63 protein-coding genes (2 of these 63 cut by a window edge) are annotated in these 57671 nt (G+C 46.0%); 43 read left to right on the top strand and 20 right to left on the bottom strand.

What is annotated here, in order from left to right; all coding sequences use genetic code 11:
* The 3 genes in view from aceE to lpdA are tightly spaced (at most 28 nt apart) and all read left to right on the top strand, a layout consistent with a single transcriptional unit that may run on beyond the window.
* Positions 1-2217: the 3' portion of a pyruvate dehydrogenase (acetyl-transferring), homodimeric type gene (gene aceE / locus Pas1_RS05400; RefSeq protein ID WP_112294709.1), read on the top strand. It extends 480 nt beyond the left edge of the window; 2217 of the gene's 2697 nt are visible here — the last part of the coding sequence; its start codon lies beyond the left edge, outside the window; it ends in the stop codon at positions 2215-2217.
* A gap of 28 nt (positions 2218-2245) precedes the next feature.
* Complete coding sequence (gene aceF / locus Pas1_RS05395) at positions 2246-3550, top strand: dihydrolipoyllysine-residue acetyltransferase (RefSeq protein ID WP_112294708.1); 1305 nt, start codon at positions 2246-2248, stop codon at positions 3548-3550.
* A 9-nt stretch (positions 3551-3559) separates the two neighbouring features.
* Entirely contained in the window at positions 3560-5341 is a 1782-nt protein-coding gene (gene lpdA / locus Pas1_RS05390; protein ID WP_112294707.1) for a dihydrolipoyl dehydrogenase, read from the top strand.
* A 69-nt stretch (positions 5342-5410) separates the two neighbouring features.
* Here lpdA and Pas1_RS05385 read toward each other — a convergent pair whose 3' ends face one another.
* Positions 5411-5959 (bottom strand): phasin family protein, encoded by a 549-nt coding sequence (locus Pas1_RS05385; RefSeq protein WP_112294706.1) that lies wholly within the window; start codon positions 5957-5959, stop codon positions 5411-5413.
* A 199-nt stretch (positions 5960-6158) separates the two neighbouring features.
* On the opposite strand from Pas1_RS05385, the gene Pas1_RS05380 reads away from it, so the two are divergent.
* Complete coding sequence (locus tag Pas1_RS05380; protein ID WP_112203847.1) at positions 6159-7046, top strand: DMT family transporter; 888 nt, start codon at positions 6159-6161, stop codon at positions 7044-7046.
* Between the two features lie 142 nt (positions 7047-7188).
* On the opposite strand, the gene Pas1_RS09775 is transcribed toward Pas1_RS05380, so the two are convergent.
* The gene (locus Pas1_RS09775; protein ID WP_225971519.1) at positions 7189-7446 is read right to left on the bottom strand and encodes a hypothetical protein; all 258 of its coding nucleotides are present in this window, start codon (positions 7444-7446) and stop codon (positions 7189-7191) included.
* Between the two features lie 19 nt (positions 7447-7465).
* Here Pas1_RS09775 and Pas1_RS05375 point away from each other — a divergent pair, with 19 nt between their 5' ends.
* Positions 7466-8197, top strand: a complete 732-nt coding sequence (locus tag Pas1_RS05375; protein WP_239993527.1) for a serine hydrolase — start codon at positions 7466-7468, stop codon at positions 8195-8197.
* A 3-nt stretch (positions 8198-8200) separates the two neighbouring features.
* Here Pas1_RS05375 and Pas1_RS05370 read toward each other — a convergent pair whose 3' ends face one another.
* From Pas1_RS05370 to Pas1_RS05320, 11 genes are all read right to left on the bottom strand, one after another.
* Positions 8201-9013, bottom strand: a complete 813-nt coding sequence (locus Pas1_RS05370) for an IclR family transcriptional regulator (protein ID WP_112294705.1) — start codon at positions 9011-9013, stop codon at positions 8201-8203.
* A 90-nt stretch (positions 9014-9103) separates the two neighbouring features.
* Entirely contained in the window at positions 9104-10144 is a 1041-nt protein-coding gene (locus tag Pas1_RS05365) for a quinone-dependent dihydroorotate dehydrogenase (RefSeq protein ID WP_112294704.1), read from the bottom strand.
* A 9-nt stretch (positions 10145-10153) separates the two neighbouring features.
* A complete protein-coding gene (locus Pas1_RS05360) occupies positions 10154-10900 on the bottom strand; it encodes an arginyltransferase (RefSeq protein ID WP_112294703.1) in 747 nt (248 codons plus the stop codon).
* Positions 10897-11634, bottom strand: a complete 738-nt coding sequence (gene aat / locus Pas1_RS05355; protein WP_112294702.1) for a leucyl/phenylalanyl-tRNA--protein transferase — start codon at positions 11632-11634, stop codon at positions 10897-10899. The genes Pas1_RS05360 and aat overlap by 4 nt, the downstream gene beginning before the upstream one ends.
* A gap of 12 nt (positions 11635-11646) precedes the next feature.
* Complete coding sequence (locus Pas1_RS05350; protein WP_112203860.1) at positions 11647-12207, bottom strand: NUDIX hydrolase; 561 nt, start codon at positions 12205-12207, stop codon at positions 11647-11649.
* A gap of 9 nt (positions 12208-12216) precedes the next feature.
* Entirely contained in the window at positions 12217-14043 is a 1827-nt protein-coding gene (locus tag Pas1_RS05345) for a bifunctional chorismate-binding protein/class IV aminotransferase (protein WP_112294701.1), read from the bottom strand.
* A 33-nt stretch (positions 14044-14076) separates the two neighbouring features.
* Positions 14077-14652, bottom strand: a complete 576-nt coding sequence (locus Pas1_RS05340) for a peptidylprolyl isomerase (protein ID WP_112203864.1) — start codon at positions 14650-14652, stop codon at positions 14077-14079.
* A gap of 49 nt (positions 14653-14701) precedes the next feature.
* Positions 14702-16015 (bottom strand): replication-associated recombination protein A, encoded by a 1314-nt coding sequence (locus Pas1_RS05335; protein ID WP_112295176.1) that lies wholly within the window; start codon positions 16013-16015, stop codon positions 14702-14704.
* A 10-nt stretch (positions 16016-16025) separates the two neighbouring features.
* Positions 16026-16505 (bottom strand): DUF3429 domain-containing protein, encoded by a 480-nt coding sequence (locus Pas1_RS05330; protein ID WP_112203866.1) that lies wholly within the window; start codon positions 16503-16505, stop codon positions 16026-16028.
* Positions 16506-16549: 44 nt separating this feature from the next.
* Entirely contained in the window at positions 16550-17404 is an 855-nt protein-coding gene (locus tag Pas1_RS05325; protein ID WP_112294700.1) for a 3-hydroxybutyryl-CoA dehydrogenase, read from the bottom strand.
* A gap of 1 nt (position 17405) precedes the next feature.
* Positions 17406-18113 (bottom strand): glutathione binding-like protein, encoded by a 708-nt coding sequence (locus Pas1_RS05320; RefSeq protein WP_112295175.1) that lies wholly within the window; start codon positions 18111-18113, stop codon positions 17406-17408.
* Between the two features lie 131 nt (positions 18114-18244).
* Between Pas1_RS05320 and yaaA the strand changes: the two genes are divergently transcribed.
* Both yaaA and Pas1_RS05310 read left to right on the top strand, forming a co-directional pair.
* On the top strand, positions 18245-19021 hold the full coding sequence (gene yaaA, locus Pas1_RS05315; RefSeq protein WP_112294699.1) for a peroxide stress protein YaaA: 777 nt from the start codon (positions 18245-18247) through the stop codon (positions 19019-19021).
* 2 nt (positions 19022-19023) lie between these two features.
* Complete coding sequence (locus Pas1_RS05310; RefSeq protein WP_112203872.1) at positions 19024-20235, top strand: DUF2863 family protein; 1212 nt, start codon at positions 19024-19026, stop codon at positions 20233-20235.
* Between the two features lie 51 nt (positions 20236-20286).
* On the opposite strand, the gene Pas1_RS05305 is transcribed toward Pas1_RS05310, so the two are convergent.
* Both Pas1_RS05305 and Pas1_RS05300 read right to left on the bottom strand, forming a co-directional pair.
* Positions 20287-20667, bottom strand: coding sequence for a hypothetical protein (locus tag Pas1_RS05305; protein WP_225971493.1), 381 nt, complete (start codon positions 20665-20667; stop codon positions 20287-20289).
* A gap of 12 nt (positions 20668-20679) precedes the next feature.
* Entirely contained in the window at positions 20680-21669 is a 990-nt protein-coding gene (locus tag Pas1_RS05300; RefSeq protein ID WP_112203874.1) for a malate dehydrogenase, read from the bottom strand.
* A gap of 167 nt (positions 21670-21836) precedes the next feature.
* Between Pas1_RS05300 and Pas1_RS05295 the strand changes: the two genes are divergently transcribed.
* The 23 genes from Pas1_RS05295 (at position 21837) to Pas1_RS05185 (ending at position 43634) form a co-directional block, all read left to right on the top strand.
* Complete coding sequence (locus Pas1_RS05295; protein WP_112295174.1) at positions 21837-22574, top strand: GntR family transcriptional regulator; 738 nt, start codon at positions 21837-21839, stop codon at positions 22572-22574.
* A gap of 136 nt (positions 22575-22710) precedes the next feature.
* A complete protein-coding gene (gene sdhC / locus Pas1_RS05290; RefSeq protein ID WP_112203878.1) occupies positions 22711-23130 on the top strand; it encodes a succinate dehydrogenase, cytochrome b556 subunit in 420 nt (139 codons plus the stop codon).
* Positions 23131-23139: 9 nt separating this feature from the next.
* Positions 23140-23505: a succinate dehydrogenase, hydrophobic membrane anchor protein gene (sdhD, locus tag Pas1_RS05285; protein WP_112209172.1), complete on the top strand. Its 366-nt coding sequence runs from the start codon at positions 23140-23142 to the stop codon at positions 23503-23505.
* Between the two features lie 4 nt (positions 23506-23509).
* Positions 23510-25288, top strand: a complete 1779-nt coding sequence (gene sdhA / locus Pas1_RS05280; RefSeq protein ID WP_112294698.1) for a succinate dehydrogenase flavoprotein subunit — start codon at positions 23510-23512, stop codon at positions 25286-25288.
* Positions 25289-25315: 27 nt separating this feature from the next.
* Positions 25316-26020: a succinate dehydrogenase iron-sulfur subunit gene (locus tag Pas1_RS05275; protein WP_112203884.1), complete on the top strand. Its 705-nt coding sequence runs from the start codon at positions 25316-25318 to the stop codon at positions 26018-26020.
* A gap of 4 nt (positions 26021-26024) precedes the next feature.
* Positions 26025-26294 carry an FAD assembly factor SdhE gene (locus Pas1_RS05270; protein WP_112203886.1) on the top strand — a complete coding sequence of 90 codons (270 nt, stop codon included), beginning with the start codon at positions 26025-26027 and terminating at the stop codon, positions 26292-26294.
* Positions 26295-26360: 66 nt separating this feature from the next.
* The gene (gene gltA / locus Pas1_RS05265; RefSeq protein WP_112209174.1) at positions 26361-27674 is read left to right on the top strand and encodes a citrate synthase; all 1314 of its coding nucleotides are present in this window, start codon (positions 26361-26363) and stop codon (positions 27672-27674) included.
* Positions 27675-27681: 7 nt separating this feature from the next.
* A complete protein-coding gene (leuC, locus tag Pas1_RS05260) occupies positions 27682-29091 on the top strand; it encodes a 3-isopropylmalate dehydratase large subunit (protein ID WP_112203890.1) in 1410 nt (469 codons plus the stop codon).
* Positions 29092-29132: 41 nt separating this feature from the next.
* Positions 29133-29297: a hypothetical protein gene (locus Pas1_RS05255; protein WP_225971584.1), complete on the top strand. Its 165-nt coding sequence runs from the start codon at positions 29133-29135 to the stop codon at positions 29295-29297.
* A gap of 2 nt (positions 29298-29299) precedes the next feature.
* Complete coding sequence (gene leuD / locus Pas1_RS05250; RefSeq protein WP_112203894.1) at positions 29300-29947, top strand: 3-isopropylmalate dehydratase small subunit; 648 nt, start codon at positions 29300-29302, stop codon at positions 29945-29947.
* Positions 29948-29970: 23 nt separating this feature from the next.
* Complete coding sequence (leuB, locus tag Pas1_RS05245) at positions 29971-31041, top strand: 3-isopropylmalate dehydrogenase (protein WP_112294696.1); 1071 nt, start codon at positions 29971-29973, stop codon at positions 31039-31041.
* Between the two features lie 33 nt (positions 31042-31074).
* Positions 31075-32232 (top strand): aspartate-semialdehyde dehydrogenase, encoded by a 1158-nt coding sequence (asd, locus tag Pas1_RS05240; RefSeq protein ID WP_112294695.1) that lies wholly within the window; start codon positions 31075-31077, stop codon positions 32230-32232.
* Positions 32233-32241: 9 nt separating this feature from the next.
* Complete coding sequence (locus Pas1_RS05235; RefSeq protein ID WP_112294694.1) at positions 32242-33591, top strand: FimV/HubP family polar landmark protein; 1350 nt, start codon at positions 32242-32244, stop codon at positions 33589-33591.
* Positions 33592-33600: 9 nt separating this feature from the next.
* Positions 33601-34434: a tRNA pseudouridine(38-40) synthase TruA gene (gene truA / locus Pas1_RS05230; protein WP_112209178.1), complete on the top strand. Its 834-nt coding sequence runs from the start codon at positions 33601-33603 to the stop codon at positions 34432-34434.
* A 27-nt stretch (positions 34435-34461) separates the two neighbouring features.
* Positions 34462-35139 (top strand): phosphoribosylanthranilate isomerase, encoded by a 678-nt coding sequence (locus Pas1_RS05225; protein WP_112294693.1) that lies wholly within the window; start codon positions 34462-34464, stop codon positions 35137-35139.
* A 28-nt stretch (positions 35140-35167) separates the two neighbouring features.
* On the top strand, positions 35168-36361 hold the full coding sequence (trpB, locus tag Pas1_RS05220) for a tryptophan synthase subunit beta (protein WP_112294692.1): 1194 nt from the start codon (positions 35168-35170) through the stop codon (positions 36359-36361).
* A 5-nt stretch (positions 36362-36366) separates the two neighbouring features.
* The gene (trpA, locus tag Pas1_RS05215; protein WP_112295173.1) at positions 36367-37164 is read left to right on the top strand and encodes a tryptophan synthase subunit alpha; all 798 of its coding nucleotides are present in this window, start codon (positions 36367-36369) and stop codon (positions 37162-37164) included.
* 7 nt (positions 37165-37171) lie between these two features.
* Positions 37172-38053 carry an acetyl-CoA carboxylase, carboxyltransferase subunit beta gene (accD, locus tag Pas1_RS05210; protein ID WP_112294691.1) on the top strand — a complete coding sequence of 294 codons (882 nt, stop codon included), beginning with the start codon at positions 37172-37174 and terminating at the stop codon, positions 38051-38053.
* A gap of 32 nt (positions 38054-38085) precedes the next feature.
* Positions 38086-39408, top strand: a complete 1323-nt coding sequence (gene folC, locus Pas1_RS05205; RefSeq protein WP_192874748.1) for a bifunctional tetrahydrofolate synthase/dihydrofolate synthase — start codon at positions 38086-38088, stop codon at positions 39406-39408.
* Positions 39409-39411: 3 nt separating this feature from the next.
* Positions 39412-40266, top strand: coding sequence for an SPOR domain-containing protein (locus Pas1_RS05200; protein WP_112294690.1), 855 nt, complete (start codon positions 39412-39414; stop codon positions 40264-40266).
* A complete protein-coding gene (locus Pas1_RS05195) occupies positions 40266-40820 on the top strand; it encodes a CvpA family protein (RefSeq protein ID WP_112203911.1) in 555 nt (184 codons plus the stop codon). The genes Pas1_RS05200 and Pas1_RS05195 overlap by 1 nt, the downstream gene beginning before the upstream one ends.
* Before the next feature lie 4 nt (positions 40821-40824).
* On the top strand, positions 40825-42363 hold the full coding sequence (gene purF / locus Pas1_RS05190; RefSeq protein WP_112209182.1) for an amidophosphoribosyltransferase: 1539 nt from the start codon (positions 40825-40827) through the stop codon (positions 42361-42363).
* A gap of 59 nt (positions 42364-42422) precedes the next feature.
* A complete protein-coding gene (locus Pas1_RS05185) occupies positions 42423-43634 on the top strand; it encodes an O-succinylhomoserine sulfhydrylase (protein ID WP_112294689.1) in 1212 nt (403 codons plus the stop codon).
* Here Pas1_RS05185 and Pas1_RS05180 read toward each other — a convergent pair.
* Both Pas1_RS05180 and modB read right to left on the bottom strand, forming a co-directional pair.
* Positions 43621-44745 carry an ABC transporter ATP-binding protein gene (locus Pas1_RS05180; RefSeq protein WP_112294688.1) on the bottom strand — a complete coding sequence of 375 codons (1125 nt, stop codon included), beginning with the start codon at positions 44743-44745 and terminating at the stop codon, positions 43621-43623. The two genes, Pas1_RS05185 and Pas1_RS05180, sit on opposite strands and share 14 nt — an antisense overlap.
* Positions 44745-45398, bottom strand: coding sequence for a molybdate ABC transporter permease subunit (gene modB / locus Pas1_RS05175; protein WP_112209184.1), 654 nt, complete (start codon positions 45396-45398; stop codon positions 44745-44747). Before modB ends, Pas1_RS05180 begins: the two co-directional genes overlap by 1 nt.
* A gap of 119 nt (positions 45399-45517) precedes the next feature.
* Here modB and soxY point away from each other — a divergent pair, with 119 nt between their 5' ends.
* The 13 genes from soxY to Pas1_RS05110 all read left to right on the top strand — a co-directional run bounded on the left by soxY (position 45518) and on the right by Pas1_RS05110 (position 55990).
* Positions 45518-45970, top strand: a complete 453-nt coding sequence (gene soxY, locus Pas1_RS05170; RefSeq protein WP_112205822.1) for a thiosulfate oxidation carrier protein SoxY — start codon at positions 45518-45520, stop codon at positions 45968-45970.
* Positions 45971-46023: 53 nt separating this feature from the next.
* Positions 46024-46332 carry a thiosulfate oxidation carrier complex protein SoxZ gene (soxZ, locus tag Pas1_RS05165; RefSeq protein WP_112203921.1) on the top strand — a complete coding sequence of 103 codons (309 nt, stop codon included), beginning with the start codon at positions 46024-46026 and terminating at the stop codon, positions 46330-46332.
* A gap of 62 nt (positions 46333-46394) precedes the next feature.
* Positions 46395-47156: a sulfur oxidation c-type cytochrome SoxA gene (gene soxA / locus Pas1_RS05160; protein ID WP_404824875.1), complete on the top strand. Its 762-nt coding sequence runs from the start codon at positions 46395-46397 to the stop codon at positions 47154-47156.
* A gap of 4 nt (positions 47157-47160) precedes the next feature.
* Positions 47161-47775 (top strand): sulfur oxidation c-type cytochrome SoxX, encoded by a 615-nt coding sequence (gene soxX / locus Pas1_RS05155; protein ID WP_112294687.1) that lies wholly within the window; start codon positions 47161-47163, stop codon positions 47773-47775.
* A gap of 12 nt (positions 47776-47787) precedes the next feature.
* A complete protein-coding gene (gene soxB / locus Pas1_RS05150) occupies positions 47788-49512 on the top strand; it encodes a thiosulfohydrolase SoxB (protein ID WP_192874769.1) in 1725 nt (574 codons plus the stop codon).
* Between the two features lie 78 nt (positions 49513-49590).
* Positions 49591-50712, top strand: a complete 1122-nt coding sequence (locus Pas1_RS05145; protein WP_112294685.1) for a YeeE/YedE family protein — start codon at positions 49591-49593, stop codon at positions 50710-50712.
* 15 nt (positions 50713-50727) lie between these two features.
* On the top strand, positions 50728-51159 hold the full coding sequence (locus Pas1_RS05140; RefSeq protein WP_112294684.1) for a YeeE/YedE family protein: 432 nt from the start codon (positions 50728-50730) through the stop codon (positions 51157-51159).
* 7 nt (positions 51160-51166) lie between these two features.
* Positions 51167-51604, top strand: coding sequence for a YeeE/YedE family protein (locus Pas1_RS05135; protein ID WP_112203931.1), 438 nt, complete (start codon positions 51167-51169; stop codon positions 51602-51604).
* Between the two features lie 45 nt (positions 51605-51649).
* Positions 51650-51994, top strand: coding sequence for a TIGR01244 family sulfur transferase (locus tag Pas1_RS05130; RefSeq protein ID WP_112294683.1), 345 nt, complete (start codon positions 51650-51652; stop codon positions 51992-51994).
* 11 nt (positions 51995-52005) lie between these two features.
* Positions 52006-52425: an acyl-CoA thioesterase gene (locus Pas1_RS05125; protein ID WP_112203935.1), complete on the top strand. Its 420-nt coding sequence runs from the start codon at positions 52006-52008 to the stop codon at positions 52423-52425.
* 8 nt (positions 52426-52433) lie between these two features.
* On the top strand, positions 52434-53504 hold the full coding sequence (mnmH, locus tag Pas1_RS05120; protein ID WP_112294682.1) for a tRNA 2-selenouridine(34) synthase MnmH: 1071 nt from the start codon (positions 52434-52436) through the stop codon (positions 53502-53504).
* Between the two features lie 43 nt (positions 53505-53547).
* Positions 53548-54270 carry a queuosine precursor transporter gene (locus tag Pas1_RS05115; RefSeq protein WP_112294681.1) on the top strand — a complete coding sequence of 241 codons (723 nt, stop codon included), beginning with the start codon at positions 53548-53550 and terminating at the stop codon, positions 54268-54270.
* Between the two features lie 112 nt (positions 54271-54382).
* Positions 54383-55990, top strand: coding sequence for an ABC-F family ATPase (locus Pas1_RS05110; RefSeq protein ID WP_112203941.1), 1608 nt, complete (start codon positions 54383-54385; stop codon positions 55988-55990).
* Here the strand turns inward: Pas1_RS05110 and Pas1_RS05105 are convergent.
* The 3 genes from Pas1_RS05105 to gloA form a co-directional block, all read right to left on the bottom strand.
* Complete coding sequence (locus Pas1_RS05105) at positions 55987-56169, bottom strand: DUF1289 domain-containing protein (protein WP_225971507.1); 183 nt, start codon at positions 56167-56169, stop codon at positions 55987-55989. The two genes, Pas1_RS05110 and Pas1_RS05105, sit on opposite strands and share 4 nt — an antisense overlap.
* 80 nt (positions 56170-56249) lie before the next feature.
* Entirely contained in the window at positions 56250-57434 is a 1185-nt protein-coding gene (locus Pas1_RS05100) for a GNAT family N-acetyltransferase (protein ID WP_112294680.1), read from the bottom strand.
* 5 nt (positions 57435-57439) lie between these two features.
* Positions 57440-57671, bottom strand: the 3' portion of a protein-coding gene (gene gloA / locus Pas1_RS05095) for a lactoylglutathione lyase (protein WP_112203946.1). 155 nt of this gene lie beyond the right edge of the window; the window shows 232 of its 387 coding nt (coding positions 156-387); the start codon falls outside the window, past its right edge; it ends in the stop codon at positions 57440-57442.

Raw genomic sequence — 57671 nt, 5'->3', positions numbered from 1 at the left:
TTGGGGCGCTTATCGGACGAGCAGCTCAATAATTTCCGCCAAGAGGTTGGTGGCAAAGGCATCTCCAGTTACCCCCATCCATGGTTGATGCCAGATTTTTGGCAGTTCCCAACGGTTTCGATGGGCTTAGGCCCGATCATGGCAATTTACCAAGCCCGCTTCATGCGTTACTTGCGCGACCGCGGCTTAGCCAAAACAGATGGACGTAAAGTCTGGGCATTCCTAGGCGACGGTGAGACCGATGAACCAGAGTCTCTTGGTGCGATTGGCATGGCAGGTCGTGAGAAGTTAGACAACCTGATCTTTGTGATTAATTGCAACCTGCAACGCTTAGATGGACCTGTCCGCGGTAATGGAAAAATCATTCAAGAGCTCGAGAGTGAATTCCGTGGTGCTGGTTGGAATGTGATCAAAGTTGTATGGGGCGGTCAGTGGGACGCCTTATTTGCCCGAGATAAGAAGGGCATCTTGATGCAGCGTCTGGGTGAGATCGTTGATGGCCAGTACCAAACTATGAAATCCAAAAATGGGGCTTACGTCCGTGAGACCGTTTTCAATACGCCAGAACTCAAAGCATTGGTCAGTGATTGGAGTGATGAAGAAATTTGGCAACTCAATCGCGGCGGACATGATCCGCATAAAGTCTATGCAGCCTTTCATGCGGCAGTTAACCATAAAGACGAACCCACTGTGATCTTGGCACACACCATTAAAGGTTACGGTATGGGTGGTTCTGGTGAGGCGATGAATATTGCCCACCAGGCTAAGAAAATGAATCCGGATGACGTCCGTCGCTTCCGGGATCGCTTTGAGATCCCCGTTCAGGACGCCGATCTTGAAGAGATTCCGCTGGTCAGCTTCGTAGAGGGAAGCCCAGAGCTGGAATACATGAAGGCACGTCGTCAAGAGTTGGGTGGTTATCTGCCACAACGCCGTATGAAAGCGGAGAGTCTTCCAGTCCCAAGTTTGGAAGTATTTGCCCCAATGCTGGAAGCAACTTCCGAAGGCCGTGAAATTTCTACTACGATGGCTTTCGTCCGTATTCTGAACACGATTGTGCGCGACAAGACTTTGGGTCAACGGGTTGTACCAATCGTTCCTGACGAGTCTCGTACCTTTGGTATGGAGGGCATGTTCCGTCAACTCGGTATTTGGAGTCAGCTCGGACAGCTCTATACACCAGAAGATCATGATCAATTGATGTTCTATAAAGAACATAAGAATGGCCAGATTTTGCAAGAAGGTATTAATGAAGCAGGCGGAATGTGCGATTGGATTGCCGCAGCGACTTCATACTCAACGCATGGCGTACCCATGTTGCCTTTCTATATTTTCTATTCGATGTTCGGTTTCCAGCGCATTGGCGATTTAGCATGGGCAGCAGGCGATATGCGCAGCCGTGGTTTCTTACTAGGCGGTACCGCTGGTAGAACTACTTTGAATGGTGAAGGCTTGCAGCATGAGGATGGTCATAGCCAAGTGTGGAGTGCTGCAGTACCTAACTGCGTTAGCTATGACCCTACATTCTCATTCGAACTCGCCGTAGTGATTCAAGACGGTATGCGTCGTATGCTCGAAGTACAGGATGACGTGTATTACTACATTACCTTGATGAATGAGAACTACACCCATCCTGCAATGCCTAAAGGGGCAGAGCAAGACATCATCAAGGGGATGTACAAACTGAAATCGGTTGGAGAGGCTAACGCAAAATTACGCGTACAACTCCTAGGCTCTGGCACGATCTTCCGGGAAGTCATCGAGGCTTCAGAAATCTTGCATAAAGAATGGGGTGTTTCCTCTGATTTATGGGGTTGCCCAAGCTTTACTGAATTAGCGCGTGATTGGAATACGGTTCATCGTCATAACTTACTCAATCCAAGCAGCGAACCTACGCTTTCTCATGTTGAGAAATGTCTCAAGGGTACTACTGGTCCTGTGATTGCCGCAACGGACTATGTTCGTGTGTTTGCTGAACAAATTCGTCCAGCAATTCAGCATATCGGTCGTCAATACGAAGTTCTTGGTACGGATGGCTTTGGTCGATCCGATACCCGCGAGAACCTACGCGATTTCTTTGAAGTAGATCGCCGTTGGGTAGTGTTGACTGCCTTGCGTTCCCTTGTAGATGCTGGTCAGCTTGATCGTTCCAAATTGGCTGAAGCAATCAAGAAGTATGGAATTGATAGCGCTAAGCCCAACCCAATGACTGTCTAATTAAGACACTAATTTACAGATTAAGACTATGAGCCAATTAATAGAAGTCAAAGTCCCCGACATTGGGGATTACAAAGATGTCCCCGTTATTGAGGTAATGGTCAAGCCAGGCGATACGATTGAAAAAGAACAATCGATCGTTACCCTCGAGTCAGATAAAGCAACAATGGATGTTCCTTCATCCCATTCAGGCGTGGTAAGGGAAGTGAAAGTCAAAGTAGGGGATACGATTTCTGAGGGAGCCATTGTTGTTCTCTTAGAAGAGGGGGCTGGTAGCGCTGCTGCACAAAGCGCCCCAGTTGCACCTACAGTACCTGCTGTATCTGCCCCTCCTGCAAAGACGGCTGCAGTAGAACCACCAGTCAAATTAGCCCCACCACCTCCACCAGCTAGCAATATTCCTGCACCTACTTCTGAAAATATGGGTCATGCTAGTCCATCGGTTCGCAAGTTTGCACGAGAACTGGGCGTCACGATTACCCAAGTCACCGGTTCTGGTCCAAAAGGGCGCATTACTCAAGAAGATGTGCAAGCTTTTGTCAAAGCAGTCATGAGCGGCGGTGGAAGTTCTGCTGCTGCCTCTGGCGGTAGTTTGGGCGGTCTGAATATTATTCCTTGGCCAAAAGTTGATTTCACGAAGTTTGGTGAAGTAGAGCGCTTACCCTTAAATCGCATCAAGAAACTCACAGCAGCGAATCTAGCCCGTAACTGGATCATGATTCCAGCAGTGACCTACCATGAAGATGCTGACATTACTGACTTGGAAGCGTTCCGCGTCGCAACCAATAAAGATAATGAGAAGCAGGGTCTCAAAATTACGATGCTGGCTTTCTTAATGAAGGCTGCTGTAGCAGCGTTAAAAAAATACCCAGAGTTCAATAGCTCTTTAGATGGTGATGAGCTGGTATTGAAGAAGTATTTCAATATCGCCTTTGCAGCAGATACTCCACAGGGCTTAGTGGTTCCCGTGATTCGGGATGCAGATAAAAAAGGCATTGTTGAGATCGCTCGCGAAACTTCAGAGTTAGCTGCCTTAGCTAGGGATGGCAAACTCAAGCCAGATCAAATGCAGGGCGCTAGTTTCACGATCTCTTCTTTAGGTGGTATCGGCGGTACTTACTTTGCGCCGATTGTGAATGCTCCTGAGGTCGCTATTCTGGGTGTCAGCAAAGCGGCCATGAAACCCGTTTGGGATGGTAAGCAATTTGTGCCACGCTTAATTTGCCCTCTGTCGCTTACCGCAGACCATCGCGTGATCGATGGTGCCTTGGCTACACGTTTCAACGTGTACATGGCCCAACTGCTGACCGACTTCCGTCGCGCCACTTTGTAAGAGGGAATCATGTCTAAGCAAAATATTACTGTGCCTGATATTGGCGACTATAGCGATGTGCCAGTCATTGAAGTATTGGTCAAAGTGGGTGACGTCATTGAAAAAGAGCAGGCGCTCTTGGTCTTAGAGTCTGATAAAGCCACCATGGAAGTACCTGCAGATCAAGCAGGAAAAATTCTGAGTCTTTCGCTTAAAGTTGGCGATAAAGTGAGTAAGGGCAGCATCATTGCCGAAATTGAGTCAAGCGGCGCAGTATCTCCTGTGGCAGCACCAGCACCAGTCCAAGCAGCCCAAAATCCAGCCCCACAGCCAGCTCCGCAGTCAATTCCATCGGCTGGTCAATACAGCGGTAAGGTGGATCACGAGTGCGAGGTGCTGGTATTGGGTGCAGGCCCTGGCGGTTATAGCTCAGCCTTTCGTAGTGCTGACCTAGGTATGAAAACAATCCTCGTAGAACGCTATGCCACCTTAGGGGGCGTTTGCTTAAATGTGGGCTGTATTCCCTCAAAGGCACTCTTACATACTGCTGCCGTAATGGATGAAGTAAAGACCATGGTAAAGCATGGCATTACTTTTGGCGCCCCCAAGATTGAAATCGATCAACTCAGAGCGTATAAAGATTCTGTTATCGGAAAGTTAACGGGCGGTTTGGCCGGCATGGCTAAAGCGCGCAAGGTCCAAATCGTTCGTGGCTTAGGACGCTTTTTAGACGCTAATCATATTGAAGTCGATTTAACTGATGGTGCGGGTCAAGACCTTACTGGTAAAAAAGAAGTGGTACGTTTTCAGAAAGCGATCATTGCAGCAGGTAGTCAGCCCGTGAGTTTGCCTTTCTTGCCGGTTGATCCTCGCATTGTCGACAGCACAGGCGCCTTGTTATTAAAGAGTGTGCCAAAGCGCATGCTCGTTATTGGTGGTGGCATTATTGGCCTTGAAATGGCAACAGTCTATAGCACTCTAGGTTCGAAAATCGATATCGCAGAGATGATGGATGGTTTGATGGCCGGAGCAGATCGTGATCTAGAAAAGGTCTGGGAAAAATTTAATGCAGGACGCTTTGAGAAGATCATGCTCAAAACACGTGCAGCTAAAGCGGAAGTGAAACCTGATGGTATTCAAGTGACATTCGAAGGTGAGAATGCACCAGCAGAAGCTCAGACCTATGATTTAGTTCTGGTAGCAGTTGGACGTACTCCGAATGGCAAGAAAATTGATGCAGGTGTAGCAGGTGTTCAAGTTGATGAGCGAGGCTTCATAGCAGTCGACAAGCAAATGCGTACAAATGTTCCCAATATCTTTGCAATTGGCGATATTGTTGGTCAACCCATGCTGGCTCATAAAGCGGTGCACGAGGGTCATGTTGCTGCAGAAGCTGCAGCTGGTCATAAATCCTATTTTGATGCGAAGCAAATTCCGTCGGTTGCCTATACCGATCCCGAGGTAGCTTGGGCTGGATTAACTGAAGAACAATGTAAGGCTCAAGGGATCGCTTATGAAAAGGGCTTATTCCCATGGGCAGCGAGCGGAAGAGCCATTGCGAATGGTCGCGATGAAGGCTTTACTAAATTACTGTTTGATGCCAACACCCATCGCATTATTGGTGGGGGAATTGTCGGAACGCATGCAGGTGATCTCATTGGTGAGGTTTGTCTCGCGATTGAGATGGGTGCTGATGCAGTTGACATTGGTAAAACCATTCATCCGCACCCAACCCTAGGTGAGTCTGTGGGTTTAGCCGCAGAGGCGGCTGAAGGACATTGCACCGACTTGCCACCGGTGAAGAAAAAATAATCTAGGGCAATATCAAACCAAAGAAAAAGGCCCCACTTGGGGCCTTTTATATTGCTGTTACATAAACAATTATTTCTTTGGCTTACTCATTGAGCTAGCTGCCTTTATTGCATTATCAGTAGCATTACTCAGATTGTTTTGAGCAATCTCCACAGCATGCTTGACTGCTTTTTGGCTGGTTTCAAATACATGGTTTGCAGATGCAATGGCTTGTTTCATCGCTTGCACCGCTGCCTCAGATCCAGCAGGCGCATTCTTGGTCCAGCCTTCAACTAAAGAATTGATTTTTTGTTGGCTTGCCTGAAATTCTTTTTCTGCTGATTTGGTGAATGAAGCTTGAGTTTCATGGGCCAATTCATAGAGGTGACGGCTGTAAGCCATCATTTTCTCAGCCATGGGCTTAACGGTTTCAGCTTGATGGGTAAGTAGTTGTTGAATATCTTTCACTTCCATTGCTTTCCTGGCATTGCTCATGCTGTCGCTCAAACTTTGTTTGGCGATATGCATATTGAGTTCTACTAGCTTTTCAATACTCTGAAGGGCTTGATTGGTCAGACCGCTAAGGGTTTCTAAATTCGCCTTTTGGGCTGCTGCCATTTGTTCTGGTGTTAAGTTCATTTCAATCCCTTTCATCGGATCTTTTTTCCGTTCTCACTATGAGCGTTTTATTTCAATTTAGCAATTAGGTGAAGATTGTACCCAATTATGGTGCAGTGCAATATAAAGTGCTAAAAGGGCCATTCTTAGGGCTTTAAAGCAAATCAGCCTAAAATAGAAAAACCAAGCAGTAACCCAATAAAACCCACAATAGGCTGGCATGGATTTTAAGCTCGATAGAGTCATAGCACCCCTTTTTGTCTTTCTCTGGAGCACCGGATTCATCATTGCTAAGCTAGCAATGCCTTATGTGGAGCCAGCCACATTCTTGTTCTGGAGATTTGCTGGGGTGCTTGTAGTGATGGCCTTATTGAACTTTGTTTGGAGAATTGTTTGGCCTAGTAAAGAGCAAATCAAGCATATTGCGATTGCTGGCGCTTTTTTACAGTTTGGCTATGTATTTGGAGTCTGGTCTGCGGTCAGATTGGGAATGGGGGCAGGTCTCGTTTCCATCATGGTCGGTTTGCAGCCTATTTTGACAGCATGGTTCGCCTCCTGGGTTTCGGAGAAAGTGCAACCTAAACAATGGATTGGTCTGGTATTTGGATTTTCAGGAGTGGCTTTAGTCGTCGCTGAAAAAATTGGCTTTACTCATATTCCATTTGTAAGTTACCTCTTTGCCTTAGCTGCTTTACTGTCGATTACCTTTGGTACCTTGTATCAAAAGAAGCATTGCCCGATATTTGATTTACGGGCAGGATCAGCAATTCAATTTGGTATCTCTGCTTTCTTAGCCTTTTGGGTCATGTTCTTCTTTGAGTCCTCTCAGATGGTTTGGAACCTATCTGTGATAGCAGCATTATTCTGGGCGGTCATTCCACTCTCAATTGGATCTATCAGTTTGTTATTTATGATGATTCGTAAGGGTGCAGCCACCAAAGTTACCAGCCTGCTTTATCTAACCCCTCCAACGACAGCCGCGATTGCTTGGCTGATGTTTGATGAACCATTTAACTTATTGATGGTTCTTGGGCTGGCCATCACGATGACTGGCGTAGTTCTGGTCAATAGCGGTAAAGCAAACACAGTACCGTCTGTCGCAGAATAGTGCTCAAAAAGTCGAGCTCACTCTACAGATTAATTATCATCAGGGTTGTTGACAGTTTAGGAAGGTATTTGGGGATGCATTTGAATCAATTTTGTCGAGCGAGCTTATGCTGGATATTCCTAGCGGCATTCACTTGCCAGGCTCAATCGACCTCAACTGCTAGCAACGAGAAAAAATCAAAAGTAAAGACAAAGACGGTTGCCACAGCGAATACGAAAGCCAGTAATCCAGCCCCAGTTGTACCAACAGCTAATTCCACTAAAACCGCCTCAAAGACCACCAAAAAACCCAGAGGGGTGAGGGTTACCGTTACCCGAAAAGCAGCCCCTCCCGTAGAGGCGAGGCCTTCCTTTGCAACGGCCTTAGGATTGCGTGGCCAGCGCGATGAGCTGAGCCTCAAATCAAGTGTAGCGATCGTCGTGAACCAAAATACCAAGGAAGTGTATTTTGAGAAAAATTCAAGTGTGAGTCTACCGATTGCTTCCATTACAAAGCTGATGACAGCGATGGTGGTATTGGACTCTCAGCTACCCTTGGATGAGAACTTAACGATTAATGCTGATGATGCTTATATTTATAAGCACTCCCGATTGGCTGAAGGCACTGTACTTAGTCGCGAAGACGCATTGCATCTTGCTTTGATGTCTTCCGAGAACCGAGCTGCATATACCTTGGGGCGTAATTACCCAGGTGGTATTCCAGCTTTTGTAGATGCCATGAATCGTAAAGCCAAAGAGATTGGCATGGACCATTCGCATTATGCAGACCCAACCGGTTTACTGAGTGAGAACGTATCTTCTGCAGAGGATTTAGTTCGAATGCTTAATGCAGCTTACCAATACAAAATCATTCGGGAGTTCTCTACCTGGCCCGACTTAACCATGGTAATTCGGAATCGGCCGCAAAAGTTTTTGAACACCAATCGTCTAGTGCGATCCGGTGATATGGACATTGGTCTGCAAAAAACGGGTTTTATTAATGCTGCTGGTAAATGTTTAGTAATGCAAGCACGTGTGAACAATACGCCACTCTTGCTGGTCTTCTTGGATTCAGTAGGAACGCAATCCCGCTTTGCAGATGCGGTAAGGGTTCGTGATTGGTATTCTCATATCCCGCCAGGAGAGATCCAGCCCATCCGTCGCCTGATGTAAGACTCAAGCTTCTTTACTTAAACCTTTAAAGCCAATACCTTTAGAGATTTGCAAAGCAGTTTCTTGAAGGGCTTTTAGCCAGTCTGGTTGGATTCGGTCTGTTGGTGCGCTTAAAGATAGACCAGCAACGAGTTTGCCAGTGTCGTCAACGATAGCCGCTGCTACACAACTCACACCAAGTTCTAACTCTTCATTATCTTTTGCGCTACCAAGATCACGCACGCGTGCGAGTTCAGATTCTAGGGTCTTTAAATCAGTGATGCTATTTTTGGTATGTCCCGATAAGCCAGTACGAGTGACATAGGCCCGCACTTGGCTTGGATCATCATGCGATAGAAATAGCTTACCAACTGATGTGAGGTGCAGTGGGGCACGACCACCAATCGCACGTACAACTTGCATGCCAGACCGCTCGCTATACGCTCGGTCAACATAGACAATCTCGTCGCCTTGACGCACTGATAAATTGATTGTTTCACCGGTGAGCTTATGCAACGCTCGCATTGGACCTTGAGCAGCCTCTCGTACTGACAGGCGGGCTTTAACGAGATTACCCAGTTCTAATAAACGCAGACCCAGTCGATACGTTCCGCCATCGCCACGCTCTACCAATCGGCAAGCGACCATATCATTCAGAATACGGTGTGCGGTAGACGGGTGCAGGGCAGTTTTTTCAGCAAGGACTTTTAAGCTGCTGGATTCTTCATGCTCGGCTAAAGCATCGAGCAGGTTCATCATGCGTTCCACCACTTGGATCGCAGTTTTACCAACTTCGCCTGTTTTTTTAATGCCCGCTATGGGTTTCTTGATTTCCATAATGCAATTGTAGCGATTCTCAAGCTAATTGCATATTATGAAATATTAATAACAATACCCCCATTAAAGGGGTAAAAAGTCAATTTCAGATCAAACTTTATGCTGCTTCAAAGCCTTTGCGCACTCACCAATCAATGCGGGGCCACGATAAATGAGACCCGTATAGATTTGAACCAGACTAGCCCCAGCCTGCATCTTTTCCTGGGCATCGACTCCAGACATAATGCCGCCAACGCCAATAATGGGCAGCTCATTCTGAAGCCGTGCTTTGAGTTGTTCAATTACATGGTTGGATTGGTTTTTGACTGGTGCACCGGATAAACCGCCAGCCTCATTACCCGAAGGCAAGTCTTTCACGGCACTGTGATCAATGGTGGTATTGGTGGCAATGACTGCATCAATCCCAAACTCAACCAAAAGGTCGGCTATCAAATGAATATCAGCCTCATCTAAGTCAGGCGCAATCTTTAAGAAAAGCGGTTTGCGAACCCCAAAGCAATCGCTTAAGCGTTCACGAGCAAGATCTAAGGAGCCTAGCAAATTGCGCAACATCGCTTCGCCCTGCAGGTCCCGCAGATTTTGGGTATTTGGGGAGGAGATATTGACTGTGATGTAAGAGGCGATTTCATAAACGGCATTCATGCCCAAGACGTAATCATTAGCAGCTTGATCAATGGGTGTCACTGCATTCTTACCAATATTCAAACCCACAATGCCACCGTTTTGCCAAAATTGGCTGGTGCGAACGCGATTCACACAAGCTTCTACACCATCGTTATTGAAACCCATACGATTGATGAGTGCATTCGCTTTACCAAGTCTAAACATGCGTGGTTTTGGATTGCCTGCTTGGGCTAAGGGGGTAACGGTACCGATTTCTAGAAAGCCAAAGCCTAGACTGGCAAGTGCATCAATATGCTTGCCATCTTTATCGAGACCGGCAGCTAGTCCAACGGGGTTCGGAAATTGAAGGCCACAGAAGGTTCTGGGATCGGGTTCTGGTTTGGAGATAAACGCTTGCAAAAGACCGGATTGCTGAGCCTTATCAAGAGAGGCAAGGGTGAGATTGTGAGCTTGCTCGGGATCTAGCGAGAATAGGAGCGGGCGCAGAAGTCGGTAACTATCGAACATGAGCCTCTATTATCCCTCAGTGATTCGCTGCCAATGGTCATCAATCAAACCTTCGATGGGTTTGTAATTGACCTTGTACGACATTTTTTCACTCTCTTTAATGTAATAGCCTAAATAGAGATAAGGTAGCTTGAGTTTTAAGGCCTGTTGAATCTGCCACAAAATACTGTAGCTGCCATAGCTTGCGCTAGAGTCACTCGTATCGTAGAAAGTATAGACCGAGGAAATCCCTTGTTCTAGTAAATCAATCATGCTAACCATGCGCAATCGACCAGGATGGGGATCGCTTGGCCCATCACGAAATTCAACAATACGAGAATTAACACGACTCTGAACTAAAAACTGCATGTATTGGTCTTGGTCATCTTGATCCATATCGCTGCCAGCATGTCGGGTATGTTGATAGCGTTGGTAGAGTTCGTAATGTTCCTCTTGGTAACCGAGATAGAGGACGTTGACTTGTAAACCTTCGTGTTTTTTGAGTGTCCGGCGTTGACTGCGATTTGGCATGAACTCCTCAACCAAAACACGGGTTGCAATACAGGCCTTGCAGTGATCACAGTACGGACGATAAGTGTAGAGACCGCTACGACGAAAGCCCGCGTTTACCAGCTCGCTATAGACATCCGCATGAATGAGGTGAGAGGGCGTAGCAACTTGGGAGCGCGCAGTTTGATTGGGAAGATAGCTACAGGCATAGGGTGCAGTGGCATAAAACTGTAGAGTGGTTAAGGGTAGTTCTTTAAGCTGCGTCATAGCCAGTACTGAAGTATCTTTTTAGTAAAAGTCCAAGGTAGCTCTATATTAGTTTGATTTAGAGAGGTCTGCAGTGATTGTAAAAAGGTCTCCCGTTTGATAGGGGAGGCGCCTAGTGAGCTTAGGTGGGCTGTCTCTTGTTGACAATCGATCATGGGTACGCCATTTTGGGCACAAAAGGCGCACAGTGCAGCCAAGGCAATCTTAGAGCTATCGCTTTGCTTACTGAACATAGACTCACCAAAGACAGCTTTACCGAAACAAACACAGTAAAGACCCCCAATCAGAATATCTTGATCTGTGACGGCAATGCAATGGGCCTTGCCTGCTTCGAAGAGTGCGGTATATGCGTCAACAATTTCATGGGTGATCCATGTGCTGTCTTGGTCTTTTCGCTTACTGGTTGCACAGGCTCGAACTACTGCTGAAAAGTCCTGGTCAACCAGAATGGCTTTTGAATTATCAGCAATAAAGTTTCGTAAGGATTTTTTGAGAGAATCACTACATTTAAATTCAGTGGGGACTAGGACCATCCGGGGATCCGGTGACCACCAAAGTACGGGTTGATTATCCGAGTACCAAGGGAATAATCCAAGCTGATAAGCAGACTGTAATTGATTGGGATAAATACGCTCGCTAACTGCAAAGAGGCCAGGAACAGTGGCATCAGGATCACTGGTCAATAAGGGATTCGGAAAAGCGTCATTTGGGCCGAGCCAAGGAATGCGATTCATGTAACCCAGGGCTTAAATTTTTTCACTGCGCAGAACATCGCGAGTATGAACAGTAATGGAATCACGATGATCGAGACGTCCAGCAGCCCGATCAGCAAAATACCACTCGAGGGTTTGCTTGACAGTAGGGAATGCTAAATCTTGCCAGGGGATATCCTTTTCTAAGAACATGGCTACCTCTAGGCTTTCAACTCCAGCTTCAAAGTCTGGTGTCCGCATTTGAGCCAAGTAGAAAAGATGCACTTGCTGTGCATGCACAACATTGAGCAGAGAAAATAATGGTCCGATATCGACATTTGCCCCAGCTTCTTCGATGGTTTCCCTAATCGCACCAGCGCTAGTGGTTTCACCAATTTCTAGAAAACCTGCAGGTAGGGTCCAAAAGCCATAACGGGGTTCTATTGCCCGGCGACATAGTAAGACTTGATCCCCATAGATTGGAATACTACCCACCACATTGCGGGGGTTTTCGTAATGAATGCTTCCGCACTGCTCGCAGATATAACGCTCACGAGAGTCGTCTGCTGGAATACGCATAACCAGGGGTGAGGCACATTGCGAACAAAACTTCATGCAAGCTTTCTAGAGATGGGCGGGAACTGCACCGCGTAATGCATTTGTAATGACTATTTTATCTGCCATTAGTACATCTTCTATTGTCAGGTTAGCCTCGCGGGCATTCCAGCTTGGATCACCAAGAATCTGAGCGCGCATCACGCCAGGTAAAAGACCAGCAGTCAGAGGCGGGGTAAGCCACTCAGTCATATTTGGCTTCCGAATAAAGATACTGCTACGACCCCCTTCAGTTACAAAACCGGCTTCATTCGTAAAAAGAGCATCAAACCCCCCATGAGTTTCGGCCAACCGCCATGCTCGGTCATACCAGGTTCGAGAGTGTGATTTATGTTGCAGCAAGCAATCTTGAGACTGCATTACTGAGTAGGCCGGGTCAGCAAGAATATCTTTTGCCCAAAAAAGCTTTACTGATTCAGATAGTGGACTTAATTCTGAAGTGCTATGCGTTAATTTGCCAATTGGACTTAAATCTACTCGAAGACGATATTGGGACGATGGATTTGAACCCAAGCTAAAGTCCCTCCATGCTTGCAAAATATAGTTTTTGGCTACAGGGCGGTCGAAGGGAATGCCTAGATATTGTGCCGAATGCGCAAGCCTGTCGAGATGGGATTCGATCAATTGAACTTCGCCGTGCTTAATCAAGATGGTTTCGAATAAGCCAACTGAGCTCGGGAGCTCTGTCAGAAAAACAGATTTAATCGCACACTCTTGCCATTCTGCATCTGGTTTAGATTCAATGGTGATGCCTGCTCCAACCCCCATCGTCAATGAAGCGTGATTGTAATTAGCGTGATCTATCTCTAGGGTGCGGATCGGAACACTCAAGGCAAAACGGTGATCCGGGTCTAACCAACCAATTGCACCGCAATAGTAGTCGCGACTGGGCTCTAGTCCTTGAATAATTTCCATGCTTCGCTTCTTGGGAGCGCCAGTGACAGAGCCACATGGAAAAACAGCCCGCAGTATGTCCAGAAATTCAGCCCCCCTTTTCAGTTGAGCCTCAACAGTCGAAGTCATTTGCAAGACATCACCATGCCTTGCAACTTCGAATAACTTGGACACTTTGACTGAACCGGTTTGGGCTATACGCCCCAAGTCATTGCGTAGTAAATCCACAATCATGACGTTTTCAGCCTGATTCTTGGGGTCTTCAGAAAGCTCAGTCCCATTGCTATTGAGTGCACTAGCGGTGCCTTTCATCGGCATCGCAGTTAAGGTATCGCCACTACGTTGAATGAATAACTCAGGCGAGTGAGACAAAATAGAGCGACCTGAAGATTGAATGAATGCACCAAAGCGCCCAGGCTGGCGCTTACGTAAGCGACTATAGAGGGCTAGAGGAGACCCATACACCTGACCCCCAAGACGATAGGTGTGATTGATCTGATAGACATCACCAGCCAAGATCCATTCTCGTATCTGATTCAAGTCTGATGAAAATTGCTCAAAGTCGATTGAGGTATTGAGATCGGCGACGCCAGCAAAGGTCTCATTTTCAGGTAAGTGGCTAATGCGCGCTGCCAAAAATTGGTCTACCGCTGGCTTTGAAAGCGCTTCATAGTTTTTAAATGACCAAGCTTCAATTAAAGGATGATCTCTTAAAGGCGGTTTGAGCCCTTGAAAATGCAAACCCAATTCATAAGCTAGGGCAGTAACGAGATATTCACCCCTGGCAGAGGCTTGTGCTAATTCTTTAAAAACCTGCTCGATAGCAGCTTCATTTTCTTCAGGCCGAGCGCTAGGATAAATACACCAATGTTGTATTGGGTCTTGATATAGGCGACTGGTGGGATTGCTTACAGTACTTTGCGAATCATCTAGCAGAATCATGGCAAACAATCCTGAACCTATTCAATGAATTAATTACTTCAATATCGTGGCTGACTCAATAGTCACAGTTTTAGTAGGAACATCGCCCATACGACCCATGCGAGGAGCATTTGCAACCATTGTGGGGATTTGACGAATAGCATCAATAGTTTGCGTTCCAGAGATAACCTTACCAAAGACGGTGTAACCATTACCCATCGCATTGGGATAGTCAAGGCCTTGATTGTCTTTCACGTTAATAAAAAATTGTGCGGTAGCGGAATCAGGATCGGATGTACGAGCCATAGCGATGGTGTAAGTCTGGTTCTTTAAACCATTCTGTGCTTCAGACACAACAGGAGGGTTGGTGGGTTTTTGAACTAAGTCAGGCGTGAATCCGCCGCCCTGAATCATGAAGCCATCAATCACGCGATGAAAAATCGTGCCGTTATAAAAACCACTTTTCACGTAGTTCAAGAAGTTGGCTGTGGTCTTAGGTGCTTTGTCAGCATCCAGCTCTACAACAAAATTACCCATAGTGGTTTTAAATTCAACCTTAGGCCCTGCTAGAGCCATTTGACTGGCCAAGCAAGCGAGAGTGAAAATGAAGCCGGTGAATAGTTTGCGCATGTGGATTCCTTTGGGGTTCATAAATAAAAAAATGAGTTCAATTGAGAGTTTATTTCTTCTTTGCTTCAGTATCGAGTTTGCGTAAGAAAGCCATTTTTTCAGCAATTTGACTCTCTAAGCCCCGATCAACCGGCTCATACCAATGTGGGGCAGGCATTCCTTCTGGAAGATAGCTTTCACCAGCAGCATAGGCATGCGGCTCATCATGAGCATAGCGATAGGCTTTTCCATGACCCAGCTCTTTCATGAGTTGGGTGGGGGCATTGCGTAAATGCGTCGGTACTGGTCTGGTTGCATCCTTGGCAACAAAGTCTTTGGCGGCATTAAAGGCTTTATAGCTTGCATTACTTTTTGCCGCTACCGCTAAATAGACAATAGCCTGCCCTAAGGCAATCTCACCTTCTGGAGAGCCCAGTCGTTCATAAGTGAGCGCAGCATCGTTCGCCAGTTGCATTGCTCTGGGATCAGCTAGGCCAATGTCTTCCCATGCCATCCGAATAATGCGCCTAGCTAAATAGCGTGGATCTGCGCCGCCATCAAGCATGCGACAGAACCAATAAAGTGATGCATCTGGATCAGAGCCGCGCACTGATTTATGTAGAGCAGATATTTGATCGTAGAACTGATCGCCGCCTTTATCGAAGCGGCGAGTTTGCATGCTCAGTGCACTATGAATGAACTCATGATCAATTTTCTTGATCTCTGAGCCAGTCGCCGAGGTGGCATTCCGTATTTGTTCAAGTAAATTCAGTAAACGTCGTGCATCACCATCAGCATGGGCAACTAAAGCATCTAAAGCAGATTCTTCAAACTCCAAGTTTGGAATTGACGAGACGCGAGCTCGCTCAATTAATTGGCTTAACTCAGATGGAGAAAGTGATTTGAGGGTATAGACTTGAGCCCGCGATAAGAGCGCTGAGTTCACCTCAAAGGATGGATTCTCGGTTGTGGCCCCAATAAAGGTAAATAGCCCTGATTCAACATGGGGGAGTAGGGCATCTTGCTGACTCTTATTAAAGCGATGAATCTCATCTACAAATAGGATGGTTTGTCTGCCGTACTGCGCCATATTCTGCTCGGCGCGTTCAATGGCCTCCCGAATTTCTTTAACGCCGGCTAAGACTGCAGACAGTGCAATAAATTCTCGATCAAACGCTTTAGCGGATAAACGGGCGAGAGTAGTTTTACCCACACCAGGAGGGCCCCACAAAATCATCGAGTGTGGCTTGCCAGAGGCAAAGGCAAGGTTGAGTGGCTTACCAGCCGCCAATAAATGGGTTTGACCTATAACGTCTTCAATACTTTGTGGACGCAAAGCTTCAGCTAAGGGTGGCGGTGGGTTACTTTCGAATAGACCGCTCATCAGAATTGGATCAGTTCTGAACAAATAAAATAACCAGCGCTGCCCAAGTCAAACACGCTGCGGCAATATAGCTTAGGCGGGTACGCATCGTTAAAAATGCAGAACGTGCATCATCATTTGTAAAGTAATAGGTATATGTATCTTTATCAATATTACGTTGAATCACCAAGGTCGCCGCCAAAATGATCAGACTGACAGGGATATAGATATGAAGCGCAACCCAAGCGATGAGCGCGGGGGTGATTCCCCAAATCCAGGCATTGCGATCAATCCAGCGATCGCCGCTAGCCGGTTTACCAAGAGTTTGTAAATTAGCACCCCAATGCAATGCCCCCATAAAAGCAACGATGATGGCGCCGTAGCTCGCAATGGATTCGGCACTAAGGTAATTCATTGGAGTGGGAGCCAGTTGCACCATCAAAGCAAGACCAATAAAGGGGATCAAGCCCGCATAGGCTAAATAGCGAACAACTGGCGGTAAGGGGTTCACAAAAATTCCTCTAGATTCTGATGACAATTATTATTGATCGTAGCTCATTGATCATAGGTAAATACGCCACGTCCTGTTTTGCGTCCGAGATAGCCCGCTGCTACCATCTCGCGCAAGAGGGGACAAGGCCGATACTTAGAGTCGCTGAAGTTTTCAAAAAAGACTTCCATAACGGCAAGGCAGGTATCTAAACCGATCAAGTCTGCTAAAGCGAGTGGGCCGATGGGTTGGTTGCAGCCTAGCTTCATCCCAGCATCAATATCTTCCGGACTTGCTAAACCTTCTTGCAATACAAAAAAGGCTTCATTAATCATTGGAATCAAAATGCGATTGACCGCAAAACCGGGCGAATTCTTGACGGTAATCGGCTCTTTACCAATGCGCTTAGCCATTTCAATAATCGCCCTATGAGTTGCATCACTGGTTTGTAATCCGCGTATCACCTCAACTAAAGCCATTAAAGGAGGGGGATTAAAGAAGTGCATCCCGATGAAACGGGTAGGGTCAGAGTTCAGTGCTGCCAGTTTGGTAATCGATAGCGAGGAAGTATTCGTGGCAATGATGGTATCTTTGCCGACGATTTCATCAATCTGATGCAGAATTTTTTCTTTTACTGCTTGATTCTCAGTCGCAGCCTCAATAACTAAAGAGAGCCCCTTGAGATCGGCATATGAGGTGCTAGCTTTAATACGTTTGAGGGCAGCATTTTTATCTTCGGCGCTAAGGGTTTCTTTCTTGATTAAACGGTCAAGACTCTTGCCGATATGACTCAAGCCGCGCTCTACAGCAGCATCATTAATATCAATCATCACAACATCCAGGCCCGCCACTGCGCAAACTTGAGCAATGCCATTGCCCATCGTGCCCGCCCCAATTATGCCAACCGATTGAATACTCATCTCATTTCCTTTTTTGATACTGACTCGCGCCAAATAAGAGGTCTCTCGCTTTATCATCCGTTAAAGGCTTACGTAGATTCGTTAGCACTTCAACACCGCGCCTAACAGCTGGCCTAGCAGAAATCTTTTCAAACCATTTCTTAAAGTGAGGAAACTCATCAATCTCAATCCCTTGATTTTTCCAATTGCGAGTCCAAGGAAAGATCGCGATATCGGCAATCGAGTACTCATTACCAGCGATGAATGGATGTTTGCTAAGTTGTCGATCTAGCACACCATATAAACGTTTCGCTTCATTGGTGTAGCGATTAATTGCGTATTCAATTTTTTCTGGTGCATAAGTGCGGAAGTGATGATTTTGTCCCAGCATTGGACCTAGTCCGCCCATCTGAAACATCAACCATTGCAAGACATCATATTTTGCGCGCGTACTCTTTGGAAGAAATTTGCCGGTTTTAGCAGCAAGGTAAAGCAAGATTGCGCCTGACTCAAAAATACTAATGGGTTTTCCATCGGGGCCATTTGGATCAACGATGGCTGGAATTTTATTGTTGGGACTGATTTTTAAAAAGTCAGGCTTAAATTGATCGCCTGCACCAATATCAATTGGATGAGCCAACCAGTCTTTGCCAAGACGATAGCCACATTCTTCAAGCATGATATGGATCTTGTGCCCATTAGGCGTAGCCCAACTGTAGACATCAATCACTTTTGGGGCCTGCTTTTTACTCATATGGATATTCCTTGTAACTCAATAGTCGGTAATAGGGTAGTTTAGGCAGTTACGGGCACTTAGGTTGAGTAATCGCTAGAATGGTATAAATATTCTTAAATTGTGCCATGTTGATCGTCCTTTCCCCAGCAAAATCCCTTGATTACGAGACTCCCGCTAAAGTTAAGTCAAGTACCTTGCCTGAATTCGTTACCGAGTCAGCAAAGCTCATTGCCGACCTTAAAAAGCTTTCCCCTCAGGAGCTTGCCAAATTAATGGGTGTATCAGACCAACTAGCCGCCCTCAACGTTGGTCGTTATCGTGATTGGCCAAAGAAGTTCACGCCGGAGAACAGTAAGCCTGCCATTTTTGCTTTTGATGGGGACGTCTATGATGGTTTTGCTGTCAACAGCCTCAGCCCAAAGGCTATTGCGTTTGCACAGGACCACATACGGATTTTGTCGGGACTCTACGGTGCTTTGCGCCCTTTAGATCTGATGCAGCCTTATCGCTTAGAAATGGGAACCAACTTTGCGAATGCCAGAGGCAAAGATTTGTATGCTTTTTGGGGTAAGCGGGTAACTGAGGCACTCAAAAAGCTACTTGAGCAAGAAAAAGAGCCATGCTTACTGAATCTGGCTTCCGAGGAGTACTTCAAGGTAGTGCAGCCTAAAGATTTGGCTTGCAGGGTGATTTCACCAGTCTTTCAAGATGCCAAAGACGGTAAGTACAAAATCATCTCGTTTTATGCCAAGCGTGCTCGGGGTTTAATGGCGCGCTATGTGGTTGAGAATCGATTGACCAAACCGGCAGATCTCAAAGGATTTAATTTGGACGGTTATCGGTATTGCGCCAGCGAGTCAAAACCAGATAAGCCGGTATTCCGGCGTGCGGAGAAAAAATAAGCATGGCTATACATCGCAGTAAAAGTTCCCAAAGAAGCTCACCTGAGGTAGAGCGCCTTGTAGCCGACTCGATTTCTTTGGCGGCATCGGGTAGCCAAGTAGAAGACCGTTTCTGGGAGGGGCGGCTGGATGAACGATTACTCCGTTTATTGAAAAGTCAAAATCAGAACGCGATTGATGCTGCGCTCGATCAAACTTTTCGGATTAATACCATTGCATTTGAAGTCTTAGCAGATGCTGCAGAAACCTTAGCCGAGTCTATCCGCATTGAACACGATGGCCAACAATGGGATGCTTTATTACTAGCGATACCGATCGTAGCCCACACGCGCTATCAAATTCCCTCGGGCCCACTGCCAACTACAGTTGTTCAAGCTACAGCGCTTGCTCTTCACAATACCGTAACGGCTGTAGATTCACGCTTAGCCATCGTCCCTTGGCTTTACAGTATTGATCAAATGCCCCAATCGCATTGCCAAACACGAGTATTAACAGAGACACTTGCTATGGCTGCAGTGACAGGTAGTGACATTAAGCTCGAACTGCGCGATATGTCTGAGACGATTGCTGTCCTCGCCGATCCTCGCTTTATTGTTGCTGTAGTTGCAGCACCAACAGGATCGCCATTGTTTCGTTGGCAAGCTGAAACGCCTTTACGACAAGAGCGGGGCGTTAGTCTGATTGGTTGGCAAAACGCTATGCATGATCCAATTGCTTCTTTACTTCCAGGTTGTGAGTTTGAACTTTTATTACCCGAGGCCTACTTTACCAATTGCCGTTTAGCAGATAAACATGTTCGGCCGTTGAGTATTCGAGCCGCTGTTAACTTTCTAGAATCCACTATTGGTGTTCTACCAGCAGGGCTGTCATCGGTAGTTGGTGCTTTTGGTGAAGAGCAGGCAGATGAATATCGAATCTCCTTCAGCATTAAAGGTTCTTCTGAAATTAATTACGGCGTGATTTGGCCTCTATACGACCGCGAGAGCGTTGCTAATGATGCGCTCAATGACTTATCGGACGATGAGAGTCCCATCAAACGCATCTGTGATGCTTTGCATGATGCAGGGGTAGAAGACGTCTTCCGTCATGCGATGCTCTTCGATCCAGAGCTTTGTGATGATTGCGGAGCACCACTTTTTCCCGACCGTTTGGGTGAACAGGTTCATGCGGAAATGCCAGAGGATACGCCGTCTCAACAGCCTCTCTTCCATTAAAAAAGGCCGAGCATTCTCGGCCTTTTGTATTGCATGACTTCAGTTGTGTGTTTACTTTCCTGGAGTGAAGGGCTCCGCATCTGCAAAAAGATGAGGCATTTTTCCTGAACGCATATCGGCTGTCTGACAAGAGTCTGCTAAGCGTGTTCCTGAGCGGATATTAAACAGCATCGCTTTGTTTTGAAGTACAACGAGATCAAAACCTGAGTTGCTATTTTTATAGCGCAGACTGCCAGGAAGAGAGTTCTCCCGTCTCATCTCGTAGTTCTTAGCATCCCAAATCAAAACCAGATTATCTGTGCCACCACTGGTTTTGAACTGATGATTATCGCTACAGCTCCAAGTAAACGCTTCGTCAGCAGCTTGGGCAAAAGCACAAGAAGCCAGTGCTGCAATCACCAACGATATTTTCAGTAATTTGCTTTTGATCATTTAGAAATTTTCTTATGAAAGTAAATGTTTTACGCCTGCTTGTTCTTCAAGAAGTTCATTGAGAGTATGGTCCATACGCTCACGAGAGAACTCGTCGATCTCTAAGCCTTCGACAATTTTGTACTCACCATTTTCGCAAGTGACGGGGAAGCCGTAGATGACATCCTTAGGGATGCCATATTCACCATTTGAAGGAACGCCCATGGTGACCCACTTGCCGTTAGTACCAAGCACCCAATCGTGCATGTGATCGATGGCAGCATTCGCTGCAGATGCAGCAGAAGAAAGGCCACGTGCTTCAATAATGGCTGCACCGCGTTTGCCAACAGTGGGAATATGAACCTCTTTGTTCCACACTGGATCATTGATGAGGGTCTTAACAGACTCACCACCAACTGTTGCAAAGCGATGATCGGGATACATTGTTGGGCTGTGATTACCCCAAACTACGAGTTTCTCAATGTCACCAACAGGCTTACCCATTTTGGCAGCAAGTTGCGATAGTGCGCGATTGTGATCTAAGCGCAACATGGCTGTGAAATTTTTTGCTGGCAAATCTGGAGCAGATTTCATGGCAATGTAAGCGTTGGTATTGGCAGGATTACCAACTACTAAAACTTTGACGGTCCGTTTTGCAACCGCGTTGAGTGCTTTGCCTTGTGCGGTGAAGATTTGTGCGTTTGCTGCCAACAAATCTTTGCGTTCCATGCCAGGACCACGAGGACGTGCCCCAACCAAAAACGCGATGTCTATATCTTTAAAAGCAGTCATTGGATCAGAATGCGCTGTCATGCCAACGAGCAAGGGGAAAGCGCAGTCTTCTAATTCCATCATGACGCCTTGGAGGGCTTTTTGGGCTTTTTCATCTGGAATCTCAAGTAATTGCAAGATCACGGGTTGATCCTTGCCAAGTACGTCGCCATTGGCGATGCGGAATAGGAGGGAATATCCAATTTGACCGGCTGCACCGGTCACGGCGACACGCATTGGGGCTTTTGCCATTACTTTTAACTCCAAAGGAAGGTTAACTGAGGGTTCATTTAAATCCGAAAACTTTTCTATTATCCATTCAAGTGAATTGACTTTAGATTTACACTACCAGAGACGTCTTATATAAGACTTCGACTTAACTAGATTTTAGCGAATTGAAATGTGAAATTGGAGATCTTGTGCCTGAAGTGTTAACCGCGAGTGCGTCGTTTAGCCCCCTTTATCAGCAGATTAAGGCACTCATTCTGGCAAGCCTGCAGGCTGCTGAGTGGTTGCCTGGCGCCCTGATTCCAAGCGAAATGGAGCTGGCAGCCCGTTTTTCAGTCAGCCAAGGCACTGTTCGCAAGGCAATTGACGAATTAGCCGCTCAAAATCTCTTGGTCAGAAGGCAGGGTAAGGGTACTTTTGTAGCCACCCACAATGAAGAAGACTGGCAATACCGTTTTTTACACCTCGTACCCGATGAAGGTCAAAAGTTCCCCCTCATTAGTCAGTTTTTAGTTTGTAAAAAGATCAAGGCCAATGCAACTGATGCCCACTTGCTCAAATTAAAAGCAGGCGATGCGTTAATTAAAGTAAACAGAGTTCAGAGCTTTGCTGGCAAACCCATTGTTTTTGAAGAAATTTTACTTCCAGCTACTCGGTTCAAAGAGCTCGATCTCACGATGCTAACCGAGTGGTCTGGTCCGGTTTATGCCCTCTATGAAACCCGCTTTGCGACCCACATGGTTAGAGCAGAAGAAAAAATCAAGGCGACCGCTATCGATGAGTCGCTAAGCACCTATCTTCATCTCCCCGTTGGGCATCCTGTTTTGCTGGTTGAACGCCTGGCTTTCACTTATGGAAATAAGCCGGTGGAAATTCGTAGAGCGCGCTATGACACAACACAGCAACATTACCAAAATATGCTCAACTAACAGAGTCATAATGTTAGTAAAAACCATTAAACCCCTTATTTCACCTAAAATACCCACACTTTCTAAGGTTTCCAATAGAATATGTTGCAACACAGCAAGACTGAACTGAACCTCCTCCTAAATATCGAGATTGCCCATGGTTGAAGCACAGCAGGATGTTAAAAAAGATAAGCCCGAATTTCGGAATATTGGCTTAGCCCAACTGATTCACTACCGACTCCCTTGGGCCGGTAAGGTATCGATTCTTCATCGCATTAGCGGTGCTGTCTTATTTCTGTTGCTGCCATTTATTTTGTATTTGTTAGATCAGAGCCTAGCCTCCGAACAAACTTACCAAGCCTTCCAAGGTTTGACCAGCAATGTCTTAGTAAAAATCATTTGCTTGGGTTTGATCTGGTGTTTTCTCCATCATTTTTGCGCTGGCATCCGTTATCTGTTGCTCGATCTTGAGATCGGTATCAGCAAATCTGAATCGAATCGCTCTGCAATCATTGTTTTTTTCCTCGGCTTGGGCTTAACGGCAATCGTTGGCCTCAAGATGTTTGCCATCTACTAAGGAAATCTCATGCCTATTTATCAAATCGGTCCTAAGCGCTTAGTAGTCGGTGCACATTACGGCCTGAAAGAGTGGATTATTCAGCGCATCACTGCCATTGTGATGGTGGTGTTCACTGTCGTTCTATTGATTGATTATTGCGTCACTGGTGGAACTGGTTATGCAGCATGGTCAGGCCTATTTAGTAAGCAATTCATGAAGTTGCTCACCCTCTTAGCATTGTTGAGCCTGTTTTATCACGCCTGGATTGGCATTCGGGATATATGGATGGACTACATCAAGCCTGTCAGCATTCGCTTAGGCTTACAGGTCTTAACGGTTTTGTATTTAGTGGCTTGCGCCGCATACGCTGTACAAATTTTGTGGAAAGTGTAATTCGATGACCGAGATTAAAAAATCTTTGCCACGTCGCCGCTTTGATGCCGTCATTGTTGGTGCGGGCGGCTCTGGTATGCGTGCTTCTTTACAGCTTGCTGAAGCAGGCTTAAATGTTGCTGTTTTGAGTAAGGTATTCCCAACACGTTCACATACTGTTGCAGCACAGGGCGGTATTGGCGCAGCGCTTGGCAATATGAACGAAGACAATTGGCACTATCACTTCTATGACACCATCAAGGGCTCTGACTGGCTTGGTGACCAAGACGTGATTGAGTTTATGTGCCGTGAAGCTCCAAAAGTAGTCTACGAGCTAGAGCACTTTGGTATGCCATTTGACCGCAACCCTGACGGTACGATTTATCAGCGTCCATTTGGTGGGCATACAGCGAACTACGGTGAGAAAGCGGTGCAACGTGCATGCGCAGCAGCAGACCGAACTGGTCATGCCATGTTGCACACTCTGTATCAACGCAATGTTCGTGCAAAGACCAATTTCTTTGTCGAGTGGTTGGCTTTGGATTTAATTCGTAATGAAGAGGGTGATGTCGTTGGTATAACTGCCCTTGAAATGGAAACTGGCCAGGTCTACATCCTGGAAGCCAAAGTCGTGATGCTGGCTACTGGTGGTGCTGGCCGTATTTGGGCTGCTTCAACCAATGCCTTTATTAATACCGGTGATGGTATGGGCCTAGCGGCTCGTGCAGGTATTCCGCTGGAAGATATGGAGTTCTGGCAATTCCACCCAACCGGTGTTGCTGGTGCTGGTGTGCTCTTGACTGAAGGTTGTCGTGGTGAAGGTGCCATCCTGCGTAATAAAGACGGTGAGCGCTTTATGGAGCGTTATGCTCCAACCTATAAAGATTTAGCACCACGTGATTTTGTATCACGCTGCATGGACCAAGAGATTAAAGAAGGTCGCGGCTGTGGACCCAATGGCGATTACGTTGAGCTTGATCTCACACACCTCGGTGCTGACACCATCATGAAGCGTCTGCCATCGGTTTATGAGATCGGCATTAACTTTGCGAACGTGGACGTTACTAAGCAACACATTCCTGTAGTACCAACCATTCATTATCAAATGGGTGGTATCCCCACTAATATCAATGGTCAAGTTGTTGTGCCAAAGAACGGCAAGCCAAACGAGATCGTGCATGGTCTCTACGCGATCGGTGAATGCTCCTGCGTATCAGTCCATGGTGCCAACCGTCTGGGTACTAACTCCTTGTTAGATCTCTTGGTATTTGGTCGTGCAGCAGGTAATCATATTGTTGCGGCTGATCTGAAGAAGCAAGAGTTCAAACCATTACCTGCGAATGCGGGCGAACAGACCCTGGCACGCATTGCTAAATTGGATAACTCGTCATCAGGTGACTATGCACAAGATGTCGCTAATGACATTCGCAAGACCATGCAGACTTATGCTGGTGTGTTCCGCAACCAAGAGTTGATGGATGAGGGGCTTCGTCAAATGGCTCAACTGACTGAGCGTGCTAACCATATCTGGCTCAAAGACAAGTCGGAGATTTTTAATACTGCACGTATCGAAGCCTTGGAAGTGGCGAACTTGATTGAAACCGCAAATGCCACTATGTCATCTGCAGCAGCCCGCAAAGAAAGTCGCGGCGCACATTCTCATGATGACCATCCCCATCGTGATGATGATCATTGGATGAAACATACCCTTTGGTATAGCGAAGGCAATCGCCTAGATTACAAAGCAGTGGTGATGAAACCCTTAACAGTTGAATCAATTCCACCAAAAGAACGTACTTTCTAAGCTAGATATCGATAAGAGAGATAAAAGATGAGTGATACCCGGATTTTTGAAATTTATCGTTACGACCCAGAAGTTGATGCAGCGCCTCGCATGCAGCGCTATGAGCTGGAATTAAACGGTGAGCGCATGTTGTTGGATGCCTTGATCTCCTTAAAGAAGCAAGACGAGAGTATTTCATATCGTCGTTCATGCCGCGAGGGTGTTTGCGGATCTGATGCGATGAACATTAACGGCAAGAATGGTTTGGCCTGCTTAACCAATATGTTGACCTTGCCTAAAGTGATTACTCTGCGCCCATTACCTGGCTTGCCAGTGGTGCGTGATTTGATTGTCGATATGACTTTATTCTTCAAGCAGTACCTGTCGATCAAGCCATATTTAGTGAATGACAATCCAGCGCCCGAGAAAGAGCGCTTGCAGAGCCCAGAAGAGCGTGAAGAACTCAATGGTTTGTATGAGTGCATTCTGTGCGCCTCTTGCTCTACTTCATGCCCATCATTCTGGTGGAATCCCGATAAGTTCGTTGGTCCAGCCGGTTTGTTGCAGGCCTATCGTTTTATTGCTGATAGCCGTGACGAAGATACCGCACAGCGTTTAGATAATTTAGAAGACCCATACCGTTTATTCCGTTGTCATACCATTATGAATTGTGTGGATGTCTGCCCTAAGCACTTGAATCCAACCAAGGCCATTGGCAAGATTAAAGAGTTAATGGTGCGTAGGGCTGTCTAAGCTCATGAACTTGAGTAATGCGGAGCTGTATCGTTTAAAGAGTGATGCCCGAAGAGGGTTGTTGGAAAACGACTTAATTCTGCAACGATTTTTTGATCGTCATGCTGCAGATCTCAGCGTAGAAGATGGTCAAGTATTAAAGCAGTTACTAGCATTAGATGACAATGATTTGATGGACTTGTTGCTGGGTCGCAAAGAAGAACTAGCGGTGTTGAAGGAGATTTCAGTCTCTCCTGTATATAAGAAGTTGATGGTGCAGTTGAGAGCTAAATAAGTTTTACTATTTGGGTTGTACTTCAGAATTTTGAATCACTAAAGATTGAAAGATTAGAGGCTAGACATGAATGAATCGAATATTAAAGCAAAGCTATCGTTTTCAGATGGTTCGCCAGACATTGATTTGCCAATCTATCAAGGCAGCGTTGGCCCAGATGTCATCGATATCCGTAAACTTTACGGTCAAACTGGCAAGTTCACTTATGACTCAGGCTTCTTATCTACTGCTTCATGTAACAGCAAGATCACCTATATTGATGGTGACAAAGGCGAACTCCTGTATCGCGGCTACCCCATTGAAGATTTAGCGGGCAAATGTGACTTCTTGGAAGTTTGCTATCTCTTGATTAATGGCAACCTGCCAAACAAAAAACAAGATTCTGATTTCAAAGAAATGATCATGCATCACACGATGGTGCATGAGCAGATGCAATTTTTCTTGCGCGGTTTCCGTCGCGATGCGCATCCAATGGCAGTCTTAACCGGCTTGGTTGGTGCGATGGCCGCTTTCTATCATGACCAGATTGACTACACCGATCCTAAGGCTCGCCAAATTGCACAGATTCGTCTGATTGCCAAAATGCCTACTTTGGTTGCTATGGCCTATAAGTACTCCGTTGGCCAACCCTTTATCTATCCTGATAATAATTTGTCTTACACCGCCAACTTTATGCGGATGATGTTTGCTACTCCTTGCGAGGAGTACAAAGTGAATCCAGTATTGGTTCGTGCTTTAGATCGCATCTTCATTTTGCATGCTGATCACGAGCAAAATGCCTCAACTTCAACGGTGCGTTTGTGTGGCTCGTCAGGTACAAATCCTTTTGCTGCTATTTCTGCTGGTATTGCTTGCTTATGGGGCCCAGCTCACGGCGGTGCAAACGAAGCTTGCTTACAAATGCTCAACGAGATTCAAGCCAATGGTGGGGTTGAGAAAATTGGTGAGTTTATTGCCCAAGTTAAAGACAAGAACTCCAGCGTTCGTTTGATGGGCTTTGGTCATCGCGTCTATAAGAACTTTGATCCACGTGCAAAACTGATGCGTGAAACCTGCTACGAGGTCTTGAAAGAGTTGGGACTTGAGGATGATCCATTATTCAAGTTGGCGATGACACTAGAAAAGATTGCTTTAGAAGATGAGTATTTTGTTAGCCGCAAACTCTATCCAAACGTAGACTTCTACTCAGGCATTGTTCAGCGCGCATTAGGCATTCCAACTGAAATGTTTACCTGTATCTTTGCATTAGCAAGAACAGTGGGTTGGATTGCGCAGTGGGAAGAGATGATTACCGATCCTGAGTACAAGATTGGCCGTCCACGTCAACTGTATACCGGTGAAACTTCACGCAAAGTACCATTGATAGCTGAGCGTAAATAAGGAATTTATGTCACGGACGCTTTACGACAAATTATGGGATGACCATGTCATTTACTCGGAAGAGGATGGCACGGCAACAATCTATATCGATCGTCAGTTATTGCATGAAGTCACTAGCCCTCAAGCATTTGAAGGCTTGAATTTAGCTGGGAGACCTGTTTGGCGTATTTCTGCCAATCTTGCAGTTTCTGATCATAACGTCCCTACGACGGATCGGTCTGAAGGCATTGCTGACCCGATTTCTAAATTGCAGGTTGATACCCTTGATCAAAACTGCGATGCCTTTGGCATTACGCAATACAAGATGAATGACACCCGCCAAGGAATCGTTCATGTGATCGGTCCGGAACAGGGTGCAACCTTGCCAGGTATGACCGTGGTGTGCGGTGATTCCCATACAAGTACTCATGGCGCATTCGGCGCTTTGGCATTTGGTATCGGCACTTCTGAGGTTGAGCATGTCTTAGCGACGCAAACTTTGCTGATGAAGAAGAGCAAGAATATGTTGGTTCGTGTTGATGGACGCTTGCAACCCGGTAGCACCGCAAAAGATATTGTTCTCGCAGTCATCGGTAGAATCGGTACTGCTGGTGGGACTGGCTACACCATTGAGTTCGCAGGTGAAGCTATCCGCAATTTATCGATGGAAGGGCGCATGACGATCTGCAACATGGCAATTGAAGCTGGTGCACGTGCAGGTTTGGTTGCTGTGGATGAGACCACTATTGAATACCTTCAAGGCCGCCCCTATGCACCTAAAGGCGATGCTTTGCGGCATGCCATGCAGTATTGGCGTACTTTGCACTCTGATCCAGGTGCAAAGTTTGATGCAGTTGTTGAATTACGTGCAGAAGAGATCGCCCCACAAGTAACCTGGGGTACTTCTCCAGAGATGGTTCTGCCAATTAGCGATCGTGTACCTGATCCAGAAAAAGAACGCGATCCCAACAAGCGTGATGCCATGGAACGCGCATTGCAGTACATGAACTTGACTCCTAACACACCGCTAAGCAACATCACAGTAGATAAAGTCTTTATTGGATCTTGCACCAATAGCCGCATTGAGGACTTACGTGCAGCAGCGAAAATAGTTGATCGTATTGGTAAAAAGATCGCACCTAATATTAAGTTGGCCCTAGTTGTCCCAGGATCTGGCTTAGTAAAAGCCCAAGCAGAGCGCGAAGGCCTTGATCGCGTATTTAAAGCTGCTGGCTTTGAATGGCGTGAACCCGGTTGCTCGATGTGCCTTGCTATGAATGCTGATCGTCTCGAACCAGGCGAGCGTTGCGCATCGACATCAAACCGGAACTTTGAAGGACGACAAGGCAATGGCGGCAGAACGCACCTAGTCAGTCCAGCGATGGCTGCAGCCGCAGCGATTGAAGGCCACTTTGTGGATATTCGGAAAATCTCTTGAGCTTGAATATGATGCGTAAAACCTCACTAATTACTAGACTAATGATTGTCGGTCTTTTTGGTATGGCCTTGGCTGCTTGTGCTAACACCATGGAGGGTGTTGGTAAAGATTTGCAGAATATGGGTACTTCGATGGACTCAAAATCTTCCACTAACAACGCTTCCCAAACCAAAGGGAAAGATGTTATTGTGACCCCGGTGAAATAATCATGGATAAATTTACGGTATATCAAGGTTTGGTTGCACCCCTCAATCGGGAGAATGTGGATACCGATGCGATCATTCCGAAGCAATTTCTGAAGTCGATCAAGAAAACCGGTTTTGGTCAGAACTTATTCGATGAGTGGCGTTATCTTGATCACGGCGAACCAGGACAAGACTGCACTAACCGCCCAATCAATCCAGACTTCGTTTTGAACCAGCCTCGCTATAAAGGCGCTGGAATTTTATTAGCTCGTAAGAATTTTGGCTGTGGCAGCTCGCGTGAGCATGCACCCTGGGCTTTATCTCAATTTGGCTTCAGAGCCATCATCGCCCCCAGCTTTGCTGACATTTTTTATAACAACTGCTTCAAAAACGGCCTGCTACCGATCGTGCTCTCAGAAATTCAGGTTGATCATTTGTTTAACGAAACCCAGGCTTTTAATGGGTACCAGCTCACAATTGATCTGGAAAGCCAGCAGGTCATCCTTCCTGGCGGCGCTAGCTATGCCTTTGAAGTAGCTCCCTTTAGAAAGTACTGCCTCCTCAATGGTTTGGACGATATTGGGCTAACCCTGCGCCATGCAGATAAAATCAAGGCTTATGAAGCTGAGCGCATCCTCAAGATGCCTTGGCTTGCAACCCAACTGCCGTAGTTTTATAGAGTTAAAGGCCTTTCATGAAAATTGCAGTCCTCCCGGGCGATGGTATCGGCTCGGAAATCGTTGCTGAAGCCGTAAAGGTTCTCAACGCCTTAGTTCCTCAGTTAATACTTGAGGAAGCCCCTGTCGGTGGAGCAGCTTATGACTTGCACGGTCATCCATTGCCTCCTGCCACCTTAGAGTTAGCAAAACAGGCTGATGCCATTTTGTTTGGTGCGGTTGGTGACTGGAAATATGACACTCTGGCGCGAGAACTTCGTCCTGAGCAAGCAATTCTGGGTTTGCGTAAACATTTAGAACTCTTTGCCAACTTTCGTCCAGCGATTTGCTACGCAGAACTCACTGCCGCATCTAGCTTAAAAGCGGAGATTGTTGGTGGCTTAGACATTTTGATCGTACGAGAACTGAACGGCGATATTTATTTTGGACAGCCCCGCGGCATTCGGACTTCGGAACTACCTTTGTTTAAGGGTGCGCGTGAAGGCTTTGACACCATGCATTACAGCGAACCTGAGGTAGAGCGCATTGCTAGGGTTGCGTTTGAGGCGGCACGGAAGCGCAGTAAAAAAGTTTGTAGCGTAGATAAAGCCAATGTTCTGGAAACTTCACAGCTGTGGCGTGAAGTGATGACTCGGATTGCAAAAGGGTATCCGGATGTGGAGCTTACCCATATGTATGTCGATAATGCGGCGATGCAGTTGGTTAAAGCACCAAAAGCATTCGATGTGGTCGTCACTGGCAATCTTTTTGGCGACATTCTGTCAGATGAGGCAGCCATGTTGACTGGCTCTATTGGTATGCTGCCATCAGCCTCTTTAGATAAAAACAATAAAGGGCTATATGAACCTAGCCACGGATCTGCGCCTGATATTGCTGGTAAAGGCATCGCCAATCCCTTGGCAACCATTCTTTCAGCGGCAATGATGCTGCGCTATTCATTGGGTATTCCTGAGCAGGCAGATACGATTGAAGCAGCAGTGCAAAAAGTCTTGTCGCAAGGTCTGCGAACAGCTGATATTTACACTGCAGGAAGCACTAAAGTTTCTACCAAACAAATGGGTGACGCTGTCGTTGCAGCTCTTCCTTAACTTTATCAATCACTTAATACATTAGTAGCCTATATGGGAAATCAAAATACACCAGTAGTTGGACTTGTCGGATGGCGCGGCATGGTTGGCAGCGTTTTGATGGAAAGAATGCTGGCTGAGAAAGATTTTGATCTGATTGAGCCAGTATTTTTTAGTACCAGCCAAGTCGGTGGCGAGGTGCCAGCTTTAAATGGTCAAAAAGTTACTCAGTCTGAAGCTACTTTGCAAGACGCTAATGACATTGCTGCACTTGCTCGTTGCGACATTATTTTGACTTGTCAGGGTGGCGACTATACCAATGCCATCTTTCCTAAATTACGAGCTTCCGGTTGGCAAGGCCACTGGATTGATGCTGCCAGTGCTTTGCGCATGAAAGACGATGCGGTCTTAATTTTGGATCCTGTCAATCGTCCTGTGATTGATCGCGCCTTAGCCGCTGGTGGTAAAAATTGGATTGGCAGTAACTGTACTGTTAGCTTAATGATGATGGCAATGGGCGGCTTGGTTAAAGCCGATTTAGTCGAGTGGATTAGTGCCATGACCTACCAGGCTGCATCGGGTGCTGGCGCTCAGAATATGCGTGAATTATTACTGCAAATGGGTGCATTACGTGACAGCGTGGCCACCGAGCTTGCTGATCCTAGTTCCTGGATTTTGGATATTGATCGCAAGGTCACCGCCACATTACGCTCAGCTGATTTTCCTAAACAGAACTTCCGTAATACTGCCCTAGCTGGTAGTTTGATTCCATGGATTGATGTACCAGTTGAAAATGGACAGACTAAAGAAGAGTGGAAGGGCGGTGCAGAGTTCAATAAGATCTTGGGTAAACCCGCTTTTCGTTCGCCTGGTAGCATTCCTATTGATGGCCTCTGTGTTCGTGTAGGTGCAATGCGTTGCCACTCACAAGGCTTAACAGTCAAGCTGAAAAAGGATATTCCGCTCACAGAAATTGAGCGTATTTTGGCCAACGATAATCAGTGGGTCAAGGTAGTGCCCAATGATCGCGAGACTACTGAACGCGAACTATCTCCAGCTGCCATCAGCGGAACCCTGACTGTACCAATTGGACGATTACATAAATTGGCAATGGGTCCTGAGTATTTAGGTGCCTTCACCGTTGGTGACCAGCTGCTATGGGGTGCTGCTGAACCTTTGCGTCGCATGCTGCGCATTCTGTTAGATCACTAAGGATCATCAGTGCGATTTTCTAGAAGGGTTTTTACCCAGCTCGCTTGTGGTTTTTTGCTGAGCTGGTCTTGTGTTGCTGGTGCAATCTCATTAGGTTCGCCTCAAATTCAATCTCAAGTTGGGCAACCCTTACGCGTTGAGATTCCTATTCGCATATCTGCTCAAGAGCAGGATTTATTGGAGAGTCTCAAGGTTCAAGTTCCCAGCGCTGCTGATTATGCTCGTCTTGGAATATCCGGCAAGGTATTGAATTTCAATATGCAATCGATGGTCTATCGCAATAAAGACGAACACTTAATGGTTCTTGTCGAAACGGTTGACCCTATACCTGTCAGTGACGATCCTTTCGTTGATCTTCTGATCCAATTGAATTGGTCAACTGGTAGTCTGAGTAAAGCCTACACCTTGTTACTCGGTGATGCTCAAAAAATCATTGTCAAACCCGGTCAAAATCTCTCTGAAATTGCAGCTCAAATGGCCCCCTATTTAGAGGGTGCTAGCCTAGATCAAACCATGATGGCTTTGTTTAAAGCCAACCCAGATGCATTTGCTAGCGGCTCAATTAATGTTCTTGCAGCGGGGGCGGAGCTTAATAAACCGAGTCAAGCGCTCTTGAGATCGATTAGTCCAGCAGAGGCCAGTCGATTTGTTGCGCAGGCAAATGCTCAATGGCAAGCTAACAAGCAAGATCAGGTTAGCAATTCCAGCGCCAAACAGAATAGCGATAGCAAGAATCTAAACGGTAAAGAAGTTAATAAAGATCGCTTGAAAATTGGTTCTAGTGCAAGTGATGCCCAAGAGAAAGCATATGTAGAAGAGCTTGTGGCTAAAGAAAAAGTCTTAGAGCAAACTCGTGCAAAGATTGCTGAACTAGAAAAAAATATTGCCGAGCTACAAAAGCTAGTAGATCAAGCAAAAGGTAAAAAATCAATTGAAAATAATTATGGCTTGGGTGGGTTTGGTCCCGCATTGATTGGATTAGGTCTGATAGCGTTGACTGGCTTAATGCTTTGGGCTTTAGCCCGCAATGCTCGCAAGTCTGAAACAGTCTCTGTTCCTTCCGATACGACTCAGGCTAAAACTAGGACAGATATGCCAGTTCCTGATCGCGCAAAGTCTCTTTTTGCAGGAATCAACTTGGATCTAGAGGCGCCCGCCAAGGCAGACGTGCAAGCAAATGCTCTGGCTGACACACTGCGGGTTAAGTTGAACTTAGCTCGAGCTTATCTGACGATTGAGGACTATGCCGCAGCTCGAAGATCTCTAGAAGAGATTGTGCTCATGAGCCCTTCTGTTGATCCCTTAATTACCATTGAAGCTCAGGGATTGTTAGCTGAGCTTGCTCAACGCAACGCTTAGAGTGATCTCGTGAGAATTGCACTGGGTTTGCAATATGAGGGCAGCCAGTTTTCTGGTTGGCAAACTCAAGCCTTGCCTATTCGATCGGTTCAAGCAGAATTAGAAAAAGCCATTGAGTCATTCATTGGTAGTGAGGGCGTTGCCAATAATCCAGTCAGAACAATCACTGCAGGCCGAACCGACACCGGCGTTCATGCCCTAGGTCAAGTAGTGCACTTTGATACCTCTACAGAACGCACGGATTGGTCTTGGGTCAGGGGAATCAATGCATTTTTACCACCCGATATTGTGATTAATTGGGCTAAACCCGTTTCAGAAGAATTCAGTGCACGATTTTCAGCCTTTGAAAGAACGTATATCTATGCAGTACATGCCAGTTCTTGCAGAGCCCCTTTACTTTCAAATCGGGCTGGTTTCTTTATGTTGCCTCCAGATACCTGGTTTGATATTCCTGCTATGAAAAAAGCGGCAGAGTGTTTAATTGGAGAACATGATTTCAGCTCCTTTCGGTCTGCTGAATGCCAAAGTAAAACACCAATCAAAACGATGTATTCGATCGATATCGTTTCAGAGCAACCTTGGCTATATTTCCGGATCCGAGGCAATGCCTTTTTGCATCATATGGTGCGCAATTTGATCGGCTGCTTCTTAATGATTGGTGTCGGCAAGCAAGGGCCTGAGTGGATGCAAGAAGTCCTGGTAGCAAAGAATCGCAGTTTGGCGGCACCGACCTTCGCCCCCGATGGGCTTTATCTGGCCAAAATTGCTTATCCAGAGAAATTCGAGATCCCAGACCCATGGCTGCAAAATTCTTTTCTTCCTAGCCAACTCCTCCAGAATTAAGCTATTTCAGGGCTTATCATTCAATTTATGGGCTTACTTCATTTCACTCCTGGCGATACCAGGGTCAAAACCTGTGGTTTACGGACAGAGGCTGATGTCGATGCAGCCGTGCTAGCAGGTGCAGATGCGGTTGGTTTTGTCTTCTATCCACCTAGCCCCAGAGCAGTCACTCCAAAAACGGTAGCTCAGCTCATAAAGCGTTTACCTGCCGGGGTAGACGCAGTTGCTTTGCTTGTAAACCCGACCCAAGCTCAGGTAGATGAGATTCGGTCAACAGCCCCAATTACCCTCTGGCAATTTCATGGGGATGAGTCTGCAGCGGAATGCGCTCAATTTGCCGCAGGACAACCCTGGATCAAAGCCGCCAGAATCGGGCCTAAGTTCGCTTTTGACGAATTTTCTCTACAATATCGAGCTGCAGATGCTTTTCTCCTCGATGCTTTAGTTGAAGGTTATGGAGGAGGGGGCATCCCTTTTGATTGGCAAGGAATTCCGCAAACATGGCTAAGCGTAAACGGGCCTCGGGTCGTTTTGAGTGGTGGATTGAATGCGCACAACGTTGGCGAGGCGATTGCTCGTCTGCATCCTTGCGCGGTTGACATCTCTAGTGGTGTTGAAATCAGCAAGGGCGTAAAAGATCCTGCACTGATCACCCAATTTATTCAAGCGGTCCGTGCAGCTGATGCGAAGCTGTCATCCCCCTAATTGCTGTAACTTGATTTAAGAGGTAGCCATGTACGACAAACCCGATGCAAGAGGACACTTTGGTCCCTACGGTGGTGTGTTTGTTTCCGAAACATTGATGTTTGCTTTGGATGAGCTCAAAGCAGCTTATGCACAATATCAAAATAATCCCCAATTTCTCGCTGAGTTTCACAGTGAACTAAAACATTTTGTTGGACGGCCATCACCGATCTATCATGCCAAACGCATGAGTGAGATTCATGGTGGTGCCCAAATCTATTTCAAGCGAGAAGATCTCAACCATACTGGCGCTCACAAAATTAATAACGTCATTGGTCAAGCGATGCTTGCCAAGCGGATGGGTAAGCCCCGCATCATTGCGGAAACCGGAGCAGGGCAACATGGTGTCGCTACTGCCACAATCTGTGCGCGTTTTGGCTTGGATTGCACCGTCTATCAAGGTTCAGTAGACGTGGCCCGTCAAGCGCAAAACGTTTATCGCATGAAACTTCTTGGTGCCAAGGTTGTGCCAGTAGAGTCTGGTACCAAAACCCTAAAAGATGCTCTTAATGAAGCTATGCGTGACTGGGTTACTAATGTGGAAGATACCTTCTACATTATTGGCACTGTTGCTGGACCACATCCTTATCCGATGATGGTCAGAGATTTTCAGAGTGTGATTGGCGAAGAGTGCAAAGTTCAGATGCCAGATCTAACTGGACGTCAGCCAGACTATGTTTTAGCTTGTGTTGGCGGTGGTTCGAATGCAATGGGCATTTTCTATCCGTATATTGATTACCCTGCAGTCAAACTCATTGGCGTAGAGGCAGCTGGACATGGCTTGATGAGTGGCCTGCATTCCGCAGCTCTCTGTGCTGGAAAGCCCGGCGTCTTGCATGGTAACCGCACCTATCTTTTACAAGATGAGAATGGTCAGATTGCAGAGACTCACTCAGTATCAGCAGGTATGGATTACCCTGGGGTAGGTCCTGAGCATGCTTGGTTAAAAGACTCTGGCCGCGCTGGATACGTCGCAATTGACGATAAAGAAGCACTGCAAGCCTTCCATGATTGTTGCCGTATTGAAGGCATCATCCCTGCGCTGGAATCTGCCCATGCAATTGCCTATGCCTGTAAATTAGCAGCGACTCTTGGAAAAGATAAGACCATTTTGGTCAATCTATCAGGACGTGGCGATAAAGACATGCATACCGTAGCGCAAGCTACGGGATCTGAAGGCTAATGTTCATGTCCAAAATTACTGCACTTTTTCAGGAACTCAGAGCTACTGGTAAAAAAGGATTGATTCCTTTTATTACTGCAGGTGATCCTCATCCAAACCAAACAGTTGAACTCATGCACGCATTAGTGCGTGGTGGTGCGAACGTCATTGAGTTGGGAGTTCCTTTTTCAGATCCTATGGCCGATGGGCCCGTGATTCAACGATCTTCTGAAAGAGCCTTGTCTCATAAAGTGAGTCTGCATAGCTGTATTGAAATGGTGAAGACTTTTCGTGAAAAGGATCAAAAGACTCCTGTAGTTTTAATGGGCTACGCAAATCCTGTTGAACAAATGGGAGCCGAGCGTTTTGCTCGTGAAGCAAAAGCCGCTGGAGTTGATGGTGTCTTGGTGGTGGACTATCCACCTGAAGAATGCACTGAGTTTGCCGTGCTCATGAAAGCCGCTGGTGTTGATCCTATTTTCTTATTGGCACCAACTTCTTCACAGGCTCGCATTCAGGAGGCAGCCAAAATTGCATCGGGCTATATTTACTATGTATCGTTGCGTGGCGTCACTGGCGCATCGAATCTGAATACTCAAGATGTAGCGAGCATCATTCCGCAAATCCGCGAAGTGAGCAATATTCCGATTGCAGTGGGTTTTGGTATCCATGATGCCGCTAGTGCTAAAGCGGTTTCACAAACTGCAGACGCCGTTGTGATTGGTAGTCGTATCATCCGTCTCTTAGAAGAGGCCCCAGAAGGTGAGGCGGTACAATCACTAGAGCGCTTCATACATGAAATTCGGATAGCCTTAGACAGTTGATATCAATATGAGTTGGATCGATAAGTTACTACCGCCCCAAATTCAGCAAACAGATCCTGCCAATCGCAAGTCTGTACCTGAGGGTCTCTGGGTTAAATGCCCCGCTTGTGAAGCTGTGCTCTATAGCACTGATATTGAAGCCAATTTGTCCGTCTGTCCTAAATGCAGTCACCATATGCGCATTTCTGCACGCCAACGTTTGGATAGCCTCTTGGATCCCAAAGGCCGATATGAAATCGGTGCGGATATATTTCCAGTTGATGCCCTCAAATTTAAAGACTCCAAAAAATATCCTGATCGTCTGAAGGAGGCTGCCGATGCCTCTGGTGAATCTGAAGCGCTGATTGTGTTGGGTGGAAAAATTGAGAGTATTTCAGCCATAGTAGCTTGCTTTGAATTTCAATTTATGGGTGGCTCGATGGGCTCTGTAGTGGGCGAGCGTTTTACCCGTGGCGTACAAGAGGCTATCGATAAAAAATGTGCCTTCATTTCAATCACTGCAACTGGCGGTGCCCGTATGCAAGAGAGTCTGCTCTCTTTATTTCAGATGGCCAAAACCAATTCCATGCTGACATTGCTCTCTAAAAAAGGTTTGCCTTACATTAGCATCTTGACTGACCCCACCATGGGCGGTATCTCTGCCAGCTTTGCATTTATGGGCGATGTTGTGATTGCTGAACCTAAAGCCTTGATTGGCTTTGCTGGTCCCCGCGTGATTGAACAAACAGTGCGTGAGAAGCTCCCCGAGGGCTTTCAACGTTCTGAGTTTCTGATGCAAAAAGGTGGTATTGATATGATTGTGGATCGCCGCCAGCTGCGTTCTGAAGTAGCCCGTTTACTGGCATTACTTCAGCAAATGCCTGAGCCAGATAGCTCCAGCTCTCATTAATTTGTAATCAATCCTATCAACATTAGCTGAATTTGTCTAAGGTCCAAAATCCAACCCTGTTTTCTAGCCTCCCGGCTTGGCTCACCTACCTAGAATCGGCTCATCCTGTCGGCATCGATATGGGCCTTGATCGCATTAATCGAGTCAAAGCTGCTTTAAATCTTCAATTCAATTGTCCAGTAATCACGGTTGCGGGTACGAATGGCAAGGGGTCTACGTGCGCTTATTTGGAGGCCATCTTATTGGCCGCTGGATATCGAGTGGCAATGCATACGTCGCCCCATTTACTGCGCTTTAATGAACGTGTAAGAGTGAATGGTGTCGAGGTCTCTGATGCGCTTCTATTAGAGTATTTTGCAAAAGTAGAACAGGCAAGGGCTAGCCTTACAGATGCTCCAACATTAACCTACTTTGAGTTCACAACTCTGTCCATCATGTTGCTGTTCTCTGAAACACCATTGGATGCAGTCATTCTGGAAGTCGGCATGGGTGGGCGTTTAGATGCTGTGAACTGCGTTGATGCGGATTGTGCGATCGTTACTAGCATTGATATTGACCACGCTGATTTCTTGGGAAGTACTCGTGAGGCTATTGCTTTAGAAAAGGCAGGAATATTTCGTGAAGGAATACCTACTATTTGTGCTGATCCCGTTCCGCCTCAATCCTTGATTGACTATGCTCAAAAACTGCAATGCGATCTATGGCTACAAGGTCGAGATTTTCAGTTTCTGGGTGATAAACAGCAGTGGGGTTGGAGCGGCAGAGGTAAACGGTTTAGTGGCTTAGGCTACCCAGCTTTGAGAGGTGCCAATCAGATTCTCAACGCGAGTGGTGTCATTGCCGCCTTAATGGCCTTACACCAGCGTTTACCAGTGAGCGCCCAGGATATCCGCAATGGATTTGCTTTAGTTGAATTGCCCGGACGCTTTCAGGTTCTTCCTGGACAGCCAACGGTGGTGTTGGATGTGGCTCACAACCCCCATGCTGCTGCTACTTTAGCGCAAGGCCTTGATAAGATGGGCTACCACCCCTATACCTACGCAGTATTCGGCGCCATGGCTGACAAAGATATAGCTGGCGTGATTAAGCCTTTTCTAGGCATTGTGGATTTTTGGTATTGCACCGATTTGCCTACCCCCCGAGCCGCCAGTGCGCAGGCTTTAGCCTCCCAGCTAGAGCAGTTGGGGGTGCAGGTAAAAAATGGTCAAGACGGGGGCATTGAAAGCTTCCAAAGTCCTGCTTTAGCCTATGAAAAAGCCCTTTCTGAGGCTGGAGAGGGTGATAGAATTATCATCTTCGGATCCTTCTATACTGTTGCAGGCGTAATGGCTTATCGAAACAACCAGGCGCATTGATCCATGATTCGTTTACCGCAGCTTTTTAAGCGAAAATCGCAGTCTGATGACCTTCAAAGAGGGTCAGCTGGAACACGTCGCACTCCTAAAAAAATGACGGGCCGCGCTTTTATTCGTTCCCAAGAAAATGAAGAGCCTGCTTTAACCGAAGATCCTGATATTCAACGAGCACGCCACCGTTTAATCGGCGCAGGTGTTTTGGTAATTCTGGCTTTTATTGCCTTGCCCAGAATCCTGGACAGCAAGCCTAAGCCTGTCAATAACGACATTGCTGTAAATATCGTTACGAGTTTGCCAGTTCCTGGCATGAATTCTGAGACAGCAACTGCGCAATCGACCCCATCTTCTGTAGCGCCTATTGCTCCAGTACCTTCTCCAGCACCTAGCAATAAAGTCGAGGCTAAGTCGGATACCAATAAGTTGGACGCAAATACAAATACAAGTCAAAACCAAACTCCACCAGCAGTAAGCGCTACTGATACAAAGCCCAGCGCACCACCAGTTCCCGCTAAATCAGCAGCTTTAGGATTGGCGGCGGGTGAAGAGGTGATTGCTGCGACTAATAAGACCAAACCCAAGACAGATACACCAGCAACCAAGCCTGCTAGCAATACCCCCGGCAAGTTTGTGATTCAGATCGGTGCATTTGCATCTGAAGATCGCGCCAATGGCTGGATCACCAAGATGAAAGATCAAAAGATTCCAAATTACGTTATTAATAAAACCGCCCCTGACGGTGCAAAATTATTTGTTTTGAGAGCGGGTCCCTTTACGGATAAGGAAAGCGCTGAGGCGGCAGAGAAAAAAATTAAGGCTATGGGACTCAATAGTCGCATTGTGGAAACCGGTAAATCCTAATGGACCTCATATCCACCTTAAAGCTAACAACGGTGGATTACTTCACCCTAGTGGTATTACTTGCTTCGGCCTTAATTGGTATCTCACGCGGTTTATTTAAAGAAGTTCTCGCCCTTGCTTCCTGGTTTATTGCTGCTTGGGTTGCTTACCGGTATAGCAGTTATCTTTCTTTAGAGTGGCTATCCAGTTTCCATCTGGAGGAGCTCGTTAGTCTTGGTGCTAGCTTCTTGATTCTGTTTGTTTTGACACTCATTGCTTGCGGTCTGCTCGGAGGCGTTGTACAAAAGATTATTCTCTCTGCAGGATTGAGTTTGACAGACCGTTTTTTGGGCTTAATTTTTGGTCTCATGCGCGGTGTGCTGGTTGTTGTCGTTTTAGCAACACTGGCGCTATTAACTCCTATCCCCCAAACAGTCGCCTGGCAACAAGCCTTAACGAGACCTGCGATTGAAACAGCTGTAGGTTTTATTAAAGGCTGGCTACCAGAAGATTGGGCTAAGCAATTAAATGATGCAGTACCGAAAGTAGTTATTCCATTAACCATAGGGAATTAGACATATGTGTGGCATTGTCGGAACAGTCTCCCATGCACCAGTAAACCAACTACTGTATGACGCCTTATTGCTCTTGCAACATCGTGGTCAAGATGCTGCAGGGATAGCAACGATGAATGGCAATTCATTCACGATGCATAAAGCCAATGGTTTAGTACGTGACGTGTTTAGAACACGCAATATGCGCAGCTTAGTCGGCAATGCTGGAATCGGCCAGGTTCGATATCCCACCGCGGGTTCAGCCAGCAGCGAAGAAGAAGCGCAACCTTTTTACGTCAGCGCCCCATACGGGATTATCTTGGCACACAACGGCAATCTTACGAATGCACCCAGCTTGCGCGTTGAAATGGCTTACCGTGATCGTCGCCATATTAATACCAGCTCTGATACTGAAGTTCTACTAAACGTACTGGCTGATGAGCTTCAAAAAGAAACCAATAGTGCCGCTTTAGATGAGGGCGCAATGTTCAATGCCATCACCGGCGTAACTAAACGTGTGAAGGGCTCATACGCTGTCGTCGCTTTAATCGCAGGTTATGGTTTATTAGCCTTTCGTGATCCATTTGGAATTCGGCCACTATGTATCGGTCGTATAGATACTTCTAAGGGACCAGAGTGGATGGTGGCCTCTGAATCCGTTGCTTTAGAAGGCCTTGGATTTACCTTTGTGCGTGATGTAAACCCAGGTGAAGCAATCTACATCGACCTGGATGGTAATTTTTATTCAAGGCAGTGCGTTACAGAAGCAGTTCTGACGCCTTGCATCTTTGAATATGTGTATATGGCTCGCCCCGACTCTACTATTGATGGGGTCACGGTCTATAACGTGCGGATGCGAATGGGTGATTATCTCGCAGAGAAGATTCGTAAAGAAACGAATGTCAAAGAGATTGATGTTGTGATGCCAATTCCAGATTCAAGTCGGCCAGCTGCAATGCAGGTAGCTAAGCGCTTAGGGATTGATTATCGTGAAGGCTTCTTTAAGAACCGCTATATCGGCCGCACCTTCATCATGCCAGGTCAAGCAGTCCGTAAAAAATCGGTACGGCAAAAGCTCAACGCGATGCGGATTGAATTCAAAGACAAAACCGTTTTGATTGTGGATGACTCGATTGTGCGCGGAACTACCTCATATGAGATTGTGCAAATGGCGCGTGAGTCAGGTGCTAAGAAGGTTATTTTTGCTTCGGCAGCACCGCCCGTGCGCTTCCCTAATGTCTATGGCATTGATATGCCAACCCGGAGCGAGCTGGTAGCTTATGGTCGTACCGATGAAGAGATCAATAAATTGATTGGGGCTGACCAGCTTATATATCAAAGCGTCGAGGACATGAAGCAGGCTGTTCGAGATATTAATCCTGAGCTCAAAAACTTTGAGGCCTCCTGCTTTGATGGTAATTACATTACTGGGGATATCAACGATTCCTATTTGGATGCTTTGGAGGCGGCCCGCAACACGAGTGCTGCAAAGGCAGATCGAGCGGGTGATCCGAGTGACTTTGCCCGTTCACAACTGCATTTGCATCTGGCGACAGAAGACTAAAAACGACACAGAATGCCTCAATTTGAGGCATTTCTTTTATTTGGTGTCAAAATAGCAGTATGAAAAGTAAATCCAAACGACCTCAGGCTGATTTATCTAAGCTAGCGCTAGAGACTATCGCTGTCCGAGCCGGCACACGTCGTACAGAAGAATTTCATGAACATTCTGAGGCACTTTTCCTCACATCCAGTTTTTGTTTTGATAGTGCAGAGTTGGCCGAAACCGGTTTCGCAAATGCAGATAAGGGATTTATCTATTCTCGTTTCACCAATCCAACGGTCAGCATGTTTCAAGATCGATTGGCTGCACTAGAAGGTGGCGAAGCTTGTATTGCGACTTCCTCTGGCATGTCTGCTATTTTGACAACAGCAATGGCGCACCTGCAGGCTGGTGACCACGTAGTTTGTTCTCGCTCGGTATTTGGTGCAACCATTCAGCTATTTAGCAGTATTTTGAGCCGCTTTGGCATCACCACAACTTACGTTGATTTGGTGGACCCTAAGGCGTGGCAGTCTGCTGTGCAAAAAAATACCAAACTCTTTTATCTTGAAACACCTTCTAATCCATTAACCGAGATTGCAGATATCAAAGCCATTGCAGCAATTGCGAAGAAGGCTAAGGCATTATTTGTTGTGGATAACTGCTTTTGCACACCCGCTTTACAAAAGCCTTTAGAGCTTGGCGCGGATGTTGTCATACATTCAGCAACAAAGTATCTAGACGGTCAAGGTCGGGTAGTAGGTGGGGCCATTGTTGGCAAAAAATCATTTATCAACGGCAAAGTCTTCCCATACGTTCGTACCGCAGGACCAACACTTTCGGCTTTCAATGCTTGGGTTTTTCTAAAAGGACTTGAGACCCTGGAATTGCGGATGAAACAGCAAAGTCAAAATGCTTTGGCGCTTGCTCAGTGGATAGAGAAGCAGCCCGGCGTTGAACGTGTTTATCATCCCGGTCTCAAATCCCATCCTCAACATGCGCTAGCTAAACGTCAGCAAAAAGAGGGCGGTGCTATTCTTTCCTTTGTATTAAAGGGCGGTAAGCGTTCAGCCTTTAGATTGATCAATCAAACTAAGCTTTGTTCGATTACTGCCAATCTGGGTGACACGCGCACAACCATTACTCACCCAGCAACAACTACACATTGCCGAGTTTCACCCCAAGCAAGAAAAGAAGCTGGAATAGTTGATGGACTTGTTCGTATTGCAGTCGGTCTTGAGAACGTTAATGATTTGATCAACGACCTCAAGGGTGGTTTCAAAGCCCGATAGCACTTCCAGATTCCTGTAGCCGTCTAGGATCGTTAATTGGTCTTAATGGCATGATGTGAATTTGCTGGGCATCAAACTCAATATGGGCTTCACTACCGAGCTGTATTGCTAAGCGCTTGATCTCTGCTGAAGAGGCCTCCCAATTCACCACAACGTCGCTGCCTTTAATTAGAAATTGAATTGAAGCAATCTGACCAATGCTGCTTAACTGAATGACAGTAGCAGCTAAAGTCTTAGGCATTATTTGTGAATGAACGCTGATTCCACTTTGGGGTATCACCCATGCTACCTTTTGACCTGCCGGAATTTTTCCTTTATCAACCACCTGAAAGACGTGCGGCGATCCATCCAAGCTTAAGGCCCCAGCACTAAATACACCCCTAAAGATATTATTAATGCCGACGAGTTGGGCGACACGGCTATTGCGGGGTTTTTGGAATAGCACCCTTGGACTTGCAGTTTGTAAGCTGATACCTTGATCAATCACGGTGATGCGATCTGCCAATAGGCTGGCCTCTTTCAAATCATGTGTAACCAAAAGAATCGGAATGTTGAGTTCTTTGCGAATACTCGCCAAGGTTTTATACAGATCTTGACGAGTTGGAATATCAATCGCTGAAAAGGGTTCATCTAATAACAAAACCTTTGGTTGCCTGGCTAAAGCGCGCGCTAATGCAACCCGCTGTTGTTGTCCACCAGAAAGCTCTTGTGGCATTCGCTGAGATAGTTCTGAGATTCCCAATTTATCGAGCCACTTTTGCGCAAGCTGTAGTCTTTCGATGGAGTCTGGATGGTGTTTCCGCAGTGGAATAGCAACATTTTCTAATGCGTTGAGATGGGGAAATAGCGCATATTGTTGGAACAGAAACCCGCAAGAGCGGTCAGCCGTTGGTAGATTGACATTAACTTTGGCATGATCAGCACTAAACCAATCAATATCAGCGCACTGAATCAAGCCCTCGTCTGCCTGCATTAATCCTGCGATGACTCTTAAAGTACTGGTTTTGCCGCTACCGGAGGGGCCGACTAAGGCATGCAGTTCGCCTGGCAGGCATTCCAGTTGAATCTGCAGTGGCATTGGAGCAGTTTGGCTAATTTGTAGCTTTAGCATTACCGCTCACCTGAACGTTTCTGTCCATTGCGTGGACTAAATACGCCGTAAGACAGTGCAATCGCAATCAGGGAAATACCCAAGAGCAGTAAAGAGAGTTTTCCTGCACCAGTGCTATCTAAACTCTGAACTCGATCATAGATCGCAATGGATGCAGTCTTTGTTTCCCCAGGAATGGCACCGCCAACCATGAGAACAACTCCGAATTCACCCAATGTATGAGCAAAGGTAAGCGCAGAGGCGCTCAAAATACCACGCCATATCAAAGGCAACTCAATAAACCGAAAGGCTTGCCAAGGTGATAGACCACAGACTTTAGCGGCTTCACGTATTTGAGGATCAATAGCCTCGAAGGCACGTTGGATGGGTTGGATTGCAAAGGGTAGATTCACGATTAAAGAAGCAATCAGAATTCCAGTAAATGAAAAAACGAGTGGAACACCGAAAAATGTTTTACCGCTAAACCCGAGCAAGAAGTAGTAGCCCAGAACAGTTGGAGGTAAAACCAAGGGCAGGGCTAATCCAGCCTCAAGCCAAGCCTTCATTGACCCCGTATTTAAAAGTTGATAAGCGCACCAGACCCCAAGTGGGATCATGATCGCTAGCGTCCAAAGGGCAAGCTTGAGAGATAAATAAATTGAGTCCAAATCCATTAGAACTCGATTGTATTGCGGTATTTGGGGAAATCTAGGGTCAAATTAGGCTAATATTAGGCAATAAAATCAATAATTTGGCTTAATGCCGGTTAATTAGGAAATTCACAGAAATGGTCATGAACGAGCAACGCAGAGCTTTATTAAAGTATTCAGCAGTATTTGGTTTGATGTCCTCGGCTGGTTTAATTTCTACTGCGCAAGCAGAGGAGTGGAATAAGGCGGCTTTTGAAGGTAAAAGCTTGGATGAAGTGTTTAAGGCTTTAGGAGCATCCAGTCCCGATAAGTCCTCAACAGTCGTTTTAAATGCGCCTGATATTGCGGAGAACGGGGCCGTTGTCCCAGTTAGCATCACGAGTAGCTTAAAGGCAGATCAAATAGCGATTTTGGTGGAGAAGAATCCAGCGGTATTAGCCGCTCAATTTTTCATCCCGAATGGCACCGAAGCATTTGTGACTACCAGAATCAAAATGGGCCAAAGCTCTAATGTCTACGCCTTAGTGAAGACAGATGGCAAGTGGGTCATGGCTGTAAAAGAAATCAAAGTAACTTTAGGTGGCTGCGGCGGCTAATTACGCGCAGTGGAGCTACGCACGCAAGTAATCATATTTAAGAGGAATACAGAATGTCTGATCCAATGCGCATAAGGGCCACAGAAAAAGATGGCATTGTGGATGTAAAAATTTTGATGAAGCACGATATGGAATCAGGGCAGCGGAAAGACGCATCTGGAAAACTGATCCCTGCTTGGTTTATCAATATGCTCAATGTCAAAGCCCAAGGTAAGGATGTATTCAATGCAGAGTTTGGCCCTGGTGTCTCTAAGGACCCTTTCCTGAACTTCAAATATAAGGGATCCAAGGGAGATAAGTTGGTCGTCAATTGGATTGATACCAAGGGCGATAAACGAACTGATGAAGCCACGGTTTCTTAATCCCCATTCTCATGTCTAATCTGCTTGCGAAAAAAATGAAATGGATTTCAGTGCTTGCTCTGATGTGCTGGAGTCTTCAGGCATTTTCACAATCGACTGCTGACGACATTGCTAAGTATCGCGAGATGATTGCAGACGGCAATCCATCAGAGCTCTACGAGATGGCTGGCGAAGAGTTATGGAAGAAACCTGCTGGCCCTAAGAATGCTTCCCTTGAGAAATGCAATTTAGGCTTAGGCCCAGGCGTAGTTGATGGCGCTGCAGCCCAACTTCCCAGATACTTTAAAGATACCAACCGGGTACAAGATCTGGAGTCACGTTTAATGACCTGTATGGAAACGCTTCAGGGCATTTCTTTGCAAAGCATTATTGATGCGAAGTTTGGTGAAGGACCCAAAAAAGAGATGGATGCGATCGTAGCCTATGTAGTGACGCATTCGAAGGGTAAAAAAGTACAGGTAAGTATCTCGCATCCTCAAGAAAAGGCGATGTATGAGATGGGTAAGCAGGCTTTCTATTTTGAGGCCGGCCCATTTGATTTCTCGTGCGCTTCATGCCATGGTAGCGATGGCAAGCGGATCCGTTTACAAGATCTACCCAACCTCACTACTCGTGAGGGAGCGATAGCGGGCTGGGGTTCTTGGCCTGCCTACCGAGTTTCTAGTGGCCAATTTTGGACTATGCAACAGCGTTTGAATGATTGCTTTAGACAGCAACGCTTTCCTTTCCCAATTTATGGTTCAGATGTGACCATCGCTTTATCGATGTATATGGCCAAGAATGCCAACGGCGGTATTATTCAAACGCCTGGCCTGAAGAGATAACACCATGAAATTTTTTCTACCCATTCTGCTTGCCTTGCTTTGGTCTTCCACCACTGTCTACGCTCAACAAAAGCAGGATTCTCAATTCAATCGCATGATGAAAGACAGCTTTCGGTCCCAAGGGATAGCGGGGCTTGACCGTATCGTTCAAGATGCTACTCAACGATTTTGTTCCGATCCTAAATTTGCGTCTAGTCCTGCCGGGTTGAAAAAAGCAGAGGAGCTTCAAAAGCTCAATATGGCAACGATTGCGCCACCATCTGATGGTCAGTATCTAGGAGACTGGAAAAACGGAGAGGCTATCGCCCAAAGTGGTCGTGGTGATACGTGGTCAGATAGTGCCTCAACTCCAAATGGAGGTGGTTGTTATAACTGTCATCAGATCAATCAAAAAGAAATTGCCTATGGCAATATTGGCCCAAGCCTGTGGAATTACGGCAAGAACCGTGGGTATTCACAAGAGGTAGTGAGTTATACCTGGAATCGGATTAGTAACTCTAAAGCTTACAACGCCTGTAGCAATATGCCACGCTTTGCCTATTTCAAAATTCTGGATCAAAAGCAAATTCAGGATCTGATGGCTTTGTTATTAGATCCCGCATCACCCGTTAATCAGTAATTAACGATGTCGATCAATCGAAGGGAGTTTTTACAAACTCTAGCCATTGCCTCTGCTGGTGGTTTAGGCCTTCATTCCTCTTTTTCAGCTGCGCAGAAGTCTGCAGATCAATTTTATGAAATACCAAAGTTTGGTAACGTTCATTTGCTGCACTTTACAGATTGCCATGCGCAGTTGCTGCCAATGTATTACCGTGAACCTAATGTCAATATAGGGATTGGTTCGCAGATGAACCGTATGCCGCATTTAGTTGGCGACTATTTTCTGAAGGCAAATCACCTATCTGCTGCCACTCGTGATGCCCATGCCTTTACCTACCTCAATTTCACCGATGCTGCGAATAGCTATGGGCGGATGGGGGGCTTTGCGCATCTAGCAACCCTAGTTAAGCAATTGAAAGCATCTAGACCAGGTGCACTGTTACTCGATGGTGGCGATACTTGGCAGGGCTCTGCAACAGCGCTTTGGTCAAATGGTCAAGATATGGCTAATGCAGCACTAGCTCTAGGCGTTGACATTATGACTGCGCATTGGGAGATGACACTCGGTGAAGTGCGCGTTATGGAAATTATTAACACCGATTTCAAAGGCAAGATCGAGTTTTTAGCTCAAAACATCAAGACTACCGACTTTGAAGATCCCGTTTTTCCATCATATTCATTAAGAAATATGAATGGAGTGCAGGTCGCTATTATTGGGCAAGCTTTTCCCTATACGCCAATTGCCAATCCGGCTTATTTCACTCCAAATTGGACTTTTGGTATTCAAGAAGAGCATCTGCAAAAGACAATCGACGAAGTTGTCAAAAAGGGTGCCAAAGTCGTTGTTTTACTCTCGCATAACGGTATGGATGTAGATTTAAAGCTGGCATCGCGTGTGCGTGGGTTGCATGCTATTTTGGGCGGCCATACCCATGATGGTGTGCCAATTCCGGTGAAGGTAAAAAATCCTGGCGGTATTACCTTAGTGACTAATGCAGGTTCAAACGGTAAATTCTTGGGCGTTCTTGATTTTGATGTTAAAGGCGGCAAGCCCGTTGATTTTCGATATCAGCTCTTACCCATTTTTTCGAATTTGATTCCAGAGGATTTATCTATGGCAAATCTTATTCAAAAAATGCGTAGTCCTTATGAGTCTCGCCTGCAAGAACCGTTAGCAACTACAGATGCACTCTTATACCGACGCGGAAACTTTAATGGTAGCTTTGATCAATTGATTTTGGACGGTTTGCTTGCTCAAAAGGATGCTGAGATCGCATTTTCACCAGGATTTCGTTGGGGAACAGCTTTGCTACCGGGTCAATCAATCACGATGGAGCAACTACTCGATCAAACTGCGATTACTTATCCCTACACCACAGTCAATATGATGTCAGGATCAACGATCAAAACCGTTCTTGAAGATGTTGCAGACAACCTATTCAACCCAGATCCGTATTATCAACAGGGTGGTGATATGGTTAGAGTCGGGGGGCTTCAGTACAGCATTGATCCTGCTGCTTCAATGGGCAATCGAATATCCGAAATGCATCTAAACGGCCAAATAATTGATGCAGACAAAAATTACAAAGTTGCAGGTTGGGCTCCAGTCAGCGGGGAATCTAAAGAAAAGGGTGGTGAGCCTATTTGGGATCTGGTGGCACGGCATCTTAAAGAGATCAAAACGGTTAAGGCACGTCGTTTAAATACCCCAACTATCCGAGGTATGAAAGCGAACCAAGGAATCGAAGATATTTAGGGTTTTTTCTGTTGTAGCCCTTAAAATAATAGGATTCCTTACAAACTAACTCCCTTGATAACTCGATAATCTTAGGCTATGAATACTGTAGACATCGTGTCGCAAAGCCATACCGTTTTATGGTTTGCATTTGCTATCACCTTTGCGCTTGGAGCTGTGATGCAAAAAACGTCTTTTTGCACCATGGGAGCCATCGCTGATGTCATTTTGATGGACAGCTGGGATCGTGTTAAGCAATGGTCTCTCGCTATTGGCGTTACTATTATCGGCTTTGCTTTGATGAGTACTTTTGGTGTGATTGATCCGCTCAAGAGTATTTACACCTCTAGCAAATTATTAATTCTTTCTACTTTGATAGGAAGTACATTATTTGGCTTGGGTATGATGCTCGCTTCGGGCTGCGGTAGCAAAACCTTAGTGAGAATTGGTGGTGGCAATTTAAAGTCACTCATTGTTTTCTTGGCATTAGGTTTAAGTGCTTACATGACTCTCAAAGGATTTTTGGGCGTCATTCGGGTCAATACACTCGATACCGTTTTCATTTCTCTTGCTACTGCGCAAGATTTACCCAGTATTTTGAGTGGTCTTACCGGCTTGGTGCGCACAGAACTTCACTTGATTCTTGGAGTCGTGATCGGTGGCGCATTTGTTTTGTTTGCCTTAATTCGTAAATCCTTTTGGAGCGCCGAAAATCTTCTTGCAGGAATTTTTGTGGGCTTAGCTATCTGTGCTATTTGGTGGGTATCTGGCTATCTTGGCTATGTTGCCGAGGATCCAAATACCCTAGAGGAAATTTTTATTGCCAGTAATTCAGGAAAAATGGAGAGTCTTTCATTTGTGGCTCCCTATGCTTATACGCTAGATTGGTTGATGTTTTATAGCGATGTCTCCAAGGTGCTGACCATCGGCATTGTTGCAGTAGTGGGAATGATTCTAGGCTCTGCTTCTGTTGCCATTGCTACAAAATCCTTTCGATGGGAATCCTTTCGCAATTCAGAAGATACCGCCAATCACCTGATTGGAGGGGTGCTCATGGGCTTTGGAGGGGTAACTGCTCTGGGTTGTACTATTGGTCAGGGCTTGAGTGGTGTTTCTACTCTGGCATTGGGTTCATTCTTGGCTTTGCCTGGTTTCGTCTTGGGTGCCTATTTGGGGCTAAGATATCTGCAATACAGGATGTCACCCAAACCGTGCGATTAATTTTGAAAGCGTAATATGCAGATTGATTGGCTAGCCTTCACACCAGGACCCTCATTATTAGGGGGAGTCTTATTAGGCATTGCCACTTCTGCATATGTTCTTCTTCATGGTCGCATCTTAGGAATTAGCGGAATTGTTGGCGGCTTGTTGCGACCCGTCAAACAAGCATGGATCTGGAGAATCGTACTTCTCCTTGGCATCCTGACCTCGCCAATATGGTCGATCTTCTTATTCGATATGTATCCAGTGCAAATCATTGAAGCAAATTGGCCTATTGTCATCGTTGCTGGCTTACTGGTTGGCTTCGGCGCTCAGTATGGATCGGGATGTACCAGCGGTCATGGTATCTGTGGATTATCTCGTTTATCACCGCGCTCCTTAGTTGCTATTGTTTCTTTCATGATCTCAGGATTTGCAGTCGCGTATATCCTGCGTCATCTCTTGTGAGAATGTCATGAAAAAACAGTTCAGCTTACTCAGTCAATATTTTATCGGTGTGCTTTTTGGTTTTGGATTAATGATTTCAGGGATGAGTAATCCTCAAAAAATCCTGAATTTTCTCGACATCACTGGTCCTTGGGATCCCTCACTGCTGTTTGTCATGCTTGGTGCCGTCTTAGTTGGTCTTTGCGGCTTTTATGTTGTATCCAAAAGATCGCAGTCTTTTTTTGGTGGAACACTTCACTTACCAGCAAAAAAGGAAATTACTAGACCATTAGTCATTGGCAGTCTGATATTCGGGGCAGGCTGGGGCTTGGCTGGTTTCTGTCCGGGGCCAGCTATTGTCGCCCTAGGCGTAGGCCATCTTAAGGCCTTGGTATTCATTCTAGCGATGTTGGCTGGCATGGAAATCTGTGAACGTTTCTTTATGGGCAGCCCAAAAGCAGACTGATTTAAAATCGCATCACATTAACAGTTTGAATATATTGAGGTTTTTATGAGTCTTACAATTGCTTGTCACAATGACGCCTTTGGTAGCACCGGTCAAATCGAGCCGATGCAGCTCGAAGAAATTGTCGCCCAAGGTTACAAGAGCGTGATCAATAATCGCCCTGATTTTGAAGGTGGTCCAAGCCAACCCCTAAATGAAGTCATCGAAGCCAAGGCGAAGAGTTTAGGTTTGCAATACGCTTATCTCCCTGTAGTCAGCGGTTCGATTACCCCTGAGCAAGTTATAGAGATGGCGCGATTACTCAAAACTTTACCTGGTCCGATCTTGGCATTCTGTCGCTCTGGAGCTCGCTCTACCAATCTGTATCAGCTAGCCCAACAAGTTCGCTAAGGCTGCTTCGAATGCGGATCGAGATACCTGAAAATAAAAAGCTGGTTCATGAAAGTATCATCCCGATTCGTTGGGGGGATATGGATGCCTATCGTCACATCAACAATACAGTCTATTTTCGCTATATGGAGCAAGCCAGAATTGAATGGATTGCGGCGATGGGATATTCAATGGATACGACTATTGAAGGCATGCTGATGGTTAACGGCTTCTGTAATTTTATTCAGCAAATTACCTATCCAGGCGATTTATTAGTCAAGACTTATGTCGGCAACATTGGCAAATCCAGTGTTGATGTCTTTAACACGATGGCCCTCACTACAGAGCCCGAAGCCCTATGTGCAGCCGGTGGCGCAACCATGGTCTGGGTAGATCTGCAGGCTAATAAATCGATGCCTTGGCCAAAACATGTTTTAGATAAGCTCTCCTAGGAAAGCGATTGCAGCCTAAGAATTCACACATTCTGGCAATTGCTCAGTTCGGAAAAGAGCACAATCAATTCGATGCGATCATTGATGTTCGCTCACCCGCTGAATTTGCTTTAGACCATATTCCTGGCGCAATCAATTTCCCCGTTCTCAATAATGAAGAACGAGTCAAGATCGGAACACTTTACAAACAAGTATCACCCTTTGCCGCTAAGAAACTGGGAGCTGCGATCGTTTCACGCAATATTGCACAGCACTTAGAACAATCCTTTCTGGACTTTCCTCGTGAATGGCGTCCTTTGCTGTATTGCTGGCGTGGTGGAGAGCGTAGTGGTGCGTTTACCCATGTCCTCAATCGTATTGGTTGGAAGGCGATGCAATTGGAAGGTGGTTATCAAGGATTTCGCAGGGTAGTCATCGATGACCTAGATCTGGCTGCCAAGCAATTTCAATTCCAGGTGATCTGTGGAATGACTGGTTCAGGTAAGACGCGCATCTTGCATGAACTACAGGCCCTTGGCGCTCAAGTTTTAGATTTAGAGGGCCTTGCGATTCATCGTGGCTCTGTCTTGGGTAATGAGCCTGATATTGATCAACCATCTCAAAAAGGTTTCGAGACGGCGCTATGGAATGCCTTGCATGATCTTGATCCCAACAAACCCGTATTTATTGAATCTGAAAGCAAGAAAGTCGGTGGTGTGCATGTACCTGATGCCTTGATGGAAAAGATCCGTCATGGCCGATGCATTGAGTTGAGATCCAGCGTTGCAACCAGAGTTTCATGGCTCTTACACGAGTACGCCCATTTTTTAACGGACACGACTACATTTAAAGAGAAATTGGCTTTACTTACTTCCCGCTATGGGAAAGTTCAAATTGCTGAGTGGTTGACCCAAATAGATGCTGGACATTTTGATGCCTTGGTCACGGATTTGCTAGTGAAGCACTATGATCCAGCCTATCAATCCTCGATTGTGAGGAATTTTCCTCAATATCGCCCTGATTTATTTGTTGAACTTCAAGATGATAGTGATACTGCCTTTGCTGGCGCTAGTCAAAAAATTATCAGCAAATTTGCCTAAAGAATAAGATAATCCAACTAAATAAAATATCCAATTATTTGATATGACAGATTCAGCAACAGAGCCAATAAGACACTACCGCTATTACGATTTGATTTTGGCCGCTTTTGCAGTCATTTTGCTGTGCTCCAATTTCATTGGCGCTGGTAAAGCTGCAGTAATTGATCTTCCTTACTATGGCCCATTTATTTACGGTGCCGGAATCCTGTTCTTCCCGATTTCCTACTTCTTTGGCGATATCTTGACTGAAGTCTATGGCTATGCCCATGATCGTAGAGCGGTTTGGATGGGATTCGCTGCTCTTGCTTTTGCAGCCATCATGGCACAAGTCGTTATTGCCTTACCGCCTGCACCTGGAGCCTATATGGCAAAGTATCAGGAGGGCATGGAGACCGTTTTTGGTAACTCTTGGCGGATTGCCTTAGCGTCCATGATCGCCTTCTGGTGCGGTAGCTTTTCCAACAGCTTTGTCTTGGCTAAGCTAAAGATTCTCACAAAAGGACGCCATCTCTGGATTAGGGTGGTTGGCTCCACTGGAGTTGGCGGCTTTGTTGATTCTTCCCTGTTCTACATGCTCGCTTTTTATGGCCTATGGCCCACTAACGAAGTAGTTCAGGTTGCGGTAGCCCAATTTTTCTTAAAGACCGCATGGGAAATTTTGGCTATCCCTTTAACCTATTTGGTCGTTAATTTCCTCAAGCGTAAAGAAAATGAGGACTATTACGATACTGATACCAACTTCACCCCATTCAGGGTAAAAGTCTAATTTCCTGTCTTTTACGATAGACCCGTTAAAATAGCGGTCTTAGCTGCCATTGGGCTAGCAAAGCTAAAAATCCATATTTTGTAAATCGCATCTCTAAAGGCTAGAAACATTCGTGCTTACTGCATCTAATATCACCATGCAATTTGGGGCTAAGCCCCTGTTTGAAAACATCTCCGTCAAGTTTGGTGGCGGAAATCGCTATGGTTTGATCGGTGCTAACGGCTGCGGTAAATCTACCTTCATGAAAATCTTGGGAGGCGAATTAGAGCCTACCAGCGGTAATGTCAGCTTAGATCCCGGCATTCGTCTTGGTAAGTTACGTCAGGACCAATTTGCTTATGAGGATGTACGCGTTTTAGACGTCGTGATGATGGGTCACGAGGAGATGTGGAATGCTGCAGCAGAGCGTGATGCAATTTACGCCAATCCAGATGCCACCGATGAAGATTACATGAAGGCAGCCGAGCTTGAAGGTAAGTATGCAGAATATGGTGGCTATACCGCTGAAGCCAAAGCAGGAGAACTGCTGCTCGGTATCGGCATTCCGATTGAACAACACACCGGCCTGATGAGCAATGTGGCGCCTGGTTGGAAATTACGTGTATTGCTTGCTCAGGCCTTATTTTCGGATCCCGATGTCTTGCTGTTAGACGAACCTACCAATAACTTAGATATCCATTCGATTCATTGGCTCGAAGATATTTTGAATGATATTAAGAGCACTATTGTCATTATTTCTCACGATCGTCACTTTTTAAATGAAGTTTGTACTCATATGGCAGATATGGACTTTGGAACTCTAAAGGTCTATCCTGGTAACTATGATTCTTATATGCTTGCTTCAGTACAGGCACGCACACAGCAACTGAGTTCTAACGTGAAAGCCAAAGAAAAGATTGCTGAATTACAGGCATTCGTGGCGCGATTCTCTGCAAATGCATCAAAAGCACGTCAAGCTACTTCACGGCAACGTCAGCTAGAAAAAATCGAGATTGTGGAAGTAAAGCCATCTTCTCGTCAGAATCCGTTTATTCGTTTTGATGCCGATAAAAAACTACATAACATGGCGGTTGAGTGCAATGCACTGACTAAAGCATATGACCGCACCATTTTTAAGAACTTCAAACTTGGAGTAAGAGCAGGTGAGAAGATTGCGATCATTGGGCAAAACGGTGCAGGTAAAACTACTCTGCTCAAAACCATTCTCAGCAAACGTTTTGAGGGTATTGCGGCGGATAGTGGTGATGTCAAGTGGGCAGAAAATGCCAATGTGGGTGTAATGCCTCAAGACAATACCGAGATGTTTGCTAAAGATGAGCTTCTCATGGATTGGATGAACAATTGGCGTAATACTGGCGATGATGACCAGTCTATTCGTGGGACATTAGGACGATTGCTCTTTTCTGGTGACGACATTGGTAAGTCTGTCAAAGTCTTATCCGGGGGTGAAAAGGGCCGAATGATCTGGGGCAAGCTCATGCTCCAGAAATATAACGTCTTAGCGATGGATGAGCCAACCAATCATATGGATATGGAGTCTATTGAAAGTTTACAAATTGCTCTTGAGAAATTCGACGGCACTTTGATTTTCGTATCGCATGATCGTGAATTCGTATCTGCTTTGGCCAATCGCATTTTGGAAGTCAAGATGGATGGCACTGTGAACGATTATTCTGGAACCTACGAAGAATATCTTCGTAGCCAAGAATTGGCTGGCTAATCTCGATTTTTTATTTCTTTAGCTTGGCGTTGAAAGCGCATTGCTGTTCCTTCTGCGCGAATTCGGTTCCAGACTTGAGTCTTTTCTTCAGGATTCAAAAAAACCCAATTGCTCACCTCGGCCAAGGTACGACCGCAGCCTTGGCAAATTTCATCATAGAGAGTGGTGCAGACTCCAATACATGGGGAGTCAGATTCTGCATCCCCGGTTGATAAGGAATTAGCGCTATCGTTTGCGTTTTGGAGGTAGTTATTGTTACTCACGCTAGTACTGTATTCGATTTCAGAGGACTGTGCTCAGCAAGCTCATCAACGTAAGCTGCCATGCCAGCGCGCTCTCTAGTTAGAAAGTGTTTGACTGCTTGTGAAAATTGTGGATTTGCAAGCCAGTGGGCCGATTGCAGAGTCTGCGGCATAAAGCCTCTCGCCATCTTATGTTCACCTTGGGCGCCGCCTTCAAAGGTCTGAATTCCTTCAGAAATACAGTATTCGAGGGCCTGGTAATAGGCAGTCTCGAAATGTAAGCAGGGGATATATTTGAGTGCACCCCAATAACGACCATAGGCTTTGCTTTCTGCTTTATCAACGACCAATAATGAGCTTGCTATTCGATTACCACCTTGGCTGGCTATGATCAGGTGCAAATGATTTGGCATCGCCTTGGAGAGCTTTAAAAAGAATTCAGGGTTTAAATACGGACTGGAATGATGTTCTAAATAGGTTTGTGCATAGCAATCGTAGAAGAATTTCCAATCTTCTGGAGTCGATTGTTCACCAGGGATATGCTGGAACTCAACGAGCTCTTGCTGAACTTGGGCCCTTTCATGACGAATATTCTTGCGTCGTTTTTTATTTAATGCCTCAAGAAATTGTTCAAAACTTTTGTAAGCTTGATTCTGCCAATGAAACTGGACCGAATCTCGCAACATAAAATCATGATCTACAAGTAATTGAATTTCATTTTCACTGGGAAAGAGGATGTGTACTGAAGATAGATCATTCTCCAGGGCAACACTCTTTAAGCCAGTAATCAACAATTCTTGAATAACCTTTGCATGTTCGCCTTCTTTAACCAAGATTCTGGCGCCCTGAACTGGTGTAAAGGGAATTGCACTCAGCACTTTGGGGTAGTAAGATTTGCCGAGCTGGTGATAAGCCTCTGCCCAAGCCCAGTCAAATACAAACTCACCATAAGAATGCTGCTTCAAATAGAGAGGGATGGCTCCAACGAGCCTATCTTGCTGATCTTTAGCAATCAGATGCGTAATTTGCCAGCCTGTTTTGGCCCCGACGCATTCAGTTTCTTCCAAGGCACTGAGAAAGGCATGTCTTAGGAATGGTCCAGCATGGGCAGGGAGAAGGGCATCCCACTGTTCAGGGCTAACTTGAGATAGCCTATCGATAAGAACAAGTCGATAGGGTGTGTCGTTGAATTCAGTTTGCACTGCACTTATTCTTGAATTAACTCAATCTTATATCCATCGGGATCACCAACAAAGGCAATGATGGCATCTCCGCCCTGTACAGGACCTGCCTCACGGGTAACGTTTCCACCAGCAGCTTTAATCTTCGCACAAGCCGCATAGGCATCAGGGACTTGGATCGCAATGTGTCCATAAGCAGTCCCCATTTCATAGGAATCAACCCCGTAGTTATAGGTTAACTCTATCTCAGCTTGTCCA

It is taken from the genome of Polynucleobacter paneuropaeus (assembly GCF_003261235.1).
GTDB lineage: Bacteria > Pseudomonadota > Gammaproteobacteria > Burkholderiales > Burkholderiaceae > Polynucleobacter > Polynucleobacter paneuropaeus.
The sequence above is the reverse complement of the archived record's forward strand: the minus strand, read 5'-3'. Positions and strand labels throughout refer to the sequence as shown.

Excerpts from the sequence above, each read along its gene's own strand:
- aceF (WP_112294708.1), top strand. The coding sequence starts at position 2,246 with ATGAGCCAATTAATAGAAGTCAAAGTCCCCGACATTGGGGATTACAAA.
- lpdA (WP_112294707.1), top strand. The coding sequence starts at position 3,560 with ATGTCTAAGCAAAATATTACTGTGCCTGATATTGGCGACTATAGCGAT.
- Pas1_RS05385 (WP_112294706.1), bottom strand. The coding sequence starts at position 5,959 with ATGAACTTAACACCAGAACAAATGGCAGCAGCCCAAAAGGCGAATTTA.
- Pas1_RS05380 (WP_112203847.1), top strand. The coding sequence starts at position 6,159 with ATGGATTTTAAGCTCGATAGAGTCATAGCACCCCTTTTTGTCTTTCTC.
- Pas1_RS05370 (WP_112294705.1), bottom strand. The coding sequence starts at position 9,013 with ATGGAAATCAAGAAACCCATAGCGGGCATTAAAAAAACAGGCGAAGTT.
- Pas1_RS05365 (WP_112294704.1), bottom strand. The coding sequence starts at position 10,144 with ATGTTCGATAGTTACCGACTTCTGCGCCCGCTCCTATTCTCGCTAGAT.
- Pas1_RS05360 (WP_112294703.1), bottom strand. The coding sequence starts at position 10,900 with ATGACGCAGCTTAAAGAACTACCCTTAACCACTCTACAGTTTTATGCC.
- aat (WP_112294702.1), bottom strand. The coding sequence starts at position 11,634 with ATGAATCGCATTCCTTGGCTCGGCCCAAATGACGCTTTTCCGAATCCC.
- Pas1_RS05350 (WP_112203860.1), bottom strand. The coding sequence starts at position 12,207 with ATGAAGTTTTGTTCGCAATGTGCCTCACCCCTGGTTATGCGTATTCCA.
- Pas1_RS05345 (WP_112294701.1), bottom strand. The coding sequence starts at position 14,043 with ATGATTCTGCTAGATGATTCGCAAAGTACTGTAAGCAATCCCACCAGT.
- Pas1_RS05340 (WP_112203864.1), bottom strand. The coding sequence starts at position 14,652 with ATGCGCAAACTATTCACCGGCTTCATTTTCACTCTCGCTTGCTTGGCC.
- Pas1_RS05335 (WP_112295176.1), bottom strand. The coding sequence starts at position 16,015 with ATGAGCGGTCTATTCGAAAGTAACCCACCGCCACCCTTAGCTGAAGCT.
- Pas1_RS05325 (WP_112294700.1), bottom strand. The coding sequence starts at position 17,404 with ATGAGTATTCAATCGGTTGGCATAATTGGGGCGGGCACGATGGGCAAT.
- yaaA (WP_112294699.1), top strand. The coding sequence starts at position 18,245 with ATGTTGATCGTCCTTTCCCCAGCAAAATCCCTTGATTACGAGACTCCC.
- Pas1_RS05310 (WP_112203872.1), top strand. The coding sequence starts at position 19,024 with ATGGCTATACATCGCAGTAAAAGTTCCCAAAGAAGCTCACCTGAGGTA.
- Pas1_RS05305 (WP_225971493.1), bottom strand. The coding sequence starts at position 20,667 with ATGATCAAAAGCAAATTACTGAAAATATCGTTGGTGATTGCAGCACTG.
- Pas1_RS05300 (WP_112203874.1), bottom strand. The coding sequence starts at position 21,669 with ATGGCAAAAGCCCCAATGCGTGTCGCCGTGACCGGTGCAGCCGGTCAA.
- sdhC (WP_112203878.1), top strand. The coding sequence starts at position 22,711 with ATGGTTGAAGCACAGCAGGATGTTAAAAAAGATAAGCCCGAATTTCGG.
- sdhD (WP_112209172.1), top strand. The coding sequence starts at position 23,140 with ATGCCTATTTATCAAATCGGTCCTAAGCGCTTAGTAGTCGGTGCACAT.
- sdhA (WP_112294698.1), top strand. The coding sequence starts at position 23,510 with ATGACCGAGATTAAAAAATCTTTGCCACGTCGCCGCTTTGATGCCGTC.
- Pas1_RS05275 (WP_112203884.1), top strand. The coding sequence starts at position 25,316 with ATGAGTGATACCCGGATTTTTGAAATTTATCGTTACGACCCAGAAGTT.
- Pas1_RS05270 (WP_112203886.1), top strand. The coding sequence starts at position 26,025 with ATGAACTTGAGTAATGCGGAGCTGTATCGTTTAAAGAGTGATGCCCGA.
- gltA (WP_112209174.1), top strand. The coding sequence starts at position 26,361 with ATGAATGAATCGAATATTAAAGCAAAGCTATCGTTTTCAGATGGTTCG.
- leuC (WP_112203890.1), top strand. The coding sequence starts at position 27,682 with ATGTCACGGACGCTTTACGACAAATTATGGGATGACCATGTCATTTAC.
- Pas1_RS05255 (WP_225971584.1), top strand. The coding sequence starts at position 29,133 with ATGATTGTCGGTCTTTTTGGTATGGCCTTGGCTGCTTGTGCTAACACC.
- leuD (WP_112203894.1), top strand. The coding sequence starts at position 29,300 with ATGGATAAATTTACGGTATATCAAGGTTTGGTTGCACCCCTCAATCGG.
- leuB (WP_112294696.1), top strand. The coding sequence starts at position 29,971 with ATGAAAATTGCAGTCCTCCCGGGCGATGGTATCGGCTCGGAAATCGTT.
- asd (WP_112294695.1), top strand. The coding sequence starts at position 31,075 with ATGGGAAATCAAAATACACCAGTAGTTGGACTTGTCGGATGGCGCGGC.
- Pas1_RS05225 (WP_112294693.1), top strand. The coding sequence starts at position 34,462 with ATGGGCTTACTTCATTTCACTCCTGGCGATACCAGGGTCAAAACCTGT.
- trpB (WP_112294692.1), top strand. The coding sequence starts at position 35,168 with ATGTACGACAAACCCGATGCAAGAGGACACTTTGGTCCCTACGGTGGT.
- trpA (WP_112295173.1), top strand. The coding sequence starts at position 36,367 with ATGTCCAAAATTACTGCACTTTTTCAGGAACTCAGAGCTACTGGTAAA.
- accD (WP_112294691.1), top strand. The coding sequence starts at position 37,172 with ATGAGTTGGATCGATAAGTTACTACCGCCCCAAATTCAGCAAACAGAT.
- Pas1_RS05200 (WP_112294690.1), top strand. The coding sequence starts at position 39,412 with ATGATTCGTTTACCGCAGCTTTTTAAGCGAAAATCGCAGTCTGATGAC.
- Pas1_RS05195 (WP_112203911.1), top strand. The coding sequence starts at position 40,266 with ATGGACCTCATATCCACCTTAAAGCTAACAACGGTGGATTACTTCACC.
- purF (WP_112209182.1), top strand. The coding sequence starts at position 40,825 with ATGTGTGGCATTGTCGGAACAGTCTCCCATGCACCAGTAAACCAACTA.
- Pas1_RS05185 (WP_112294689.1), top strand. The coding sequence starts at position 42,423 with ATGAAAAGTAAATCCAAACGACCTCAGGCTGATTTATCTAAGCTAGCG.
- Pas1_RS05180 (WP_112294688.1), bottom strand. The coding sequence starts at position 44,745 with ATGCTAAAGCTACAAATTAGCCAAACTGCTCCAATGCCACTGCAGATT.
- modB (WP_112209184.1), bottom strand. The coding sequence starts at position 45,398 with ATGGATTTGGACTCAATTTATTTATCTCTCAAGCTTGCCCTTTGGACG.
- soxY (WP_112205822.1), top strand. The coding sequence starts at position 45,518 with ATGAACGAGCAACGCAGAGCTTTATTAAAGTATTCAGCAGTATTTGGT.
- soxZ (WP_112203921.1), top strand. The coding sequence starts at position 46,024 with ATGTCTGATCCAATGCGCATAAGGGCCACAGAAAAAGATGGCATTGTG.
- soxA (WP_404824875.1), top strand. The coding sequence starts at position 46,395 with ATGTGCTGGAGTCTTCAGGCATTTTCACAATCGACTGCTGACGACATT.
- soxX (WP_112294687.1), top strand. The coding sequence starts at position 47,161 with ATGAAATTTTTTCTACCCATTCTGCTTGCCTTGCTTTGGTCTTCCACC.
- Pas1_RS05145 (WP_112294685.1), top strand. The coding sequence starts at position 49,591 with ATGAATACTGTAGACATCGTGTCGCAAAGCCATACCGTTTTATGGTTT.
- Pas1_RS05140 (WP_112294684.1), top strand. The coding sequence starts at position 50,728 with ATGCAGATTGATTGGCTAGCCTTCACACCAGGACCCTCATTATTAGGG.
- Pas1_RS05135 (WP_112203931.1), top strand. The coding sequence starts at position 51,167 with ATGAAAAAACAGTTCAGCTTACTCAGTCAATATTTTATCGGTGTGCTT.
- Pas1_RS05130 (WP_112294683.1), top strand. The coding sequence starts at position 51,650 with ATGAGTCTTACAATTGCTTGTCACAATGACGCCTTTGGTAGCACCGGT.
- Pas1_RS05125 (WP_112203935.1), top strand. The coding sequence starts at position 52,006 with ATGCGGATCGAGATACCTGAAAATAAAAAGCTGGTTCATGAAAGTATC.
- Pas1_RS05115 (WP_112294681.1), top strand. The coding sequence starts at position 53,548 with ATGACAGATTCAGCAACAGAGCCAATAAGACACTACCGCTATTACGAT.